Raw genomic sequence first — 57,671 nt, 5'->3', positions numbered from 1 at the left:
TTATAAAGCTCGCATTAAAGAAGAATGTAGATGCTATACATCCAGGGTATGGATTCTTATCTGAAAACCCTGAATTTGCAAGAAGATGTGAAGAAGTAGGGATAGAATTTATAGGTCCAAAATCTGAAATGATGGATCAATTAGGCGACAAGATAAAATCAAAAATAGTTGCTAAAAATGTTGGAGTTCCTGTAATACCAGGAGTAGAAAAACCAATAAATTGTGAAAAAGAGGCAATGGAGATTGCTGGTATGTGCGGTTATCCAGTTATGATAAAAGCTGCTGCTGGTGGCGGTGGAAGAGGTATGAGAATAGTAAGGCATGAAAATGAGCTCGTTGATGCATTTTTAAGTGCCAAAAATGAAGCTAAAAAGGCCTTTGGTATAGATGATATGTTTATTGAAAAATACATAGAAGGACCAAAGCATATAGAAATTCAAATTTTAGGAGATAAATATGGAAATGTAGTTCATCTTTATGAAAGAGATTGCTCTATTCAAAGAAGACATCAAAAAGTTATTGAAATTAGTCCAGCTTTATCTTTAACTCAAGAAAAAAGAGAAGAAATATGTGCTGATGCATTAAAAATAGCTAAAGCTGTTGATTATAGAAATGCAGGGACTTTAGAATTTTTAGTAGATATGCACGGAAATCATTATTTTATAGAAATGAATCCAAGAATTCAAGTAGAACATACAATAACAGAAATGACTACAGGAATAGACTTGGTTCAAAGTCAAATTTTAATAGCGCAAGGTTATGCATTAAATTCTAAAGAAATTGGGATATATTCTCAAGAAGATATAAAACCAAGAGGTTACGCTATTCAATGTAGAATAACTACTGAAGATCCATCAAATAATTTTGCACCTGATACAGGAAAGATAGATGTTTATAGAACTAGTTCAGGATTTGGTATAAGACTAGATGGAGGAAATGGCTTTGGTGGTGCAGTCATAAGTCCTTATTATGATAGTTTATTAGTGAAAACAACAGCGTATTCAAGAACTTTTGAAGATGCTGTTAGAAAATCAATACGTGCAATAAAAGAGTCAACAATTACAGGCATAAAAACAAATGTAGACTTTTTAATAAATGTATTAAATAATGAAACATTTAAAAAAGGTGAGTGTGATACTAACTTTATATCAGAAAACCCACAATTGTTTGATATATCACCACAAAACGATAGCGAATATAAATTACTTAATTTTATTGGTGAAAAGTTAGTAAATGAAACAAAAGGAATTAAGAAAGAATATGATGTTCCTGTAATTCCTATAGTAAATTCTTTAGATGGTTTATCAGGAACTAAGCAAATATTAGATGCAGAAGGTCCTGATGGGGTAGTCAAATGGATAAAAAATCAAAATAAATTATTACTTACAGATACTACAATGAGAGATGCTCAACAATCATTAATGGCTACTCGTGTTAGAAGTAAGGATATGAAAAATATAGCTAAAGCAACAGCATTATATGGAAATGATTTATTCTCACTTGAAATGTGGGGTGGAGCTACGTTTGATACTGCATATAGATTTTTAAAAGAATCTCCATGGAGAAGACTTGACTCGTTAAGAAAAAGAATTCCTAATGTTATGTTCCAAATGCTTATTAGAGGTGCAAATGGTGTTGGATATAAAAATTATCCTGATAATGTAATAAGAGAATTTATAAAAGAATCAGCTAATAGTGGAATAGATATATTTAGAATATTTGATTCACTAAATTGGTTGAAAGGAATAGAAGTATCTTTAGAAGAGGTACTTAAAGCTAATAAAGTTGCAGAAGTTGCACTGTGCTATACAGGTGATATTTTAGATGAAAATAGAGATAAGTATAGTTTGAAATATTATGTGGATAAGGCTAAAGAAATTGAAAAAATGGGTGCACATATACTTGCAATAAAAGATATGTCTGCATTGCTTAAACCTTATGCAGCTAAGAAACTTATAACTGCATTAAAAAATGAAGTTTCAATTCCAATTCATCTTCATACACATGATACAACAGGAAATGGTGTTGCAACTGTATTAATGGCTGCAGATGCAGGAGTTGATATTATTGATACAACTTTTAATAGTATGTCAGGACTTACAAGTCAACCAGCTTTAAATTCAATAGTTGCAGCTCTTAACAATACTGACAGAGATACAGGAATTGATATACGTGGAATTCAAAAATTATCTGATTATTGGGATGCAGTAAGACCTGTATATGATCAATTTGAATCTGATTTAAAATCAGGTAGTGCAGAGATTTATAAATTTGAAATTCCAGGAGGACAATATTCAAATTTAAAGCCACAAGTTGAAAGTTTTGGACTTGGACATAGATTTAATGAAGTGAAGAAGATGTACAAAAAAGTAAATGATTTACTTGGAGACATAATAAAGGTTACACCATCTTCAAAAATGGTTGGAGATATGGCTATATTTATGGTACAAAACAATTTAACTCCTGAAAACATATATGAAAAAGCAAAGAATATGGCTTTCCCAGATTCTGTAGTTTCATATTTTAAAGGAATGATGGGTCAACCAGAAGGGGGATTTCCTGAAGAATTACAAAAACTTGTTTTAAAGGGAGAGAAACCTATTACAGTTAGACCTGGAGAACTATTACCACCAGAAGATTTTGATAAAATTGAAAAATATTTAAAAGGAAAATATAAATTTAAACCATGTAAAAGAGATATACTAAGTTATGCTTTATATCCAGATGTATTTGAAGATTTTATAAAGTCAGTGCTAAAATATGGGGATGTAAGTCTTATGGGAAGTGATGTATTCTTCCACGGCTTATCTGAAGGTGAAACAAGCGAAATAGAAGTTGCTGAAGGTAAGACTATGATAGTTCAGTTGATTGAAATTGGGAAATTAGACAAAGAAGGTTATAGAACTATTGAATTTGAAATAAATGGTAATAGAAGAAAGATAAAGATAAAAGATAGAACTGAAAGAGCTACAAGCATGTTAAGTTTAGATAATCCAACTAAAATGGCAGATTCATCAAATAAGCTTGAAATTGGTGCAAGTATTCCAGGAAATATAATAAATATACTTGTAAAAGAAGGTCAAGAGGTTAAAGAAGGAGAAAGCTTAGTTGTGATAGAAGCAATGAAAATGGAAACAAATATAGTTGCTAGTTGTGATGGTGTTGTAGAATCTATTTTTGCAGAAGAAGGAAAACAAGTAAAAACTGGTGAATTGCTAGTAAAACTAAAATAAATTAGTAAAACTAAAATATATGAATAACGAAAAAACAACTTGATTATTAAATTAAATAATCGAGTTGTTTTTTATTTTGTTTTATATATTAGATAGCAGTGTATTCTTTTAAACATTTTAAAGATGATTTTTCTATATTATACATTTAGTTTTAAATTTATAATATTTTTTTCGGTTAGTAAATATGTATAACGTTTAATATATCTATTTGGAAAAATAATATAGAAAAAATTATTAAATATTAATAATGAAATATAAAAAATAAGTTTTTAAATAAAAATAGTTGTTGAATATTATAATTATTTTTGGTAATATATCATAAATTATAATAAGCAAATTTATAATACTAGCTACCGTAAATAAAAGAAATGGGGATGCTTATTATGTTATTTAAAAATATTACAATGATTGATGAAAACTTTAATACTATTGAAGGGACTAATATTTTAGTAGAAGAAAACAAAATAGTATATATTGGGGAAAATGTTCCGGAAAATTATATTGGTGAAGTATATGATGGAGAAAATAAGGTTGCAATGCCAGGATTTTTTAATACACATTGCCATGTACCAATGACTTTACTTAGAGGATATGGAGAAGGGTTACCTTTACAAAGATGGTTAACTGAAAGAATTTTCCCGTTTGAAGCTCTACTTACAGATGAAGACTGTTATTGGGGAACTTTACTTGGAATATCTGAAATGATAAAAAGTGGGGTAGTATCTTTTACTGATATGTATTCTCATCTAGAATCATTAGTAGAAGCTATTGATGAAACAGGAATAAAAGCAAATATTTCAAGTTCATACTTAAAAAATGATGATAATAATGATTATTTTAAACATAATTCATATAAAGAAACAGAATTTATAAGAAATTATGCTAAAAGTTCTAAAAATGGAGCTATTAAAGGTGACGTATCTATACACGCTGAATATACTTCATCAGAAGAGTTAGTAAAACAAATTTCTGAGTATTGCAATTCTACAGAAATGAATATGCATATACATCTTTCAGAAACAATACTTGAGCAACAAGCTTGCAAAGAAAGACATGGGGGATTAACTCCAGCTGAATATTTTTGTAAATGTGGAACTTTTAATAGTAAAACAACAGCAGCTCATTGTGTTTTTCTTGAAGGTGATGATTTTAATATTCTTAAAGAAAATAATGTTACAGTATCACATTGTCCAACTAGTAATTTAAAACTTGGTAGTGGAATAGCGCCAGTGAAGACTATGCTAGAACATGGAATTAATGTGAGTATTGGAACTGATGGTGCAGCAAGTAATAATAATCTTAATATGCTTGAAGAAGTTAATCTTGCAGCTTTATTACATAAGGGTGCTAATAATGATCCATTATTCTTAAGTTCAAAAGAAATACTAAAAATATCATGTTTGAATGGTGCAATGTCACAAGGAAGAGATGATTGTGGTTGTATTAAAGTAGGAAATAGAGCGGATATTGTTGTTTATGATTTCAATAGTCCTCATATGCAACCAGTACATGATGTTTTAGCAAATATATTTTATTCTTCACAAGCAAGTGATATTTGTTTATCTATGATAGATGGAAAAGTTGTATATAAAAACGGAATATTTACAACTATTGATATAGAAAAAGTTTATTATAATGTTAATAGAATTAAGAATGAAAAAATTTCTAAGTTAAAATAGAAATTTTATATATTAATAAAGTTTTGGCGATAAAAATTTTAGATTTAAAGTAAGTTTTTCTCGCTATTTTCTTTATATATAGGTGTATTTTAAAAAGAATTATTTACATTAAATATATTAAAAAAAGTTAATATAATGTTGACTTTATATTTTTACTATGATATTATATGATTTAAATAATACGGTAGCGAAATTTATAATTTGCATTTTAATTAAATAATAAACAATCATTAATTAAATAATATTTTAACTTATATAAGTTCATAATAGGTTGAACGTTTCTACCAACTACCATAATAGTTGATTATAAGTTAATCCTTTTACGGGATTGCTATATTCAAATTTTTATGAGTGTTGGTTTTTTTGTACATAAAAATAGAATAAATTGATAAAATATAGTAAATTCTCGTACAAATACTTTATTTTAAAATTGAAAGTGGTTACAAAAAATAGAATTTATATTACTTGACAAATAAAAAATATTTATCTATAATTGTAAATAATTTAATATATACATAGCATAACGAAGATTTATATTTTATATATTTCGGAGTATGAGATTTAAAGAAAAGCTTTGAAAAGAACAAGTAGAAATTAGTTAAGCCAAACAGAAAGTTGCCGGATGATGAGAGGAACTTGGAATTCTAATTTTGAATACATCTTAGAGCTTCAAACTGAACAGATTTAAAATCTAATTAGGTGAGACGTATCCTTGCACACGTTATAGTGCTAAAGTATATCCATAAAATATGGCGTACTTGAAGAGGTTAATTATGTGAGTAATTAATAAATTAAGGTGGTAACACGAGATATACTCTCGTCCTTTATAAAATAAAGGATGAGAGTTTTTTGTTATCATATTTTATCGTGTATATTTAGAAATGCGAATGTGAGAGAAGTTATACACAACTAAAACCAGCCTTAATAATTTTTATTAGCTTTTATAAATCTTATAGAACTTGCTTATATTAAAAATTTTAAATATAAGGAGTTATGATATATGAAAAAGACAATTGATGAACAAATTAAAATTATAGCAAAGGGAGCAGCAGATATTATAAGCATAGAAGAATTAAAAGAAAAGCTTATCAAATCTGAAAAGGAAAATAAACCCTTAACAATTAAATTAGGTTTAGATCCAAGTGCACCAGACATACATCTAGGGCACGCAGTTGTTTTAAGAAAAATAAAACAACTGCAAGATTTAGGACATAGAGCTGTTATTTTAATTGGAGATTTTACAGGAAAAATTGGAGATCCAACAGGTAAGTCAAAAACAAGAAAGCCATTAACACAAGAACAAGTTTTAGAAAATGCAATGACATATCAAAAACAAATTTTAAAAGTTTTGGATAAGGAAAACACAGAAATTAGATTTAATAGTGAATGGTTATCTAAGTTAACATTTGAGGAAGTATTAAAGCTAGCAGCAACTACTACAGTTGCAAGGATGCTTGAAAGAGATGATTTTAAAAATCGTTATAGTACTAATGCACCTATTGGTATCCATGAATTTTTTTACCCTTTGATGCAAGGATACGATTCAATTGTATTAAAAGCTGATATAGAGCTTGGAGGAACAGATCAAACTTTTAATATTCTTATGGGAAGAACTTTACAAAAAGGCATGGAAATGGAACAACAAATAGCAATATTTATGCCGATTTTAGAGGGATTAGATGGAGTGGAAAAGATGAGTAAAAGTCTTGGAAACTACATAGGAGTAGATGAAAAAGCAGAAGTAATGTTTAAAAAGATTATGGAAGTACCAGATAGTCTTATTATAAAATACTTTGAATTAGCAACGGATGAACATCCAGATAGAATAGATGAAATAAAAAGGGAGATTGAAAATGGAAAAAATCCTAGAGATGTAAAATTAGAACTTGCTAAAATTATTACAGGCTTATATCATTCAAAAGAAGAAACAAAGTCTGCTATTAAATACTATGAGCAAGTATTTAAAAATGGAAATTTACCAAGTGAAGTGCCAGAAATAAAAGTACCTATAGATATTTTTAAGTTAAAAGAAATAAGTAAGATTTTGGTGGAAGAAGGAGTTGTTCCCTCAAATAAAGAGTTTAGAAGACTAGTAGAACAAGGTGGAGTGCAAGTAAATACTGAAAAGGTACTAGATTTTGATAATATTAAAATAAATGATAATGATATCCTAAAAATAGGTAAAAAGAAATTTATTAAGATAAAAAAGCTATAAGTATTTTACAATATTCAGATTTGCGGTTAATATAGTAGTATATAATAAATTTAACAATGGAGGAAATGCTATGTACAATAAAATAATGGAATCAGTAAATTACATTAATGAAAACGTAAAAAGAAACCCTAAAATTGCAGTAATACTTGGATCTGGATTAGGAGATTTAGTTAATGTTGTAGAAGATATAGAAAGTATATCTTATGAAAAAATACCTAATTTCCCAGTTTCTACAGTTAAAGGCCATGAAGGGAAATTAGCTTTTGGAAAAATAAATGGTGTTGAAGTATTATTAATGCAAGGAAGATTTCACTATTATGAAGGCTATAATATGAAAGAAGTTACATACCCAATATATGTAATGAAACAATTAGGAATAGAAAAAATAATAGTAACAAATGCTTGCGGTGGAATAAATACAAACTTTGAACCAGGAACATTAATGATAATAAATGACTTTATAAACTTATTTGGAACAAATCCATTAATTGGAGTTAATGATGAAAGATTAGGAACTAGATTCCCAGATATGTCAGAGCCATATAAAATAGAACTTATGAATAAAGCTAAAAAAGTTGCTGATGAGTTAGGAATAAAATATGATGAAGGCGTTTATGCTGGATTTATGGGACCATACTATGAAACAGCTGCTGAAGTTAGAATGATAGGAAAACATGGCGCTGATGCAGTAGGTATGTCAACGGTACCAGAAACAATTGTTGCTAACTATTTAGGAATGGATGTATTAGGAATAGCTTGTATTACTAATATGGCAACAGGAATACAAAAAGTTAAACATTCACATGAAAGAGTAGTAGAAACAGCTCAAAAAGCATCAGCTAACTTATGTAAATGGGTATCAAAAGTTATAGAAGTTATATAACTTAAATATAAAAAAAGATAGGGGATTTGTATTTAGTGAAAAATATATTTTTCTATGAAACAGTTCTTGGGAATATAGGAATAGCGGATAATGGAAGCGCTATCACAAATTTATATTTTAATAGAGATAGTGTTGCTGAAGATATGATTTTAATTGAAACTGATCTTATAAAAAAAGCTTTCGCTGAGCTAGAAGAATATTTTTGCAAAAATAGAAAGCAGTTTGAAATTCCGTTAGAGCCATATGGTACTGATTTTATGAAATCTGTATGGAATGAATTGCAAGATATTCCATACGGAAAAACTTGTACTTATGGAGATATAGCTGAAAAAATAGAAAATCCTAAGGCATCAAGGGCTGTTGGTCTTGCTAATAATAAGAATCCAATTCCTATCTTTATACCATGTCATAGAGTTATTGGGAAAAATGGTAAGCTAGTTGGGTATTCAGGTGGTTTAGATATAAAAGAAAAGCTTTTATATTTGGAATGTTCAAAGAATAAGACTGTGTTTTAGTAAAATGTTTGATATATGCATAAGTAAAGTGGACGGAGTAATTGAACTTAGGAATGCTAAAATGAGTATAGTCCCATTTTAGCTTGTTCCCAATATAAAATTAGGACAAGCAGTAAATATGACAATACTCATTAAGAATTCTCAAAATCCAATTGCAATGTCACTTTACCTATTGCATATATCAAACATAGTTAAAACACAGTCTTATTTATATGTCTTATTTATTATTTGCTTTAGTTAATAGGTTATATATTATTTTTGCAGCTTCAGCATTTGTTACATTGTTGTTTGGATTAAAATTATTATTTTCATCACCTGTAATTATTCCTAATGAATGGCAAATTGAGGAATAACCTTTAATGTCATCTTCAATAGAATCACTGAAAGGATTATTAAATATATAGGCATTTTTAGCAATTTTATCATATCCTAAATATCTAACTATTAATTTACTAATATCTTTATTTGTAAGCAATGAATCAGGTGATTTTTCTTCTGTTTTTAAAATTCCTTTTTCTATAAGCATATCATAAAATTTATCATCATCATCAGAATTATTAAAGTTCCAAATTTGAGAATAAAGGTATTTCAAGAAATTAATTTGAGTTATGTTATTATCAGGATTAAAGTTATCACTTTTTAAATAATAACCATTTTCTAATAATTCTTTAACTATTTTTTCACACCAATGCCCATTTATATCAGAATATTTAGGAAGCTCATTTTCTTTATATACTTCTCCATTAAATTTAATTCTTGTCCCATTAAAAGGATTAACAAGATAATTTTCATCTAAATCTATAAAGTTATATATTAAAGAGATATTATTATCATTGGACATTGTATATTCTAATCCAAATTTATCACTAATTTTATCAAAAATTGCTTCAGATGATAGTGCTGATTTTATATCTGGAAAGTTAACATTATCATACCATTGGCTATTATATTCACAAACTTTTCCACTAAATTTATTAATAGAAACCATAAGATAGTTGTTTACAAAGTTAATTCCGTTTGCTTGACGGATAAATTTAAAGTTATAAAAGCTATCATTTTCATTTATATTTGTATCTAAGACTTCTAATTTTGTTTCTATAAACTTATTAGGAGAAACTTCATTTAGAAATTTATTTGCTATATTTTTAGCATCATCAATAGGTATTACATTGTTTTTATCATCAATATTTGAATAATGATAAAAAGATAATAGTTCACTTGACTTAGCATCCACTTCTGCAGAAGCATTTTCAAAATTAATTGTCCAAATATAATTATTTGATATTAAATCTTTGTTTATATGAGAATTTGAAATTTTACCTTCAAAAGAGTCTAAATCACTATATTTTTTAATTATATCGGTAGCTGTATCTTTGTTTATAAGTCCAGAGACATTTTTTATTGCATCATCTTCTTCTTTTGTTAAATTCTTTAAGGAATCTAAGCTTTCATTAGTATTTTTATATCCATCTTTACCTAAATATATATTTTCATTATTTATAGAAATCTTTTCTCCAGAATGTGCATCTATAGCTACATTATGAGTACTATTTATGCAGTATGCTGGGAAAATATTTAGCTTATCATTTTTATAATCATAATAAGAATAATAATTTAGCTTTAAACCAATTTTATCAACATATGATTTCTTAGCTTTTGATTTTTCAACTATATTATCATTAGAAGGATAAGAAAGAGAATTTGTATTTAAGTTATTTGTATTAAAAGTAATTATTTCACCAGTATATTTATCTACAGAAATGTTTACATATAAAAAGTTTAATGGAATATTATTAAAATAACATTTATATTTAAATGTATAGGAACTATCTGTTGGATCATTGTAAACATTTATTTCTTTTAAAGAGCTATAATGATTTACAAGCGCTTTTTTTATAAAATCTTCACAAGCTTGTCTTGATTCATCCTTAGTGACAGATGCAAGTGACTTTGAAGTATTTTCATTACTGTACTTATAAAAATCATATATATTCCCATTTTCATCTATAGAGATAGATATATTTCCGTATTTTCCTTGTACTTCTGACCAATTAAATTCAAATAAATTTACTTGTCCAAGAATTGTTTTTTGTTCTCTACTAGAATGAGTAAAATCAGTATAAGTATCGGGAATAGTTATTATGTTTTTTGTTTTTGTAATAGCATTTTCTAATGATTTACTATAATTTTCATCTGCAAATGCTGGATATTGAAGACTAAAAAGAAGACAAAAGAGTAGTAAAATACTAAAAAAATAATTCTTTTTCATTAATATATCCCTCCATTAAATTATAAAAAAATTAAAAATACAGTTATAGTCTATAGTATGAAACAGGATATAAATATTCGCTTGATCCTGAACCTACTCATCAACCTTATAATTATATGGTATCATTAAATATATTTTCCAGCTACTATTTAATATGTTTATTAAGTTTAATTTAAGAAAGAATTATTAAATTAGGCTCTGTTTTAGTAGCGTGTTGATATTGCATGCCACTTCACCTATTGCATATATCAACACATATTTAAAACAGAGCCTTAAATGTATTGTATTTTAAATTTTCTAGGTATTAAAAAGTTAAAATTCATTGTTTAATAATAAGTAAAAAAATTAAAATTTAAAAATCACGTTCTAATATTTCTATTTTTTTAGGATCTTTAAAATCTTCTAATGAATTTATATCAATTTTTGATAATACCTCATCTAAAATTTTACTATGAACAGGAACTTTTATAGGTGAATCATAAGCTAATTCATCAACAGCAACTTTAGATTTAGTTGGTGGAACAATGGCTTTAGGTCCTCCAACACATCCACCAGGACACCCCATACCTTCTATAAAATTGGCATCTACTTCATTTTTTAAAGCTTTATCAAGAATGGCCTTACAATCTTTAATTCCATCAACCTTAATACTTTTAAAATGCTTAAATTTTTCAGGATAAAGCTCCTCTATAGTTTCAGAAACAGCAATTGAAACACCGCCAGTCCTTGCATACAAACGACCAGCTTTTGATGCATATTCAACAGATGGAATACCTTTTAAATCTATAGGATTTATCTCTAAAGCTCTAAAAATTTGATCTACTTCTTGAAATGTTAATACAAAGTCAATAGAACCAGCTAAATCTTTTTCTTTTGCTTCAGCTTTTTTGGCGATACAGGGGCCAATGAATACAACCTTTGTGTCTTTATTTAATTTTTTCAGTATTCTTCCAGTTGCTATCATAGGAGAAACTGATGGTGATAAATCAGGAACAAGCTCTTTATAAACTTTCTTTAACATTCCAACCCACATTGGACAGCAACAAGAAGTTATCATTAAATCATCTGGTGTATTAACATGTTTGTTAAATTCAACAGCTTCTTTTATTGTTAATATATCAGCAGCAAATGCAACTTCAACCATATCAGTAAAGCCTGCTTTGATGAAAGCTTCTCTTAATTGATCCATTGTTACATCTTCTCCAAATTGTCCGATGATAGCAGGAGCTACAGCAGCAATAACAGTTTTATTTTCTTTTATTAAATTCATTATAGGTAAAAATTCAACTTTATCTAGAATCCTTCCGTTTTTGCATGAATCAACACAAATGCCACAATTAATACACATATCTTTGTTTATAGCAGTAGATTTTTTTTCACTATCATAATATATAGCATTAAAAGGACATGCTAATTCACAAGTATATTTTTTTTCTTTATTAGGTGTACAATTTGCACCACAACATTCAAGTTTTTCAACAATTCTTTTATTAACAGTGTATTCTGTAATTGCTTTTTTTATATTGTATACATAATTATTATCAAATTTAAGCTTTACTCCACATAAAGATGTTATTATTTCAAAAGTTTCTTGTGGAGATACTTCATGACATACCATAATGCGATTAAGAGTTTCATCAAAATTGCCATTATAATAGGATTTAACTAATGTATCAAATAAATCTAAGTATTTATTATTCATAAATATATAACCTCCAAGTTAATGAATAAAATTAAATTTTTAATTATAATATTAGTATGTATTAATATACTTTATTTTATTAAATTATATGTAAATTTAATTACTTAAAAGTTATAATAATTTTAAAAGATTGATTTTTACAATGAATATGTTAACATATTTATTGTAGAGGTTTATTTAGTATACTAAAGGGGGATGACATAATCATGAACAGCTTAAGAGAGAATGATAAAATATTTTTTGATTGTGGAAATTTAACTATATCAAGTGAAAATGTAGAAGAAAAATTAGATGAAGTTCAAGAAATTTTAATGATATATAGTTCTGCTATAAAAGAAATTAAAACTAAATTAGATATTTTAGATTTTGAATTTAAAATAAGAAGAAAAAGAAATCCTATAGAATATATGAAATCTAGAGTTAAATCACCTAGAAGCATATTAGAAAAGCTTAAGCGTAGAGGATTTGATGTGAGTATTAAATCGGCAAGAGAAAATTTAAATGACATAGCTGGAGTAAGGGTTGTATGTTCCTTTGTAAGCGACATATATGAAATTGCTAACATGTTAAGAAGTCAAAATGATATAAGACTAGTAGAAGAAAAAGATTATATAAAAAATCCTAAGGAAAATGGATACAGAAGTTTACATATGGTATTAGAAGTTCCAATTTATTTTTCAGATCATATAGAAAATGTAAAGGTTGAAGTCCAAATAAGAACTATTGCCATGGATTTTTGGGCAAGCTTAGAACATAAACTTTATTATAAAAAAGGAGAAGATACTCCAAAACACATAAGAGCAGACTTAAAAGAATGTGCTGATATAATTTCAGCTACAGATTTAAAAATGCAAAAAATTCAAGAAGAAGTTGAAAAGTTATAAAATACTTAATAAAATCTTATGTTTTATGTGATGATTTTGTAATTAAAAAGGAATATAATATAAATTGTAGATTAACATATTATATATAAATTAAGTAGCAATGTATAATTTACATAAAAGGTTTTGTTTTAAATATATCAATATTTTGATAAAACATAGTTAAATTAGTATTTGGCAATTTATAGGAGTGAGGTTGAAAATGAGTATTTTAGTTTTAGGTGGAGCAGGATATATTGGTTCTCATGCAGTAAGCCAATTAATAGATAGTGATTATGATGTTGTAGTTGTAGATAATTTACTAACTGGACATGAAGATGCAATGAATAAAAAAGCTAAATTTTATAAAGGTGATATAAGGGACAAGGAATTTTTAAGAGGGGTTTTTGAAAAAGAATCTTTTGAAGCAGTAATTCATTTTGCAGCAAATTCTTTGGTAGGGGAATCTATGGTGAATCCTCTTAAATACTTCAACAATAATGTTCAAGGAACACAAGTTTTACTAGAAGTTATGAATGAATTCAATGTTAAGAACATAGTATTTTCTTCAACAGCAGCTACTTATGGTGAACCAAAGCAAATTCCAATAACGGAAGAAATGGAAACTTGTCCTACAAATCCATATGGTGAAACAAAACTTACCATGGAAAAAATAATGAAATGGTGTGATAAGGCTTATGGAATAAAATATGTATCACTTCGTTATTTTAATGTTGCTGGAGCAAGAGAAGGTGGCGTTATTGGAGAAGATCATAATCCAGAAACACATCTGATTCCAATAGTACTTCAAGTAGCTCTTGGAAAAAGAGAGTTTATAACAATATATGGTGAAGATTATGATACTGAAGATGGTACTTGTGTAAGAGATTATATTCATGTTGAAGATTTAATAGAAGCACATATTTTAGCAATGAAATATTTATTAAATGGAGGAGACAGTAACATATTTAATCTTGGAAGTAGTCAAGGATTTTCTGTTAAGGAAATAATTGAATCTGCAAGAAAAGTTACAAAACACCCTATTCCAGCACAAATAGGAGCAAGAAGAGCAGGAGATCCAAGTAAGTTAGTTGCTTCTTCAGATAAAGCAAGAGAAATATTAGGATGGAATCCAAGTAGAACTAATATAACTAAGATTATAGAAGATGCTTGGGTATGGCATACAAATAATAAGAGTGGATATAACAAATAATTTCACATTGTAATAATTCTAAAATTTTGTTATAATTTAATATAGTCAGTTCGAAAGCCTCCTGACTTTAAATAAAACTACGGTTAACTTTTAGTAATAATAAACTTTTATATATTTATAAAGGTTTATTAGATTATTGAATTTTTATCGTAGGATTTAATATCCTACGATTTTTTTATTCTTTATACAATTATAAAAGCATTAAATTTAAGTACCATTTATAATTTAGCTTGCTAATAAAGATAGAAAAACAAAGAATAAAAAGAGAATATATTCGCCTACTAGATTTATATGAATGTATGGTTATGAAGGTGTATGCTTATATGAATCAACGGCTTCATAGTCGCTTTAGCGATTTTGTTCTGGATTTAATTATACTTACGGTTACTCGTTTTGTTTAAATTTCGCATAGGTTTTAATGAAGTGTTTATACTACAATATAGATTAAGACTTAGTGGAAAGTTTAGGAGGTTGTTAAACTAATTTTTTAGGAGGATATTTAATGAAAAGTAGTAAAACAACAAAACGATTAGTTAGAACAGCACTTATAGCTGCTATTTATGCAGTATTAACACTTATATTAGCACCTATAAGTTATGGAAATATTCAATTTAGGATTTCAGAAATAATGGTATTATTAGCTTTTGTAGACCCATTTTATATTGGGGGACTTACATTAGGATGTTTTATAGCAAATATGCTTGGACCTAATGGCACGTTAGATATATTTTTAGGAACATTAGCTACATTGATTAGTGTTACAGCCATATCATCCACAGCGAAATATATTAAAAATAATAAAAAAGCATTATTTATAGCATCATTATGGCCAACAATATTTAACGCTTTAATTATAGGATGGATGCTTAATTATTTGCTTCAAATTCCACTTATATTATCTATAGGAGAAGTAGCAATTGGAGAGTTTGTTGTTGTAACTTTAGTCGGATTACCTATATTTAAATTAGTACAACATAAATATAAAAAAATAATTTTGGTACAAGACATTTAAATAAAATGAGTTAATAAAAGGCATGAAAAATGAAAAATAAATCTTTTTTTATGTCTTTTTTATTTTTTATTTGTAAATTTAATTATTTTATAATGAAAAATTGCATATATTATATTAAAGAATATTATTTTAGGAAAAGTAAAATGAATAAAATTATATATCTATCTTTGCTAATAATTATTTTTTTCTCTTTAATATTAGATATAATCTATATGTTAAATCAAGAAGAACATAAAATGCCTAAATATTTTTTATATAAAATTTTACTTATAATTACATTAATATTTGAAAAAATAATGGGTTGTTCTATTTTCAAGTAAGTTATAGCATTAAATTTATTATCATATGTAAGTATTTATGAATATCATAAATAATGAATCAATAAAATTATGAGGTGGTATTATGCATATATCAACAAAAAAAAGGTTTAATAAGATAGGAGATAAATTTACAAAAAGTGACTATGATTTATCTACTATAAGATGGGTAATTAGCGAAGTTAGAAATACTATTTGGGATATGAATCAAGCAGAATTTAAAAAACTTATTAGTATACCAAGAAGCATACTAAAGGAAGATGTGTACATTAAAGATTATGAAGTATGGCAAAAGGAAAATAAAGATTATTTATTAGAAAATTTAAGCGATTTTAAAGAAGAGTACTTTATAGAATTAAAAGGGAAAATTTATTCAGAAAAATATTCTGTAAGGGATATGTTAGAGACAATAGATTATATGATAGATAACTTTGATGATTTGCAAGAAAACCATAGTGGAAATATGGAGATGCTCTTAAGAAATATTGAACTTGGATTTAGAAAGTTAAAGCTTTCTAATGAAAAAGAAATAATATCAAATAGGGAGTTATTTTCTAAATATATAGAAAATGTAGTAAATGAAGCTTTATAAATTTATAATATTGAATAAAAATTAAAAGAAATAGGTCGCAATTAATTTTGATGACTTATTTCTTTTATTTTTACTATAAATACATAAAAGTCTTGTTAAACTTTCAAAATATAGATATATGCTTTAATTGTATATTTAAATAATGCAATTACTATATATCAAATTAATAATCATGCTGTAAAAGTAATTTAGTATAGTGACGACTACATTAGATATTAAAAGAAGGTGAATAATATAAGAAAGATAGATGCATCTAAGTATAAGGATAATAAACTTTTAAAAATAAATAAGATTAATTATTCACTGCTCGCATTTTTCTTAGTATTAATTATAGGAATTTTAACATTATTTATACCGCCTATTATAGGAATGGCTGATAATGGAGATTTTTACAGAGTGATGAATAAAAGTGGTGCATATCATTTAAATAAAAATTATAATGAAATATTTTTAGGATATTTTATAAAAGATTATGGAATTTATAAATATAATAATGATTATGCTAATCTTCTAATATCAACTCAATCAATATTTATAAAGAGTGCAATTGTTTTAGATAGCCTTTTTACAAAAGACTATGTTTTAGATATAAGATTTATGTCTATTATGTTTTTGATAATTGAATCTATAGGTATTTACTTATTAGTAAAATCATTAGTGAATAATATAAATAATAATAAATATAAATTAATAATAACTTTAATAACTATTTTAATATTTTGTGATACAGGATATTTAGCATATTATAATTCCTTTTATGGAGAAAGTGTTAATATATGTTGCTTTTTAATGAGTATAGGCTTACTAATTTATATGATAGAATTTGATAAGTTTATGTGGTATAACTTATCAGCTTTTGGAATAAGCTCATTTTTGTTTTTCGGAGCTAAACAACAATTAGCACCAGTAGGTATTCTTATATCATTTGTCTTTATAATAATAGGAATTTATATGGAAAATAAAAAATCAGTTAAAGTATTAACATGGATTTTTGCAGTAATATTTATAATAAGTTCGGGGATATTTTATAAGTCAATCACAGGAGATTTTAAATACATAAATATATATCATTCTATGAACAGAGGTATTTTATTGAATGAAGATTATCCAGATAGTATATTAGAAGATTTTAATATAAGTACACAATATTCTTTGTTGCAAGAAACAGATTTTTTTGAAGAAATTAAATTATTAGATCCATATGAAGAAGAATTAATAGATGACTATTATAAAAAATTCTCATTAGGAAAAATTTTAGAGTATTATATAACACATCCTAAGTCATTTATTAAGGTATTAAAAATAAGTTTCAACAATGGATATTCAATCAGACCAAAAGTAATTGGAAATTATGAACAAAGTGAGCACAAAGATTTTGGAGCTAAATCATATTTCTTTGCAACATGGAGTACACTTAAAGAAAAATTTATACCAAAGAATATGCTATTTACTGTATCTACAATAGCTATTTATTTGTATTTATCTATAGATAGATTTTTAAGGGCTATAAAGAATAATAATAAAAAAATTCAGCTTAAAGAAATTACGTATTTTTATGTATTTTTAGTTGGAATATCACAAATTATCATTTCTGTAATAGGGGCTGGAGATGCAGATTTATCAAAACATGTATTTATGTATAACATGACATTTGATTTGATATTTATATATATACTTAGTTTAATTTTTGAAAATAAAACAATAAAATCGCAGGGTGGTTTTAAATTATGAATGAGATAAACATTAGAAAAAAGGTAGATATTTTAATAACATTTTTAATAACTTATTTTTTTATTATATCTATTAGCTTTAATATTTTTAACTTTCAACAATCTTTTGAAAATTACTTTATGCTGACACTTATAATGATCATTGCAGTTATAAGCTACTATACTAATGTGACATTTTCATTAATTGTTACTTTGATAGTTGATTTTATTTATATGAGTGTAAAATTATACTTGAATCTTACTGGTAATATTACTGTTGAATTTAATACATATTATTGGATTGTAACAATACCTATTACTGCTTTAATAGTTTCATTGATGTCAAAAAATATAGTATCGCTGCAAGAAAAAGTGATATCTTTGGAAGAAGAGAATTCGAGACTTATAATGATTGATGAATCTACAGGAATAAGAAATGATAAAGCAATTATGATGGAATTACCAATATATATGAATATAAGCAAGAGACATAAGTTACCACTAACTTTAATAATGGTAAAAGTTAAATTCGCAGATAAATTAAAAAGAATTCTTGGAAGAAAAAAGTATTTAGAATTATTGGTTCAAACATGTAACATATTAAAAAAAGCCTTAAGAGAAGAAGATGTAAAGTACATATTAAATGAAAGTACACTAGCATTTATAACAATTACTAATGAAGATGGTGCTAAGGTTGTAAAGAAGAGGTTTAGAGAAAATATAAATAATGCCGATTTCATACAATATTCATTATATAAAAATGTAAAGTTAGATATTCAAATGGGATCATGTACATTTGATAAATCAATAAAGGATTCTATGGAATTCTTAATAAAAGCTGAAAAGGAAATTGAATATGACATTCAAGAATAAACTATTTAAAGTTAAGAAATTAATTATATTAGTATTAATTTTTATACTTATAAATAGTTTATGTTTAATTAAAAATGTATATAGTGTTGAGCCTATAGGAAAAGTGTTAGTCTTATATGATATCTATAAAGAATATGGAGAAAAAAGAAATATTTTAAATTATTTAAATAGAATATGTTTAGAATTTGCTGATGATATTGAAATAACGAGATTCTCAGCTTATGAGGGAGAAGATTTATCACAGTATAAAGCTATTTTTATACTAAATTTAAGTAAAAATACCTTAAGTGAGACCTTAAAACAAAATTTAATTAAATATAAGAATGAAATATTTTGGATTGGGAAAAAATCATATGCTGATTTTTTAAATATAAATAAACTAATATATTTAGAAGATTTAAATTTTGATAAATATAGATATACTAAAATATATGATTTAATTTATAAAAATTTCAATAAAAAATATGAAGAAAATATATACTTTTATTTAAATGAAGTAACTCCTTTTAATGATCTTAATATCTTATTTGAAGAAATAGATTATTTAAAAGAAATGGGAATACGTTTTTTTATTGAAGTACTTCCTGTATTCAAAAATGAAAATTTACCTGCTATGAATAGATTTGCTGAAGTGTTAAGATATGCACAAGCTAATGGTGGAGAAATAGTATTAGCTCTTCCACCATTAGTAAGTTTAAATGTTCAAGGAAAAGATATAGAAGAAAAAGTTGATTTAGGATTTAAAAATTATATTAATTACTGGATTTATCCAACTGCTATAAGTATAAGTGATTATTGGCTCTATAGAGATGATTTAAAGGAATTGCTTAAAAAGACGGATACTATTTTTATAGATTCTAATATAGATATAGGAATTTTAGAGCTTGATAAATATAATATACCATCTTATAAGAATATAATTGAAAAAGTTAACTTGGATAATGGAAGTAATTTACATAATAATATAGCTGTAAATATAAGCAGTAAATTATCTATTAATGAATTTAAGAATAAGGTTAAAGAATTATTAGATAAAGATATATATTTTAAAGATACTGATGATATAAGTAGCAGTATTACTATTGATAATTTAAATGTAAAGAGTAATAAAAATGGAATATTTTTAAATGATAAGAATGTTACACAGTTACAGTTTGTTGATAGTGAAAAATATAAAGCAGCAGTAAATGGATATGAAAATCAGAGGCATAAGGACGTTAATATAAGTTTGGATAAAACAAATAAAATACTTGTGATTATTAGTACCGTAGTTGTAATTCTTTTTATAATAATTGTTTTGATAAGTTTTAATATTGATAAAAGAAAATTTTTAAAATAGGAGAAAATGTTATGAATGTATTTGACTACATGGCACTATATTCCCTGGGAATAATTTGGATAATAATATTTGTTAATATTATTTTAGTTGTATTTGGATATATATACTATTCTAAAGTACAAAATAAAAAAATGAAAGAGAAATTAAAGTACTACCCTTTTGTATCAGTTATGGTTCCAGCACATAATGAAGCTATTGTTATAAGAAAAACAGTAGAATCATTACTAGAATTAGATTATCCTCATGATAGATATGAAATTATAATAATAAACGATAATTCAAGTGATAATTCAACAGAAATACTACAAAAGGTTAAAGAAAATGTTTTAGATAGGAATTTAATAATAATAAACACTGATAATATAACTGGTGGAAAGGGAAAATCCAATGCACTTAATATAGGGCTTGAAAAAAGCAAGGGAGAAATTTTAGCTGTTTATGATGCTGACAATACTCCGGATTTTAAAGCATTAAAATATTTAGTTCAAACATTGTTAGAGGATGATAAATTAGGTGCAGTTATTGGAAAATTTAGATGTAGAAATAAAGATAAAAACTTATTAACCAATTTTATAAATATAGAAACATTAACGTATCAATGGATGGCTCAAGCAGGACGATGGGAAATGTTTAAACTTTGTACTATTCCAGGTACCAACTTTGTAGTGAGAAGAAGTATTATGGAAGAAATGAATGGATGGGATACAAAAGCTATAACAGAAGATACAGAAGTGAGTTTTAGAATTTATATGATGGGATACAAAATAAAATTTATGCCTCTTGCTGTAACATATGAACAAGAGCCTCAAACATTAAATGTGTGGTTTAAGCAAAGAAGCAGATGGGCTAAAGGGAACACTTATGTAGTTATAAAAAATTTCAAATACTTATTTAAACCAGGCTTTGGCGTAACTAAATTTGATATATTGTATTACACGATGATTTATTTTTTCTTTTTATCAGCTAGTGTTATTTCAGATATGTTATTTTTATTAGGATTTGGAGATATAATTCAAATAAATGTTACTGGATATGGGTTAATATTGTGGATTATGGCGTATTTAGTGTTTAATCTTTCTATAATGATAGCAATTTCAACAGAAAAGGGAGAATTAAATATAAAAAATATTATGGTTATATCTATAATGTATTTTACTTATTGTAAATTATGGGCTGTTGTAGCAGCAATAGGGTTTTGTAATTACATAAAAGATTCATTGTTAAAAAGAGAAACTAAATGGTATAAAACTGAAAGGTTTTAAACTTGGAGGAGGCACTGATATATGAGTAAGGTGAAGGTAATTTTACATAAATTAAAATTTTTATTATTTTTTACTTTTGTAATTATACTTTTAGTAAATATGTTGCCTATCAAAGTAAACGCAGATCCAATTAAGAATTTTATAAATGTAGAAAATACAATTAATACAAGGACATATAAAATGGGAAATGATTTAAGCTTTAAAGGTGTATTTTCAAGTCACAGTTGGTATTTTAATATTAATAAATGGTGGAATGTTAACTTTGTTGAAGCACATATAAAATTTTCAATAAATCAATTAGTAGATAGTAAAAAAGATGCATACATAGTACTGTCTATTAATAATGTTAATTTTTATTCTAAAAAAATATATTATGATAAAAAGACAGAAATTCAAGATATTAAACTAAACATCCCAAAAGATTTACTTTTAAGTGGAAGTAATGAATTGAAAGTTGAAACATATTCAAGAATTTCAGATTTACCGTGTATAGATGATGTTAATATTGCAAATTGGATTACTTTAAAAGGTGATTCAAATGTAAAAGTTAATTTTAATAATGTTATAGCTGACAATAAAATATCCAATTTTCCATATCCTTATTTAAAGGAAGATGATAAAGAATATGTATCTACAAACATAGTAATACCAAACGAGTATAGTGATGGAGAATTAAGTGCTGCACTATTATTAAATTCTTACTTAGGAAAGATGTATGAAAATGGAGACTATTATGGAGAAATATTAAAATATGATGACTTTTTTAAGAAAAAATCTCAAAATGTAATTTATATTGGAAATTATGATATTCTTCCTAAAGAAATAAGTCTATCAAATAATGTGGAAAATGAAGACTGTATTATAAAAGTGTTGAATTCACCATATAGTAATGATGAAAATAGAAAGATGTTACTTATTTTAAGCAACAATAATGAAAGTCTTTTAAAAGGTGTAAAAACACTTATGAATAACGATATTGTTTTTCAATTAGACAATGATACATTTATAGTAGATAAAAACTTAAAAGAAGAAATGAAAAGCAAAGAGGAGAATGGAAGAATAACTTTCAAGGATATTGGAAGTAATGAAATTCATTTAAAAGGTCAATTTAGAAGAAGTACTACTTTAAATTATAGTTTACCTAAAAATAGAGTGTTAAGCTCTGGTGATAAAATAAAATTATTTATGAGATATTCTGAAAACTTAGATTTCAATAGAAGTTTAGTAACTATATACATGAACAATACTCCCATTGGAAGCAAAAAATTAGAAAAAGATAAAGCAAATGGTGACGAATTGGAATTAACAATACCAGATGATGTTAAATTAAGTAGTTACATGGAACTTACTATAGCTTTTGATTTAGAAATGGAAAATTCATACTGCGAAAAAAGACAAGAAGAAATGCCCTGGGCTTTAGTGAGTGGAGACTCGTATATATATACTGGATTAACTGATATAGATAATTACTACTTTTCCACATATGGAGCACCTTTTATTAAAGATAGAACTTATAATGATACATTAGTAGTTTTGCCTGATAATTTGACATCACAAGATTTAACTTATATAGGAAGAGTTTTTACTTATTTAGGTAAAGATTTATATTACAATACTGGAAGTTTAAAAACAATTAGAAGTTCAAGAATAAATGGGGAGGAAAAAGATAGTAATATAGTTGTATATGGAACTCCAGCAAATAATAAGCTTATTAAAAAATTAAATAATAATCTTTGGTTTAAGTATAATGAAACATATTCAAAATTTTTATCAAATGAAAAGTTATTTTTAACAGAACCATTTTCAAGTGAAATTTCTACTTTTCAACTTGATATATCTCCATACAACCTTCAAAAAGCAATGCTTGTAATAACATCACCAAATGAGGAGATATTAAGAAATTCATTAGAGTATTTAAGTTCATCAAAAAAAATATATGAACTTAGTGGTGATTGTGCTGTAATAGATCAATATGGAAATATAAAAACATATAAAATGAAAAAAGAGGTGTCTAAGCCAATTTATCAAAAAATAAATTCATTAGATTCTAGGGTAAAAGGTTTATTAGGAATTGTAACATTATTTTTAATATTTATTATGGTATCTATAATAATGTACTTTTTAAAAAATAAATCAATGGAAAAAGGAGATTCGATTTTAATTTCAAAGTTTAAAAAAATTGGTAGAAAATATTCTAAAGGTATAAAAGAAAAAGAAAATGAAGAACCTAAAGACGAATAATTTATTAAAAATGCATTAATAAATAGGATTAATATGGTATAAATTAATAAATATATTAAAATTGACAAATTATAAAAGAAAATATAGAATTAAAGTATTATTTTAAAATATTTGTAAATATATATTTATTCAATAAAAATTAATTTATGAAATGGAGAAGATAAGCATGAAAGCAATATTAACAGTAATTGGGGAAGATAAAGTTGGTATTATTGCAGGGGTTAGCAACAAACTACAAGAATTTAATATTAACATATTAGATGTTAACCAAACAATAATGCAAGGATTTTTTACTATGATGATGGCATTAGATTGTAAAAATATGAATACACAATTTGAAGACGTACACAAAGCATTAAATGCTAAAGGTATAGAACTTGGTGTTGAAGTTAAGATTCAAAGAGAAGAAATTTTTAAGTCTATGCATTCACTATAATTGGGGGGAAACTTATGAATACTAATAAAATACTTGAGACAATAAAGATGATTGAAGAGGAAAAGTTAGATATAAGAACTATAACAATGGGGATTTCATTATTAGATTGTATAGATCCGGATGGAGAAAAAGCTAGAATAAAGATATATGATAAGATTACAAAATCTGCAGAACATTTAGTAGAAGTGGGAAGACAAATAGAATCTGAATTTGGAATTCCAATAGTAAATAAAAGAGTTTCAGTAACGCCTATATCTATAATTGCAGGAGCTACTAATGAAGAAAGTTATGTGAAATTTGCTCAAACTTTAGATAAAGCGGCTGAAACTTTAGGAATAGATTTCTTAGGTGGATTTTCAGCTTTAGTACAAAAGGGATGTACTAAGGGAGATAAGATATTAATAAGTTCTATTCCAGAAGCATTAGCAACTACACAAAAAGTTTGTGCCTCTGTAAATGTTGGATGTACAAAATCAGGAATAAATATGAATGCTGTTAGGGATATGGGAGAAATTATAAAGAAAACAGCAGAGCTTACGAAAGATAAAAAAGGATTTGGATGTGCAAAGTTAGTTGTATTTGCTAATGCAGTAGAAGACAATCCATTTATGGCTGGAGCATTTCATGGAGTGGGAGAAGCAGAAAAAATAATAAATGTTGGAGTAAGTGGACCAGGAGTTGTTAAAAGAGCTTTAGAAAAAGTCAGAGGACAATCTTTTGATGTTGTTGCAGAAACAATAAAGAAAACTGCTTTCAAAGTTACGAGAATGGGCGAATTAGTTGCTAATGAAGCTTCAAGAAGATTAGATGTTCCTTTTGGAATAGTTGATTTATCTTTAGCACCAACCCCAGCAGTTGGTGATTCAGTAGCAGAAATATTGGAAGAAATAGGACTTGAAACAGTAGGAACACATGGAACGATAGCTGCTCTTGCAATGCTTAATGATGCCGTTAAAAAAGGCGGGGTTATGGCATGTAGCCATGTAGGGGGATTAAGTGGTGCATTTATCCCTGTATCTGAAGATGCAGGAATGATTGAAGCTGTAATTAAGGGATCATTAAACTTGGAAAAATTAGAAGGAATGACTTGTGTATGTTCAGTAGGACTTGATATGATTGCAATTCCAGGTAATACACCAGCATCTACAATATCTGCAATGATTGCTGATGAGGCTGCAATTGGTGTTATAAATAATAAAACAACAGCAGTTAGAATAATACCAGCACCAGGATGCATAGTTGGAGATATGGTTGAATTTGGTGGCCTTTTAGGTAGAGCACCTGTAATGAAAGTGAATGAAAATTCATCAGAATTATTTGCCCAAAGAGGTGGAAGAATTCCGGCGCCTATACATTCATTTAAGAACTAAAATAAAAAATAATTATTTTTTTATTAGATATTTGAACTACTCAACAATTATTGTTGAGTAGTTTTTTTATTGCGTTTATTTTTTTATGAAATTAATAATTATTCTAAAGATTTTATTCTTAAATTAATCAAAAAACGTTTTTTATGTGCGATTTTATTATTTGAAAATATTTGACTAGCTATTTTAAAAGTGTTAAAATTGTAAGGTTGTATTGGTATAAATAACATTTGGAGGAATAAATATGAAAAATAATAGAAGTATAAAAAATGATTTGTTAAAAAAATTAGTATTAGGTTTCATAGTTGTATTTGGAGCAGCATTTTTTTCTACATTTATTATAGTAAAAGAAAATTTAGTAAATATTAAACAAAATAGTATGGAAAAAATGATAAGTGATGCTACAAAAATAGAAGAACAAAAACTAAACAGCAAAATTAGTATTGCAAGAGCAATAGCAGCTGATTATAAAATTTCTGATATAAATGTATCACAAGAAGAAAAAAATAAAACATTAATTAAATATGTTAATGATTTAGATTTAAGATCTATAGGAATTGTTGATTTAAATGGAAATTTAATTTCAACAGATGGTTATTCAAATAACATAGCTGATAGAGAATATTTTAAATCCATAGTAAGTAATAAAGAAATCTATATAAGTTCGCCATCATTTGTAAAAGGAACTGATGAACAAATAATATTTTTAGCAGTACCTATAACTAATGGTTGTGATGTTGTTGGAGGATTAACGTGTACTTTTGATAGTAGCTTTTTATCTAAAGACATAGAAAGTTTAAGATATTTTAACATGGGAACTTCATACATATTAGATAAAACAGGAACGGTAATTGCATCTGAGTTTATAGATGATGTTAAAAATAAGAAAAATCTTTTAAAATCTGATGATATTTCAGATGAAGCACATAATGTTTATAAAAAGGTTATAGAGGGAAAGTCAAATATTTTAAAAGAAGATGACAAATATATTGCGTATGCTCCTGTTAATTTAACAGAAGGGTGGACAATGGTATTAGAAGTTGATGCAAAGTATGTAGATAAAGAATTAAATTCATTAATAAAACTATTTATTACTATTGCAACTATTGGAACAATAATATTAATAATAATTATCATAATTATTGGAGAGAACTTGGGTAAAAGGTTAAAGACATTAAAAAATAGTATAGAAGTATTATCAAAGGGAATATTTAATGAAGAATTAAATACAAAGGAAATGCAAAAAGAAGATGAAATTGGAGATATAAATAGAGCGTTACAAGTCACTAAAAATTCTATTGTAAATATAGTGCAAGCAGTAAAGCATAGTGTGGATGTATTAAAACACCAATCTGATATGCTTGAAGGGACTTCAAATCAAATAACAGCTGGATCAAAAAATATTTCCATTGCAATGCATGAATCAGCAGAAGCTAATACAAATCAATCAACAGAAATTTTAAAGGTTCATAATCAAATGAAAGAATTTGGTGATAATGTTGAGTTTATGAACGAAAACGTAAATGATCTTGCAAAAATTTCTTTGAGTGTTGAAAGCAAAGTTGATGATGGTAACAATAGTATTTCAGAATTAGATATCTCATTAAATAGTTTTGATGAAACATTAAAATCATTTAATGAAGTTATAAGTGGTATGAATAATAAGATTGCATCTATAAAAAATATTACAAGTACTATTAATGGATTGTCTGAACAAACAAATCTACTTGCTTTAAATGCAGCTATTGAAGCTGCTAGAGCAGGGGAAGCTGGTAGAGGATTCAGTGTAGTAGCTGATGAGATAAGGAAACTTGCTGAGCAAAGTCAAGAATCAGTTGGGGAAATAGGAACAATAATTAATAATGTGCTTGTAGAAAGCAATAATATTATTAAGTCTACAGAAAGTATAAATTTAGAAGTTTCATCTCAAAAGCAAAAGATAAACTTAACAGTAGATACATTTAGTAATATTGCAGAACTTTTAAAAGAAGTTAGTCCTAAGATACAACAAATATTAAATATATCTAATAGTAATGATGAAAGAAAAGATGATGTATTACATGCACTTGAAAATCTTACAGCTATTTCAGAAGAATTGGCTGCAACTACAGAAGAAGTTGATGCAACTGGTGAAGAATTTAATGAATCAAGTGGAGATATAAGAATAGCTTGTGATGAATTAATACAATCAATTAAAGAATTAAATGAAGAAATTAATAAATTTATAATATAATATTGAGTTAAAATTCTTTTTTTAATTTTGCAAAAAGTTTCAAATAAGTAGAGTTCTTAAATAAAAAGTGTTTAAGAACTCTTTTTTATAAAAAAATCTAAAAATATTCAACTAAAAGGTGACATAATTACTTATGTTGTTTTGTAAATCAAAAAATCTTATTTTAAACCATAAATATACATAATATGTTATAATATACTTATAAGTAAATTATTTATTGGGGATTTTGGTTTTAATAATTTTTATAGTTCGAGGATGTTATTTAAATTACAAGGTGAAAAATTTATTTCTATCTTATAATTAACGCATCATAAAGGAGGATTTTATGAAAAATAAAGTAATAATACAACTATTCATTGTATCAATATTCATAATTGGGATATTTGGAGGATGCAATACATTTAAAATTACAAATAAAAATAATGATTTAATTATATATACATCACATCCTAAGGAATTTAGTAATCCTATTATAAGTGAATTTGAAAAGAAAACTAATATTCATGTAAATCTTGTGAAGGCATCTACAGGAGAATTACTTAAAAATATAGAGGAAGAAAATAATGCCCCTTTAGGCGATGTTATATGGGGGGGATCTGTAGCCGCGCTTAAATCAAGAACAGATTTTTTAGAAGAATATATTTCAAAAAATGAAGAAAATATATATAAAGATTATAGAAATTCAGATGGAAAAATAACAAGATTTACAATAATGCCAAGTGTATTAATTGTAAATTTAGATTTAGCTAAAGATATAAAAATAGATGGTTTTGAAGATTTATTAAATCCAGAACTAAAAGGAAAAATAGCGGTAGCCAATCCAGCAAAGTCATCAACAGCTTTGGAAAGCTTAACTAATCAATTATATGCTATGGGAAATAATAATCCAGATGAGGGTTGGCCATATATAGAAAGTTTTTTGGGAAATACAGAGAATAAAATGCTTAACAGCTCATCAGCTGTATTTAACAAAGTAATAGATGGGGAGTATACTGTTGGATTAACATATGAAGGTGCATTAAAGTATATAAGTACAGATGATCCAGTCAAGATAGTATATCCTAAAGAAGGAATAATAGCTAATCCGGATTGCGTTGCAATAATTAAGGGTGCTGAGAAAATGGAGAATGCTAAAAAGTTCATTGATTTCTTAACAAGTAAAGAAGTACAAACTATGGTAAGTGAAGATCTTTGCAGACGTTCAGTAAGAAGTGATGTACAGTCAGAAAAGTTTGAAGACTTTAATAAGTTAAATATAATAAGGCAAGATGAAAATTGGGTTCTAAACAATAAACATGAAATAATAAAAAAGTATGAAAATATTATAGAAAATAAATAATTAGAATTTTTATTTCTTATATAAATTGAAAAATTTAATGTTTCAATTTATTAAGTATATATTTTTTAGACAATAAATGTAACAAAATGTTTATCTAATAAAATCTTATTAATATAAAGGGATGAGAAGATGTATAAAAAATTAAAGAACATATTAGAGAAAAGTATCAAAGATAAACCAATAGCAAAAAAAATAAGTAAAAGTTTTAAGATAATAATTATAATAAATGCCATTGCTATGTTTATAATTGTAAGTTTACTAATAATACTATCATCTAGAACAGCACGTCTTTATAAGGGTCCATATGTACAAGCAGAGGTTGTTTCTAATATGAAAGTAGAGATACAGGTAATAGATAAAAATATATATAAAGCAATAAGTACAGATGATGTTGAAAAAAAATCTCAATATTTAAAGGATATGAATGTTGAGGTGGAAAATTTTAATAAAAACTTCGATTTAATTAAGAATGACTTTAATGGAGATGAAAGACTTATATCTATTCTTGAAAAGAGTTTAGATGAAACTGATGCAACTATAAAGGATATTTGCAATTTAATTACAAATGCTAAAGAAGAAGAAGTACTTAACTTAATAAATAAAACATATTCTACAGAAATAGAATCTATAGAGCAAAATATAGAAAACATATATAAGACGTCTCAAATAGAAGCTAAAGGATTTGTAAGTAGCTCTAGATTATATGAATATTTGAGTGTGGGAATTATTGGGGTGATGTTATTAAGTATCTTAATAATAGCTATTACAGTTATAAAATTATTAATAGAAATGTTACTTAAAGGAATTAATAATATTAAAAATATGTCTAAAAATCTATCACAAGGAATTTTAGATGTTGACAATCAATATTTAAATACTGATGAAATGGGAGAAATGGCTTCTGATTTAGAAATTTCTATAAACATGTTAAGTAGTTATTTAAAAGATGAAACTTATGTTTTAGAAAATATATCTAAAGGAAATCTAGATATAAACTTAAATTCTTCATTGGAGTATACAGGTGATTTCATGCCAATGAAAGTATCTCTTGAAAAAATTATAAATTCTTTAAATAATAGTTTTTACTATATTTCTAAATCAGTTGATTTAGTAGCAAGCAGTTCCCAAGAAATTTCAGCTACAACTCAAGTTTTATCGGAAGGATCAACTAATCAAGCAGGTGTAGTTGAAGAATTATTATCTAGTTTTCATGAGATATCAGAACAAGTTAAGCTTAATGCTAAAAATGCAAATGATGTAAATGAATTTACTAAAGAAACAAAACAAGTTGTAAGTGATGGAAATAAAAAAATGCAAGAATTATTGGTTTATATGAAAGAAATATGTACAGAAGCAAATAAAATTTCAGGAATTATAAATACAATAAGAGATATAGCAGAGCAAACAAACCTTTTGGCTTTAAATGCAGCAATTGAAGCAGCAAGAGCTGGTGAAGCAGGTAAGGGATTTGCAGTAGTGGCAGAAGAAGTGAGACTACTTGCAGCACAAAGCTCAGAAGCTGTTAAAGTAACTACAGAACTTATAGAAAAATCAACTGATGTAGCTAATAATGGGGGCATCTTAGCACAAGAAACAGCAAGTTCTTTAAATGGTATAGTTAATAATGTAGAACAAATAACAAATTTAATAAAAGAAATAACACAAGCATCTGATTTACAACGCCAATCTATAATGGAGGTAACTATAGGTGTAGATCAAATAGCAGAAGTAGCACAAACTAATTCGGCAACTGCAGAAGAAACAGCAAGCGCTACAGAAGAATTGTCAATTCAAGCACAGGAAATAAATGAAAAGTTAGAAATGTATAAATTGAAAAATAATTAGGATATTAAGTGCTTTTTTAAAAAACAAAATTATATAGAGTTTTAATTAATTTTATAAGGTAAAAAGAAGAGTTAAGTAATTTTTCTTTTTACCTTAAATTTTTATATATAGCTAATGACATTGTTTAGATTATTATGTCATCATTCTTTTAAGATGTAAAATTATAAATTTTGATACTGTTTACAAAATATGGTATTATTAAATAACTAATCTACTTATTGAATTTAAAGTATATTAATATATTTGAGGTGAGTATATAAATGAATACATGTGAAAATTCAAAAGGGGAAAAATGGATTAAAATAAAAGGCAAAAGAAAAATTCAATCCTTTCAAGATTTATATGCAGATTTATTTAATATAAGTTTAGGAATAATATCATTAGAAGGAAAGGCGTTAACTGTATGGTCTAATTCTTCTTTGTTTTGTAATTATATTATAAAAAACAATAGTGAAAGGTGTAAGCAAGAAAAACAAAAGATAATAGATTATGTTATGAAAAATGGTCAAGTTATAAAATATACTTGTTATATGAAGATAACGTATTTCGCATGTCCTATATTTTATGGTGATGATTTAGTAGCCATATGTTTAGGGGGAGGAGTTTACTTAGAAGAAGATAAAGAAAGTTTAAATGAGAATATTATTAAAGGTATACAAATAGTAGCTGAAAGTAAGTTGAACGATATCATAACTTTGTTAGAGAATGTATTTAATTTAATAGATAATGAGAAAGAAGTAAATCAATTAAAAAAAGATGAAAATGAAAAATTTAATGAAGATCTATTTTTTTTAGAAAATAAGTTGACACTTAGAGAAGTGGAAGTTGTTAAATTAATGAACTTAGGAATGACTAATAAAGAAATTTGTATGAAGTTAAATATAAGTGAAAAGACAGTTAAAACACATGTTACTAATATATTAAGAAAATTAAAAATGAAAGATAGATTAGAGGTAGTTATATTTTGTAAAAGTAATAGTATAAAATATTATGAGGCTTCAAATGTCTATTAGAAAGAAATGTATTGTATTTGTATCTATAGTTGTAATTGTACCCATGATTTTAATATTGATATTATCAAATGTTATTTTAAATGATCAAATAGATAAATCTGCTCAAGGATATTTAGAAAATGCTTTTATAATTGCAAAAAATCAAATGTTAAATCAATTAGATGAAATGGAGAAAATTTCAATAAAAACAACTAATTCCTCTGATTTTAAAAGTAAACTAAAAGAAGAAAATAAAAATGTACTAGATGCAGATATTTATGAGTTAAGAGAGGTATATGAGTATATAGATTTATATTTTGTATTTAGTGATGATAAGAGGTTGTTATTAAATCATCCATCAATAAAAGGAACTAATTTAGATAGATTAAATGTATTATTGGACAAGGCTAAAGAATGTCATAAAACTGTTATCTCAGAAGAAATATTTAATTTAGATGATTTATTTTACTATGATTCTAAAGAATATAATGAATTTAAAGTAAAGCTAGACAATACAGAGGGAAAGGAGTATTTAAATAAAAGTTTAGTATCTATTACTATTTCTCCAGTATATGATAAAAAAGAGGATCAACTTCTAGGGTTCTTAGTCTTAGGTTCAATAATAAACAATAATGATTATTTCCCCAAAATATATTCAGAAAATGTTAAAAATTCATATTTAGCAATTTCTATTGATGAAATTAGAATAGCATCTAATATTAGAAGTCCCAAAAAAGAAAATTATATTGGAAGTTTAAATCCTACTTCAATAAAGGAGTTAAATAGCTTAGAAAAAACTTATTTTGGGAAACAGAACATTGATGGAGAAATTCATATATTTTTAGATAAACCTATATTAAATTGCGATGGAGAATGTGTAGCTGTATTAGGAGTTGGCATTCCAGAAGACAAGTTTTCTATTATTATGCATATGCAAAGAAATATAATTATTTTTGTTTGTGCTTTTTTCTTAGTAATAATGTTATTTATTTGTAAATATGTTTCCAGAAAATTAACTGCACCAATTATTAAGGCAACAGAATTGGCAAATCAAATATCAAAAGGAGATAATGAAGTTATTATAGATAAAAAATTTTTAGAAGATAATAAAGATGAAACAATAATTTTACTTAAGGCATTTAAGAAAATGGCAGATGATTTAAAATATGCAGAAAATGAACGTGAAATTTATTTGAAAAATATAAAATATGAACAAATAGAACAAGAAAAATTATCTAGACAGCTATTTTTATTAAATGAAAGCTTAGAAGAAAAAGTTAAGTTACGTACAGAAGACTTAAGAGAAGCTATAAAAAGTTTGAAAAAAGCAGATAAAGTTAAATCATTATTTTTAGCTAATATGAGCCATGAATTAAGGACTCCATTAAGTGCAATTATTACTTGTTCTGAAATTTTAAAGGAAGAAATATTCGGAAAATTAAATTCAAAACAACTCAAACATATAACTAACATTTTAAATAGTGGAAATCATTTATTACAATTAATTAATAATGTTTTAGACATATCTAAGATAGAATCAGGAAAAATGAAACTCACTTTAGGAAGATATTCTATTGCAGACATTATAATGGAGAGCTTTTCAGTTGTAAAAAGTTTAGCTTATCGAAAAAATATTTATATTGATATAAATATAAATCCTAGTGATTTTATTATTAAAATTGATGCCAATAAGTTAAGACAAATATTATATAATTTACTTTCTAATTCAATTAAATTTACACAAGAGGGTGGAAAAGTACAAATAGAGGTTACTAAAAATTTAGCTTATATTAAATTAATTGTTGAAGATAATGGTATTGGAATAAAAAAAGAAGATCAAAAGAGGATATTTAATGAGTTTGAACAAGTGGATAATTCTTACGAAAGAAAATATGAAGGTACTGGACTTGGGTTACCTTTAACTAAAAAATTAGTTGAGATGCATGGAGGTGAAATATTTTTGATAAGCAATATAAATATTGGAACAAAGGTTATAGTTACTATACCAGTTCAAAGAGAAGATAATAGTGATACTATAGTTCCTAGTATAAATTAAAATATCAATAACACGGAGTGGAAAATCATGGATAAAGCATTGATTATAGATGACAACAAGCAAAATTGCGAAATAATTAAGGATTTACTATATACATGGGGCTATTGTGTATACTTAGCATTTGATGGATTTGAGGGTTTTAAATTAGCTAGAAATGTTAAACCGGATGTAATTCTTTTGGATGTTATGTTACCAGGAATGAATGGATTTGAAACATGTAAAAAATTAAAAGAAAATCAAGAAACTCAAAATATTCCTATTATAATGTTAACAGTATTAAATGAGGTTGAAGATAGAATGCGAGGATTTAATGTTGGGGCAGATGTGTTTTTATCAAAGCCTATTGTTTATCAAGAATTAAAAAATAGAATTGATTGGGCTGTAAAATCTAAAAGAGTATTTGATAATATGGAACAAATAGATAAGGTGGCTATATGCTTATTAAATATTATAAGATTAAAAGATAAAAAGTTATATTTACACTGTAAAAATGTAAAAAACTACTGTGAAAAAGTTGGTAAGATATTATTTTTAAATGACGAAGAAATGAAACAATTAATACTAGGTGCATATTTACATGATATAGGTAAAATTTTTTCTAATACATTGTTGGAACATGTGGAAATGGGAGAAAATATTATTTCAGATTTGAATATGTCCAAGTGGTTAAAAGTAATGATAAGAAATCATCATGAAAAAATGAATGGTAAGGGATTCCCAGATGGTTTAACTTCTAGTGAAATGTCACAAAACCTAAAGATATTGATTACAGTAAATAGATTTATTGAGTTATTAGATGAATTGAAAGATAATGAGGCTAGTATACTTAAATTAAGTAATGAATGTGAAAAAGGAGACTTGAATACAGAAGTTATTGAGGCTATAAAACAAGTATTAGAAGATGAAAAATTTATTGAAAGTATAAACTATAATTAATGGTGAAAGTGGCTGCTTAAACTAAGAGTATAATTTCTAGTTTGAGTAGCTTGCTTTTTGGAAAAATAAAACAATATACAACTTAAGTTGTATATTGTTTTATTTTTTGTAGGTATTTATTACAACTTTGGTTTAATTATAAGAATGATATTGAGGACATAGAATTTAAATATAAAGGCAAATAAAAAATAAATTTCTAAGTTGTAGGTGAAGTTTTGATTTCATCTAAATAGAAATTTGTATCATGGAATAGCACCTGTTATATTCTTGAATTATTAGGAATATTATGGATGCTGATTTCAAGATAAAAAGTAATTATTATGCATATAAAAAGGGAGGAGTATTATGATATGAATAAAAAAGTAAAGTTAGCTGATATTTTAGCTGAAAAAGGGTTACCAATTAATTTTCAATTTGGTGGAGATGCTCCAGAAGAAATGACAACACGTGAAGTACAAAAAGAGCCAACTCCTAGAGCTAAAAGATTAAGAGAAATTTATTATGACACTTTATCTACTGCAAATACTGAATTCCCATATTGGTATAACAGAAGATGGAATGAATTAGAAGGTGAAGTAGATATAGTGAGAAGAGCTGAATCTCTTAAATGCGCTTATTCTCATTTAACACCTAATATTATACCTGGTGAAAAATTAGTTATGCAAAAAACTAATTATTATAGAGGATCATTCCCAATGCCTTGGCTTTCAGAAGGCTTTTTTGTAGCTAAAGAAGACGAATTATACAAGGAAGCTTTAAATAGAGGTAGTGCTAGTGCTGGAGAGTTAAGTAAATTTGGTACTGGTGGAGGAAATGTTACTAAAAGTTTTGGTAAAGTAGTTTCTATAGCAGGTAAATTTGGAATGAGACAAGAGGAAATACCTGTATTAGTTAAGCTTGCCAAAGAATGGGTTGATAGATCTGTAGATGATTTGGGACATAAATATGAACAAATGGTACCAGACTATGAAATAAAAGAAAATATCATGAAATCTTTAATTTGTATGTTTGATTCAGGTTTTACATTACCTCAAGGAAGAGAAGTTGTAAATTACTATTACCCATTACAATATGGTTTTGATGGATTAATTGATATGGCTACTGAATGCAAGAAAAAAGTTGCTGGAAATGCCGATGGAGACGGACTTGTAGGTATGGACCGTCTATATTTTTATGAAGCTGTTAAAATAACTTTAGAAGGTATTCAAAATTGGATATTAAACTATGAAAAGCATGCTAGAGATTTAGCTGCAATTGAAAAAAATGAGGCTCAAAAAGAAGAATATCTTGAAATTGCTGAATGTTTAGGCTGGATTTCTCATAAACAACCACGTACATTTAGAGAAGCTCTTCAATTGACTTATATTATTCACATAGCAGTAATCAATGAAGATGCTATTTCTGGATTATCACCAGGAAGAGTAGGACAAGTATTATATCCTTGGTTTAAACAAGATATAGAAAATGGAAGAATAACAGAAAAAGAAGTATTAGAACTTTTAGAGCTTCATAGAGTTAAATTTACATGTATTGATTGCTTTGCTTCAACAGGTGTTGTTGGAGGCGTTCTTTCAGGAAATACATTTAACAATTTAACTATTGGTGGGCTTAAAAAAGATGGAAGTTCAGCAGCGAATAGATTGGAATATTTAATAGTAGAAGCAGGTATTACATGTTCAACACCTCAACCTACATTATCATGTTTTTATGATGAAAAGTTACCAGAAGAATTCTTACTAAAATGTATTGAATGTGACAAAACAGGTTCAGGTTATCCAGCTTGGATGAATAATCGTGGTGCAATAGAATTTATGATGAATCAATATGGTGATGAAGGAATGACCATTGAAGAGGCAAGGTCAGTTGCAATAGGCGGATGTCTTGAGACTTCTCCTTGTACTTGGAAAGAACTTACTCTAAACGGAGAAAAATATGATATTCCAGGCGGAGCAGGACAGCCTACTTCTGTTGGAGTACACTTTATTGCTAATCCAAAGGTGTTAGAACTTGTACTGACCAATGGAAAGGATTACAGAACTAATTCACAAGTGTACCCTGCGCATAATAAAAAACTAGAAACATTTGAAGAATTAGTTGACCAATTTAAAGAGTATTATAAAGTGACTTGTGATGTACTTGCTAAGACTAATAATATTCAACATGATGTTTGGCGCAAAAAAAATATGTCAATTGTGAATTCATTATTAAAACCAAATTGTTTAGATACAGGTAAACACATTGGGAACTTAGGATATAGATTTAATGCAACTTACAATATAGAAAGTTGTGGAACTATTAATACCATAAATAGTTTAGCGTCATTAAAGAAGCTTGTATATGATGACAAAAAATATACCCTTGACGAAATGAAAGAAGCAATGCTTAATAACTTTGGATTTAAAACTGCAGAGGAAATAGGAAGCTATTCATTAGCAGACCAAGAAAAAGCTGATATTAGTTCTAAATATGACGATATTTATGGAGAGTGTTTATTAGCACCTAAATATGGAAATGATGATCCATACGTTGATGATATATTAAAGAATTATGAAGATTGGTTCTGTGATGTATGCCATAATTATGAATCATTATATGGCAAGAAGATGTATGCTTGTCAAATTTCTGTTTCAACTCATGGAGCACAAGGGGCAGCAACCCTTGCAACTACAGATGGACGTTTGGCTGGTACAACTTATGCAGATGGATCTATGTCAGCTTATCCAGGAACAGATAAGAATGGACCGTATGCATTATTTACATCTGCTACAGTTTGGGATCATAGCAGATCTCAAAACTCACAAATGAATTTGAAGATTCATCCAAGTGCAATTAAAGGAGTAGAAGGATCTAAGAAGCTATTAGATTTAACACGCTCTTATATGAGAAAAGGTGGATATCACATTCAATATAATGTTGTAGATTCAAAGGTATTAAAGGAAGCTCAAGTTAAACCAGAAAATTATAGAGATTTAATGGTTCGTGTTGCTGGATTTACACAATACTGGTGTGAAATTGGTAAGCCAATACAAGATGAAGTTATTTCAAGAACTGAATATGAAGGGGTGTAATAAAAAATGGCTAATGAAAATATGAAACACAATGATTGCTTAAATTTTTCATCAATAGATGCAGCAAAAGGAATTTGCAGAATATCTAATCAAATGATATTTATAGATACACCTATTTGCAATAATTTTAATGAAGCTCACAAGTGCAGAAATTGTGCTAATTTTAAGAATCCTGATAAAGATAATATGGGAACTTGTACAGGGTTAAAGATCGAAGCTTGGACATTTGGAGATTTAAGTGCCGCTACTTGTGAAGGGTATAAAAATAATAAATTAGATGATAAAAAATAATAACTGAAAGATAACCAAATATGATTTGAAAATTAAAGAGAGTGTGCTAAAACTTAACATACTCTCTTATTACTTTAAAAAAGGAGTAAAAGTATGGAACAAAAAAATGCTAATCATTTAGGTCATATGGTTGTACTAGCCTCATGGCTAGCCGTTTTTTGCTTATTTGGTTTCAGATCAACTTTCTCTGTATTGCAAGTGCCAATGTCACAAAATTTAGGCTGGCAATCTTCGCAGCTTACTTTGGGATATTCTTTAATGATGACAGTTTATGCAATTACTGCTTATTTTAGTGGAATGATAATTGATAAGTGGGGAACAAAGCCTGCATATGCAATAGGATCAGTATGTGCTTGCCTAGGCTTTTTTGTAACAAGTTATGCTCAAAGTTATTTAGGTTATTTAATTCCATACGCTATTTTTGCTGGAATTGGAACAGGTATGCTTTGGGTTTCATCAACTGTTTCTGTACGAAAATGGTATGTAGGAAAATCTTATGCTAGTATGTGGGGAATTGCATTTATGGGAGCTCCAGTAGCTCAAGTAGTATTGAGTCTTCTTGTTAAACAAGTACTTAATTTTACAGACTGGAGAACTGCAATGAGAGGATTAGCAATAGTAGTTCTTATTGCACTTATAATTGCAGCAGCTGTAGCAAAGAAAAATCCAGAGGACTATGAACTTGAACCTTTTGGAATAGATTCTATTAAGTCAAATGTTAATAAAGATTCAGGAAAGATTTGGACAGTAAAAGAAGCTTTTAGTATATTCCCAATTTGGGGAGCTATTTTAACTTTTTTAGGCAGTATGCTTGGAGAGTTTTTAATTTGGACTCAAGTGGTTAAATTTTGGAATGTTGATGTAAAAATGTCACTAAGTACCGCAACTAATCTTTATATAATAATAGGAATAGCAGGAATATTTACTATGCCTATTATGGGAAGAATAGCTGATAAAATGGTTGGAAAATACAATAATAACGAAGCTAAAGCTAGAAAAGTTATGTTAATATTTGCACCTATAATTGGATTATTGGCTTGTGCATTTTTACTTATGACTAAAAAATCTATTGTATTTGGAATAATATCTTGTATTCTTTTTGCTATATATTGGGCAATAGAACCAGGTGGTGTAGCAGGATACGCAGGTTCTATATATGGTAATAAAACATTGGGTAAAATATGGGGACTTGCAACATTAATAGTAATGGCTATAGGTCCAGCAGTTGGTAGTTTCATGGGTGCATATTTATATGATTTATCAGGAAGCTATTTTAATTCAATAATATTTGCAGCTTGTGCATTTGTTTTTTCAACAATTGTTGCAATTATGTTACCACTTTCAGTTAAGAACAATAAGTAAATTATTAATTTAAAATATTGTTATAAGGAGGGGAACATTTATGCATAAAGATAAGGGATTAATTTTTGATATTCAAAGTTATTCTGTACATGATGGTCCAGGATGTAGAACTAGTTGCTTTTTTAGTGGTTGTTTTTTAAAATGCGAATGGTGTGCAAATCCAGAAAGTTGGACCAAAAAAGAAAAAATAATGTTTGCCGAAGGAAAGTGCAAGTATGACCAAGGATGTAAGAGATGTGAAAAAGCTTGTGAAAAAAAAGCAATATCTTTTAAAGATGATAATTCATTAAATATTGATTGGAGTGTATGTGAAAATTGTACTAGCTTTGAATGCGCTAAAGTATGTTATAATGAAGCATTAAGAATTTGTGGAAAGTATTACACCGTAGATTCTTTGTTAAAAATTTTAAATAGAGATAGGCAATTTTGGGGCTCAAATGGAGGCGTTACATTTAGCGGGGGGGAACCTTTTTATCAAAATGAGTTTTTAATAGACACGTTAAAAAAGTGCAAAGAAATGTATATTAATACTGCAATTGAAACTACAGCATTTGTAGATACAGATATATTTTTAGAAGGAATGAAATATGTAGATTTTGCGTTTATAGATGTTAAGCATATGGATAGCAAAAAACATAAAGAAAAAACAGGGGTATATAATGATTTAATTCTTAAAAATATAAAAGAACTAATAAATTCTAATTGGCAAGGTAGATTAGTTATTAGAATGCCAGTTATTCGTGATTTTAATGATACTGTAGAAAATGCAATAGCAACAGCTGATTTTATGAATGGTTTAGGAATTTATGAAATAAATTTACTACCATTTCATAGAATGGGAGATTCGAAATGGACTCAACTTGGAAAAAAATATAGCTATAGTAATGATGAACCAACTAGTGAAGATAAATTAGATGAGCTTCAAGACATATATTTAGATAGAAAAATAGCATGTTATGTTGGAAGTGAAACAAGTTTTTAAATAATCATACTAAAACAGAGTTTAGTTTAAAAATTAAATTTTATTAGTATATTTTAACAATAGTACTTGTAGTATAATATTATTAAGTAAGCATACAATTAAAGGAGATTAATTGTAAACTCCTTTAATTGTATTTTTTTATTCTTTAGGAAATTATATTGTTGGACAATATGAGGATAACTTTTATAATACTGTATTTTAAAGATATAATTTGAATACTCCTAAAGAATAAAAAGAGCAGCATAGAATTTATGCGATTATTAAGTTAGAAATGTAAAATATCAATGGTTTCTTAGCTGCCTTAACAATTTTATTTTATTTTAAAGTATAATTGTTAAAAAAATGATAAAGATTAATGATATAGATATTTTTTTACAAAAGTGTATGAAAGTAAAAGTATAAATATAAAACAGTGGATTTTCCACACAAAATTATTATTTTATAATACATAGTTTAATAAGGTTATGATATAATTTACATAATTAGAGTTTTATTATAAAGTGTAAGATTTAATGAATATCTTTATAGATAAAAATTTATTTTATAATATGCAGTATGAAATTAAATAATAGTAAGGATGTAGGTTTTATGAAAAAGTTTATTATAACAACAGATACAACAGCAGATTTACCAAAAGAATATTTGGATAAAAATAACATAGGATTACTAACAATGTCATTTCAAATGGACGGCAAGGAATACGTAGGAGATGAAATTTTAGATATAAAAGATTTTTATGATAAAATGCGTTCAGGATCAATGCCAACAACAGCTCAAGTGAATCCAGAACAAGCAAAAATGCAATTTGAAAAATATTTAAAAGAAGGATATGATGTACTACATATTTCTTTTTCTTCAGGACTTAGTGGAAGTTATAATAGTACAAGAATTGCATCTATTGAATTAGAAGAATCATATCCTGATAGTAAAGTTATAGTTATAGATTCATTAAGTGTTTCATCAGGTGAAGGACTTTTAGTTTACAAAGCAGTAGAATTAAAGAAAAATGGCAAAAGCATAGAAGAAATATCTACTTGGCTTGAAGAAAACAAGCTTAATGTTTGTCAATACTTTACAGTAGATGATTTGAATCATTTATATAGAGGTGGACGTGTATCAAAGACTACTGCTATTCTTGGGACTGTAATAGGAGTAAAACCAATCATTCACGTAGACAATGAAGGAAAACTTATACCTATCGCTAAAACAAGAGGTCGTAAACAGTCATTATGCAAGCTTCTTGATAATATGGAAAAACTAATGGGCACATATAAATCAGAAAATAATATTATATTTGTAAGTCATGGTGATGCAGAGAAAGAAGCAGAAATTGTAGCAAATAAAATTACAGAAAGATTTGGAATAGAATCTATTATGATTAATACTATAGGACCTATTATTGGAACACATTCAGGCCCTGGAACAGTTGCAGTGTTCTTTATGGGAGAAAATAGATAGCTTAAAATACAGTCTATGGTTTGTAGAATGTTAATATATGCATAAGTAAAGCTTATATGGATTAATTGAACTTAAGGATACTAAAAACAAGTATAGTTCCGTTAAAACACTATTTTGCTTATTACATATATCAAAATATAGTGAAAAATAAGATACAATTAAAGTAAGGGGATTTTACACTTTAATTGTATTTTTTATTCTTCAGGAAATTATAAAAATATTAAATCTGTGGACAACTTCTAAAATACTGTGCTTTAAAGGTATGAGGAGTACCCCTAAAGAATAAAAAATAATCATATACCGCACCATTATTGCTGCACTGCGCTTGGAAAGGATGCATGGCTAAAAAATCGACGACTATAAAGTCGTCTTGGAAATCTTGTTATAAATAATTATGAGAAATTATATAAAAAGGGGAGAGATTTGTGAACCAAAAATCATTTATTGGAAGTATTGCAATTATTTTTGGAGGAATTTTATTATCATTAGAATTATATTGTTTAAAATTTATTCAATTGTTTGAAAGTATGGCGTTTGGAAGCTGTTATACTAATGCATGGGAATATATAAAGACAGTACCTATTTTATTAGCATTGATAATAACAATCACTATTATTGCTTATGGTGTTATATTAATTAATAAATCAAAAACTGAAATTTAAGAATAAAAATAATTAATAATACTGTAGCCTGTAAATCTTGACTATATAAGCTTTAAACTATAAACTAATATGGTGATTGTAGAATTATATTAATTTAAGTAGGTGAAAAGATGACAACAAATGAAAAGAAATTTTTACCCATAAATAAAAAAGATATGGAAGAGAGAGGCTGGAAGCAATTAGATTTTATAATTGTTACAGCTGATGCTTATATAGATCATCATAGCTTTGGAACTGCTATTATTTCAAGAGTATTAGAAAAAGCAGGATATAAAGTTGGCATAATAGCACAACCCAAATGGAAGGAAATTGACGACTTTAAGAAATTAGGGAAACCTAAATATGCATTTTTGGTTAATGGTGGTAATATGGATTCTATGGTTAATCATTACACTGTTAGTAAAAAGCTTAGAGATAAGGATTTTTATTCTCCAGGCGGTGAAATGGGATTAAGACCAGATAGAGCTACAATAGTTTATTGTAATAAAATAAGAGAAGCGTATAAAGGCGTTAACATAGTTATAGGTGGTATAGAAGCAAGTTTAAGACGTTTTGCTCATTATGATTATTGGAGTGATAAGGTAAGAAAATCAATGCTTATTGACAGTGGTGCAGACTTACTTGTTTATGGAATGAGTGAAAAGCAAATGGTCAAAGTTGCAGAAAAATTAAGCTTAGGAATACTAGCTAAAGACATTCATGATATCCAAGGAACATGTTATGTTGTCGAACAAATAAATAATTTAAATGATTATATAGAAATTCCATCATATAAAGAAGTTTGTAATGATAAACTTAAATATGCAGATGCAAGCAGAGTACAATATCTAGAGCAGGATCCTGTAAGAGGAAAAATAATTGTACAAAAGCATGCCAATAAGTATTTAGTTCAAAATATACCTGAAATGCCATTAAATAGGGAAGAATTAGATAGCGTCTATGATCTTCCTTATATGAAAAATTATCATCCGATTTATGAAGGAATGGGTGGTATTTCAGCAATTGAAGAAGTGAAATTTAGTACAGTAAGTTCTAGAGGATGTTTTGGAAATTGCAATTTCTGTGCAATAACATTTCATCAAGGAAGAATAGTTCAAAGTAGAAGTAAAGAATCAATATTAAATGAAGTTGAAGAAATAACTAAATTACCTGATTTTAAAGGATACATACATGATGTTGGGGGACCAACAGCTAATTTTAGAAAGCCAGCTTGTAGTAAACAGCTAACCTTAGGTGCATGTAAAGCTAAAGAATGTTTATATCCAAGTCCTTGTAAAAATATGGAAGTAGATCATAGTGAATATTTAGATTTACTTAGAGCTATTAGAAAAGTTCCAAAAGTAAAGAAAGCTTTTGTAAGATCAGGCCTTAGATATGATTACATAATGGCAGACAAAGACGATACATTTTTTAAAGAATTGGTTGAATATCATGTTAGCGGCAAGTTAAAAGTTGCACCAGAGCATGTTTCAAAAGATACTTTAAGATATATGGGAAAACCATCAGGAAAGACATATGATAAATTTACAGAAAAATTTTATTCAATAAATAAAAAATTAGGTAAAAAACAATTTATAGTACCATATTTAATGTCAAGTCATCCAGGAAGTACACTTAAAAATGCAATTGAGTTAGCAGAATATTTAAGAGATATAAATTATCAACCAGAGCAAGTTCAAGACTTTTATCCAACGCCAGGAACGTTATCTACAACTATGTATTATACTGGTTTAGACCCATTAATTATGAAGGAAGTTTATGTTCCTAAAACTAAACATGACAAAGCTATGCAAAGGGCGTTACTTCAATATAAAAATCCAAAGTATTATACATTAGTATATGAAGCTTTAGTTGAGGCTGGAAGAGAAGATCTTATAGGAAATGGTAGTAAATGTTTAATAAGAGATAAAAGACAAACTAAAAAATTCCAAGAAGATAAAACTCGTAATGGAAATAGAGTGGGAAACAAAAGTAAAAGTTATGGTGATAAATCAAGTAAATTAAAAAAAGAAAAGAATGAAAGACAATCTAAAAAACAGACTGTTAAGCTAGGTAAACGAAGCACTACTAGAAATAAGAGAAAATAGATATAGACAAATATTAGATAGCTTATATTTTATAAAACTTACGAATATATTGTCGATGAATTAATATAATATATTCGTAAGTTAAATTTGTAATAATTGAAATATAATGGTATTATGTAATTATATAGGAAACCGCTTACATGTTTAAAACGTTAGTTATAAATATATTAATAATACTATTTTTATTAGATAATTTTTATACAAATGCTTTAATGAATCAAATAATGCAAATTAAAAATTTAATTAAAGGTGGTAAATCATGAAGAGTAACAAGAGTATAAAAGCAAATTTAATTAAAAAACTATCATTGGGATTTGTACTGGTATTTGGCATAGCATTTTTAGGGACATTCTTTGTAGTTCAAAAGACTTTATCTGAAGTAAAGCTCTCTTGTATGAAAAAGATGATAAATGATGCTACAACTATAGTACAAGACAAAATAACTGGAAAAATTAATGTGGTAAAAACTATTGCCTGTGATGGTATTGTATCTAATATGGATTTTACAATTGATGAAAAAAGAGAGCTGTTAAGTAATTATCAAATGAATTTAAACATACGTTCTATAGGAATAGCAGGATTAGATGGTAAACTAGAATCAACTGATAATTATAAAGAAGATATTTCAGAAGTAGAATATTTTAAAAAAGCTCTTAATAATGAAATATATATAAGTTCTCCAACGATTATAGATGGAACCAATGAACAAATAGTATTTGTTGCAACACCATTAAAAAATGGACAAGATATAGTTGGGGTTATGACATGTACGTTTGACAGTGCGTTTTTATCAAGAGACATAAATAATTTAAAGTATTTAAGAATGACAGGAATGTCTTATATATTAGATGGTACAGGCACTATAATAGCATCTGAAACAACAGAAGATGTTATTAATGGTAAAAATATGATGAGTGAAGAAAAAAACAATCCTACATTAAAAGAAATTGCTTTAATTCATGAAAAGATGGTTAATGGTGAAAGTAACGTAGAAAAATACATGGAAGATGAAAAAAAATATATAGCTTACGCAAGTATTCCAGGAACACCAGGATGGTCCATAGCTTTAGAGGTAAATGCTACTGATGTTGATAGAGAAGAGTCTATTATAATAAGCTTATTCATCGGAGTAACTTTAGTAGGAATTTTAGTACTTGTAATTATAATATATATAATTGGTCAAGCTCTTGGAAAGAGACTGAAAAGATTAAAAGATGATATAGAAGTTTTAGAAAATGGAGTATTTAATAAAGAATTAGATGAAAAAGAATTAGTAAAAAATGATGAGATTGGTGAAATTAATAGATCATTAAAGAAAACTAAAGAATCAATTAGGGGAATACTTAAAGGTGTGAAGAATGATTTAATAATATTAAATGAACAATCTGATGTATTAGAAAACACATCAATGCAAATATCCTCTGGATCAGAAAATATAACAATATCAATGCATGAATCAGCAAAAGCTAATACAAGTCAAACAAGTGAAATCATGAAAATTAATAATGAAATGAGGAATTTTGGAGAAAACATTGATTATATGAACAGCAATATAGATAAAGTAGCTGAAATTTCTTCTAATATAGAATCAAAACTTGTAGAAAGCAATAACACTATAAATGACTTAAATAATTCTTTAACTAACTTTGATGGGAGTTTTAGTAAGTTTAATGATGATATAGTAGTTATGAATAAGAAAATAGCATCAATTAAAGGTATAACATCTACTATAAATGAAATAGCAGAACAAACTAATCTTTTAGCATTAAATGCAGCAATTGAAGCAGCTCGTGCAGGCGAAGTTGGAAAAGGATTTAGTGTAGTAGCGGATGAAATAAGAAAGCTTGCAGAACAAAGTAAGGAATCTGTAAATCAAATTGGAAATATAATTGTTAATGTTCTTGAAGAATGTAATAATATGATACAATCAAGTACTGATATAAATTCAGAAGTTGATAATCAAAAAATAAGCATTAATAATACTATAAATTCATTTAATAATATTACAGATTTACTAAATGAAATCACACCTAAAATACAAGAAGTATCTAATATTTCTAATAACAATAATAAGAAAAAAGATATAATTTTAGAAGTTATAGAATCTGTAACTGCAATTTCAGAGGAACTAGCTGCAAGTACAGAAGAAGTTGATGCAACTGCTCAAGAGTTTAATGTTTCAAGTAAAGATATCAGTACTGTTTCAGAAAAATTAGCTCAATTAATAGAAGAATTAAATGAAGAAGTAAACAAATTTATAATATAAGATAATATGAATAGCCACCCAAAATGATTAAATAAATTATTTTAGGTGGCTATTTCATAGTACCTTAAAGAAATATAACTTTAAATTAAATGATGGAATAAATGAAGTTTTAGATATAATTTTAAATGGTATATTAAGAAAATAAATTTGTATAACAATGAATTAAAACATTAATAGTTAATAATAATAAATACAATGATATTTATAAATAGTGTAAATAAAAATACTGTTGACTATAAGTAAAAATAGGTAAATTTGAATAAATTTATATGATATAATTATACTAAAAGGGGATGAAAACTATGAAAATTGAATTTTGTCTTGCAGAAAGTGGAGAAATTATATTTACTAAAGAGTCTAGAGATTTAAAGGATATAATAGAGGTTATTACTAGAGTAGGAACTGAAATCAATTTAACCTTTAGTAAGGATGATTTCATTCATGGATATGTTCAAAATATTTTGTATCAAGCTAATGCAGAAGAAAATGATGAAAGCATTAGGATATATATTTCAAATGATTGCAAAAATTTTAAAAATACAGCAAGAATATCTGCAGAGCATTTAAGCAGTGCAAAACTTAAAAGTTAATTAGAAATGTTAATTAACTATAAAAAAGCATTAAATTAAGGAGTGTACAATTTTGTTTTGAACACTCCTTAATTTTAATTAAAAATAATATTTTAATATAGTTAGTTATTAGATAAAAAAAGAATAGAGATTAAGGTAAAATGTGTATTTGTAAAAGTGATAGTTTACTTTAAAATTTATATAAAATGCGCTAAAAGACTTAAATTTATAAGAGGTTTTTTTATGTAATTAATATAATATTTATGTTATTATATCTATATTAGTTAAAATAATATTAATACTTATAAGGAGAAATCGTATGAAAAAATTAATTTCATGGAATGTAAATGGATTAAGAGCTTGTGTAAAAAAGGGCTTTGTAGATATTTTAAAGGAAAGTAATGCAGATATATTTTGTATTCAAGAAAGCAAACTTCAAGAAGGTCAAATAGAATTAGACTTAGAAGGGTATCATGATTATTGGAATTACGCTGAAAAAAAGGGGTATTCAGGAACTGCTATTTTTTCTAAAGAAAAACCTTTAAATGTTTCATTAGGAATCGGTATAGAGGAACATGATAAAGAAGGAAGGGTTATAACATTAGAATTTGAAAAATTTTATTTAGTTAATGTGTATACTCCTAATTCACAACAAAAATTAGCTAGAATAGATTATAGAATGAGTTGGGAAAATGAGTTTAGAAATTACTTAAATGAATTAAATAAAGCTAAACCTGTTATAGTGTGTGGAGATTTAAATGTTGCTCATAAAGAAATAGATTTAAAAAATCCTAAGAATAATAGAAATAATGCTGGATTTAGTGATGAGGAAAGAGAAAAGTTTGGTGAACTTTTAAAATCAGGTTTTATAGATACATATAGATACTTTTATCCAGATAAAGAAGGGGTATATTCTTGGTGGTCTTATAGATTTAATGCGAGAGCTAACAATGCAGGATGGAGAATAGATTATTTTTTAGTTTCTAAAGATTTTGAAGATATGTTGGTAGATGCTAAAATACATACACAAATTGAAGGTTCTGATCATTGTCCTGTTGAATTAATAATAAAATAAATAATATTAATATGTAAGGAGATTTTTAAATTATGAAGGAACTTTTTAAAATAAAAGATTTAATATTTTACAAGGAAGATTTTTTAGATGACATAAGTGAATTTGAAGATATATTACCTATAATAAGAGAGTTTAGTGATAATCTTAATTATGAAAAAATAAAGGTAGCTGGTTCAAATGAATGTTGTGAAAAAACTAAAGAAAATTATTTCATTGAAATACATGGATATATAAACAAAGATGATGACTTTATAACAAAAGAAGAATTAGACAAAATGCCAATAGCTATTGATAGAAGTGAATTAGATTTATTTGTTATTAGAATTTATAAATGTACTAAGTGTAATAAATGGCTTATAGATATATTGGAATAACAGTGTATTTATAATTTCATATATTACAAATGAAGAGGTGAATAAATAAATGAGTTTATTAAATTATAAAAACAAATTAAATTATAAGGTATTATTATTTTTATTAATATTTTCTTTAAATATTATATTGAGTTTTAATTCAAATGTAGTTGCTTATGCTGATGAAAATGAAAAAATAGCAATTAATAGTCTAGTAATAGAAGAAGATGATTATGAAAAATCTATGAAAGGTATAGTAGAGCCATATCTTGACAGTAAAAGAACAGAAGGATATTTTAAAGTAAACGATGATATAAATATTTATTATCAAAAATATAAAGTAGAAAATTCTAAAGGGACTATTGTAATTAGTCATGGATTTACAGAAACATTAGAAAAATATAAAGAAATAATTTATTATTTTTTAAATAAAGGCTATTCTGTTTATGGAATTGAACATAGAGGCCATGGACGTTCTGGTTCATTAGGCGTAGTTGATGAAAGTCAAATTAATATAGAAGATTTCAACTTATATATTTCAGATTTCAAAGTATTTATAGATAATATTGTTAAACCTAGTCTTGGTGATGAAAAATTATTTTTATTTGCACACTCTATGGGTGGTGCAATTGGAACTAAATTTTTAGAAGAAAACCCAGGATATTTTGACGCTGCTATTTTAAGTGCACCAATGCTTGAAATCAATACTGGAAGTGTTCCTAGCTTTATAGCAAAATCTATATCTTGGATATGTACAACCTTACCATTTGGTTATAAATATGCACCTACACAAAAACCTTACAGTAATGAATATAGTTTAGAGGATTCTTGTACAAGCTCTGAACCAAGATATAAGTATTATTATGATATACAATCTAATAACAAGGAGTTTCAAAGAGGTGGATCTTCTTTTAATTGGTTAAAATCATCTTTAGATATAACAGAAGAAATCACTAAAAAAGAAAATGCTTCAAAAGTAAAAATACCAGTATTATTATTTCAAGCTGAGAAAGATACTTATGTGAAGCCAAAAGGACAAAATGAATTTTCTGAGTATGCACCTAATTGTAAACTTGTATTAATGGCTGGAGCTAAACATGAAATATATAGAGAAAAAGATGGAATACTAAAGGCATATTTAAATCAAATATTTAATTTTTATAATCAGAATTTATCAAATAATTAATGAAAATATATAGTCAATACACCTAATTAAAATATTAATTTTAATTAGGTGTATTTTTATTTAGACACCAGATTAGGATACTTTGTATGATAAATTAAGTAATAAAAGCATTATATGATATAATTTTAGTATGTAAATAGGAGTGTTCTAAAAGGAGAATTAATATGAAGAAAACAATAGGGATATTAGCTCACGTAGATGCAGGGAAAACAACTTTTGCTGAGCAAATACTTTATCATACAAAAAGCATAAGAACATTAGGACGAGTTGATCATAAAAATTCATTTTTAGATAAACATGATATAGAAAAACAAAGAGGAATCACAGTATTTTCTGATCAAGCTTTATTTAAATATAATGATAATGAGTATTATATTATAGATACTCCAGGACATGTGGATTTTTCAACAGAAATGGAAAGATCAATAGAAATAATGGACTATGCAATACTTATAATAAGTGGAGTAGATGGAATTCAAGCTCACACTGAAACCGTATGGGAGCTTTTAAGAAAATATGACATACCAACCTTCTTTTTTATAAATAAAATTGACAGAGAAATTGTAAATATAGAAAATGTATTAAACGATATTGAGACTAAATTAACCAATAATTTATGCTTAATTGATAAAGCTTTAAATGGAGATAAGATGGATACAAAATTAGTAGAATTTATTGCTGAAAGAGATGAAATTTTATTAGAAATATACTTAGATAGTGGTTATGATAAAAAATTATGGTTAAACTCTATGAAAAAACAAATTAAGGAAGGAATGATTTTTCCTTGTTTAAGTGGCTCAGCATTGTTAGATATGAATATAGATAATTTCATAGAAAAGTTAGATTTATTAACTTATACAAATTATGAAGAAAACGATGAAAATTTCAAGGGTAAGGTATACAAAATACGTTATGATGAAAAAGGAAGTAAAGTAACTTATATAAAAGCCTTAAGTGGAAGTATAAAAGTAAAAGATAACGTACTTAATACAGAAAATGAAATAGAATTTAATGAAAAAATAAATCAAATAAGAATATATAATGGTGATAAATTTACATTAGAAGACACTGTATATGCTGGAGATGTATTTGGTGTTGTTGGATTAACTAAATTTAAAATAGGTCATGGTATTGGAGAAGCAAATTTAAAGACTAATTACAATATAGTACCTACATTAAAATCTAAAGTTATATTTAATGAATCTATTAATACGAAGGAAATACTTTCATATTTTAAAATTTTAGAAGAAGAAGATCCAGGATTAAATGTATTATGGGATGAGGAATTACAAACCATAAACATACATATCATGGGAAAAATACAGTTAGAAGTTTTAAAGGAATTAGTTAAAGAAAGATTTAAACTTGATATTGAATTTGGAGACTGCCAAGTTTTATATAAAGAGACTATAGGAAATAAAGTAAATGGATATGGACATTTTGAACCATTAAGACATTATGCTGAAGTACATTTACAATTAGAATATGGAGAAAGAAACAGTGGAATAATATTTGAAAGTAAATGTCATGTTGATAATTTAAGTATAGGTTATCAAAGATTAATTGAATCTCATATTTTTGAAAAAGAACATAAAGGAATTTTAACCGGTTCTAAAATATGTGATGTAAAAATAACATTGATTAATGGAAGATCTCATTTAAAACATACTAGTGGTGGTGATTTTAGAGAAGCAACATATAGAGCAATCAGACAAGGCTTAGAGCAAGGAAATAATATTTTGTTGGAACCGTATTATAAATTAAAAATAACTGTGGAGAATGAGTATGTTGGAAGAGTGTTATCAGATATTCAAAGACTATCAGGAAGTTTTATTGAACAAGAAACTTTAGAAAATAAAACAATAATTTTTGGTAGGGGTCCTGTTGCAACTTTTATGAATTATAGTATGGAACTAATATCTTTTACTAAAGGAAAAGGTATTATTGCTTTAAGTTTTGATGGGTATGATGAATGTCATAATAGTGATGAGGTTATAGAAAAATTAAAATATAAAAAAGAAAATGATAGAGAATATACATCAAGTTCGGTGTTTTGTTCTAAAGGTCAGGGTTATATAGTAAAGTGGAATGAAGTAGAGAAGCATATGCACTGTTTGCGGTAAAATTATAATGCTATGAATTTTTGTTAGATTATATGATAAATATTAGATTAATTTAAATAAAAGAAGTAATTTAATATTTAAAGTCACTTTTAAGTATAGGAAACTTTATAAATGTATTATATAATAAGTTTGTAAATACATAATAAATTATTGGAGGAACCATTATGAGAACTATTTATAAGAATCCATCGGAATTAGCAACATGCTTAAAGGATTTTGTTGATACATACTTAGAGGGATTATTAACTTATGAGAAGATGGAAAGTAAAATATCTAAAATATTAGTAGCAAATAATGTATATAAGAATGGATTTGTATCTGTTAAATTATCAAATGTACTTGGAGAAGAAAGAATGGAAATTATTGATAAGATATATAAAGATATGCAAACAATTTAAGAAATTAATTTAAAGCGATACTAAGTGATTTAGTATCGCTTATTTTATTATATAGCTATTCATATATTAACACATATTTAAAACATAACCTATTATATAAATACTTGTAAAAATTTTCTGGAAGATTTATTTAGAATTAGATATTACAAATTACACAATATAAGAATTGTATAAAAAATATTTGTATATAAATTATATTGACATAATTAAAATTTCTAGGTATGATATAAATCATACTAAACCTATAGGAATAATAAACAAAGGATGGGGAATATGATGAACAGTACATTTTTAACAGATTTTTTAATGGTAACAAATTTTAAAACTATATTATTTATAGGAATTTTAATAGGAACGTTTTATTTAATAAAAGTTCTTGAGAGAAAAAAAGTGAATTTTTCTAAAAGAATGATTTTAGCAACTATTTTAGGATTGCTACTTGGAGGTGTGATACAAGTAGCAGCAGGATTACCAGAAACAACAGATAATATAACATGGATAGGTGAAGTTACAAAGTGGTATGGATTGTTTGGCTATGGATTTATGGATTTACTAAAGATGCTAGTTATTCCTTTAGTATTTCTTTCAATAATAAGAGTGATTATTAATATGAAAGAAGGCGAAAAATTAGGAAAACTTACATTTAGGTCATTATTTATTTTACTCGGTACAACTACAATTGCTGCTATAGTTGGAATTGTTATAGGAAATTTATTTAAATTAGGTGTAGGTTTTGGACCTATTCAAAATAATTCAGAAATGAAAGAAATAAGTTCTGTAGTTGATACTTTTAGAGGATTGCTTCCATCAAATCCAGTTAAAGCTATGGCAGATGCAAATGTTGTTGGAGTTGTTATTTTTGCAGGATTTATAGGAGCTGCAATGAATAGACTTAAAAAGAAATATTCTGATATAATAAAACCAGCTAAAGATTTAGTAGAAGCAGCATACAAAATTACTACAAGTGTAGCTATGACGGTAATTAAATTTATGCCTTATGCAGTAATAGCATTACTTGCAAATACAATTGCAGCAAGGGGAATACCAGCACTTATGAGCGTATTAGATTTCATAATAGCTTTATATGTTAGTATAGCTATAGTGTTTGTAATACATTTAGTGATAATAGCTCTTAATGGTTTGAATCCTATTAAGTATTTAAAAAATACAATGGAACCTTTAATATTGGCTTTTACTTCACGATCTAGTTTAGGTACATTACCTGTAACAATAGATACATTAACAGAAAAGGTTGGAGTAGATGACGGAATAGCAAGCTTTGTTGGAAGTTTAGGATCTAATGCAGGAATGAATGGATGTGCAGCTATATATCCAGCACTAATGGCAGTTACAATTGCTAATATGTCAGGAACACCAATGAATTTTAGCTTTTATGGAATGTTACTAGTAATAATAGTAATAAGTTCGCTTGGAATTGCAGGACTTCCAGGTACTGCTACTATGGCAGTGTCTGTAGTAATATCAGGTATGGGAATGGGAAATTATTTCTCATTAGCAGGTGGTATTCTTGCAATAGATCCAATTCTTGATATGGGTCGTACAATGCTTAATGTAAATGGAACAATGGTAACAGCTGTTACTGTTGCAAATAGTTTTGATAAAATAGATAAAGAAAAAATTATTAATAGTAAGTAAAAAGAATCCCCTTAGAATATACTGTATATTTTGAGGGGATTCTAATATGTAAAAATAATTATCTATTTAATGCTAAATTTTATGAATAATTAATAAATACATTTATTAAAAATGAAAGTATTGTCTTCAATATTGAAATTTTTTATGCAATAATTTATAATGAAAATCTAATTAGTAAATAAAATGAATGATAATATATCAAATAAATTAGCAACTCCATAGTTAAAACTTAAGATATATTATTTCACTAGAAAGAGGTGTAAAAATGGCGAAAAGAAACAGTAGAAACAATGATTTATTAAAAGAAACAAAAAGTACAACAACTCCTAAAGTCTATTCTTTATTGGTTAGCTTAGTTAATGAAGATAAAGAAGATTTAGCAGAAGATGTTTTAAAAATAGATTATTTATTAACATATACTAATAATTGTATTAAAGATAAAGATTTTAAAGAGGCAAAATATACATTGGAAATAATAGATAGAAGAATGGAAAATCTTAAAAATCAGAATGTAGATATAGAGCATTTAAATAATCTTTATGATAAATTAAATTCTCAAATAAAGAAATAGAAATATTTTACTTAAAAACAGAGCTAAAACAAGAAGCAAAGATTGTATAAATTTCTTTGCTTTTTGTTTTTTTAAATACATTAGATAAGTAGATTGTAAATTGAATCAATGATACGAATATAAGTTAAAATATTAACATAGTTAAAAGGAAAAAATAAAAAAAATCATTGTACAAATTTTCAGAATTTTGTTATAATTAATTAAACATAGAAAAAAGTACCATAACAAGTATATTTATAAGAGAAAAATATGTATAAATCAAGTGATTTAAAAATATTTTTCAATTTTATAAAAAATTACTTGAAATTTATGTTTAATATGGTAAAATCAAATTAATTAGGAATGTTATTAAATTAACAAGCTGTATATTCTCCAAAAATAAAATGGAGGTATTAAGGAGATGAAAAGTTTTAAGGTTCCAGCGCAAATATTGTATGAAGATAATGCTGTGCAACATTTAAGAGATCTTAAGTCAAAAGGAATATTTATAGTTACTGATAAAGTTATGTCCAAGCTTGGTGTAATCGATCCAGTAACAAGTATATTAAAAGAAAATGGAATAAATTATGAAGTATTTACAGAGGTAGAACCTGAACCAACAATGGAAGTAGTTACCCATGGATTTAAAAAATTTTTAGATTATGGTGCAGATACTATAATTGCTATAGGTGGAGGATCTGTAATTGATGCTTCAAAAGCTATGATTTATTTTTTAGATGTACTAAAGCAAAAATTGCCTTCTTCAAATCAAGAAAAACCATATTTTATAGCGATTCCTACTACAAGTGGAACTGGATCAGAAGTAACATCGTATGCAGTTATAACTGATGCATCAACACATACTAAAATACCACTAAAAAGTGATATTATGTACGCAGATGTTGCATTGTTAGATTGGAATTTTACAAAAAGTGTTCCACCTACAGTAACTGCTGATACAGCATTAGATGTATTAACTCATGCTCTTGAAGCATATGTATCAATAGGGGCATCAGAGTATACTGATGCATTAGCAAAAGAAGCAATTTCCACAATATTTGATTATGCAGAAAAAGCATTTAAAAATGGAATAGATCAAGAAGCAAGAATGAAAATTCATAATGCATCTTGTATGGCTGGAATAGCATTTGAAAATGCTGGACTTGGAATAAATCACAGTCTAGCTCATGCATTAGGTGCAACTTTTGGAATAACCCATGGTAGATCTAACGCAGTTCTTTTACCGTATGTTGTAGAATACAATTCATCATTATTTGATGAAAATGATTGCTATGATTTTAAGGCTGCTAAGAGATATACAGAGATAGCTAGGTTATTAGGATTACCACATACTGATTTTAAAGAAGGTGTAGTAATGTTTGGGAAAGCTTTAAAAGCTTTATTGCAATCTGTAAATATACCAATAAGAATAAAAGATTTTGGAATTGATGAAAGTTCATTTAAAGAAGCTTTGGATTCAATGTGTGGTAGAGCGATGCAGGATATTTGTACTGGCGGAAATCCAAGAACTGTTGATGAAAAAGGTTTAAGAGATGTTTTAATTAAAGCTTATAATGGAAATTAAAAAGGCATAATTTTTTTTGAAAATACTTGTTAAATAATTAACAGCAAAAAAGTAATTACAATGCCATGTTAATTATCACAGAGTATTAATTAATAAAATCTGTATGCTATAGTTGATTATTGTTATAAAAAGTATAAATAAATATACGATTATAACAAAATAGGTATTTTTCAAAAAAAATTATATAGAAAATTTTAAAAGCATTTGTAATTTTTTTAACAAAGTTTTGAATGTTTAATGTAAATATTAAATTATACAAATAAAGAGAATTTGATTAGCTGTTAATTTACAGTAATTCCTAGTTTAATAAAATATATATAACTTAAAATATTAAATTCATAGGAGGAGATTGATTGTGCAGGAGCAATTAATGAGAAATATTATATCTGAAGTTTTGAAAAATGTAGAAAATACAATTGATACGAATGAAAATAAAGAAGAATTAAAAAATATACAAAATTTTCAGAATAATAAGATTAGTTTTGAAAATGATATTCCTGAGTTTGTTGGAAGTGCAATTGGAGATACAGTAGGTCTTGTTATAGCCAATGTAAATGAATTACTACTTAATAAGATGAATGTTTCTAAAAAATATAGATCTATTGGAATAATAGGAGCACGTACTGGTGCAAGTGCACAGATAATTTCTGCTGATGAGGCTGTAAAAGGAACTAATTCAGAAATAATAAAAGTTGAACTTGCAAGAGATACAAAAGGTAATGCGGGTCATGGAGTATTAATAGTTTTTGGAGCAGATGATGTGTCAGATGTAAGACAAGCTGTAGAAATTACTCTAAATGATTTAAATAGAACATTTGGTAATCTATACATTAATGAATGTGGACATCTAGAAATTCAATATACCCCAAGAGCTAGTTACGC

The 57,671-nt window shown here is 26.5% G+C and carries 43 protein-coding genes, 1 riboswitch and 1 other annotated feature (2 of these 45 only partly in view); of the genes, 41 read left to right on the top strand and 2 right to left on the bottom strand.

All coding sequences use genetic code 11. From position 1 onward, the window contains the following. The 5 genes from NG901_RS03545 to NG901_RS03525 form a co-directional block, all read left to right on the top strand. Positions 1-3,233: the 3' portion of a pyruvate carboxylase gene (locus NG901_RS03545; protein WP_252212365.1), read on the top strand. The gene continues 208 nt to the left of window position 1, outside the view; only the last 3,233 of its 3,441 coding nucleotides appear in the window; its start codon lies beyond the left edge, outside the window; it ends in the stop codon at positions 3,231-3,233. 383 nt (positions 3,234-3,616) lie between these two features. Further along, entirely contained in the window at positions 3,617-4,912 is a 1,296-nt protein-coding gene (locus NG901_RS03540; RefSeq protein WP_252212364.1) for an amidohydrolase, read from the top strand. Between the two features lie 231 nt (positions 4,913-5,143). Next, positions 5,144-5,239: riboswitch (purine riboswitch) on the top strand. Between the two features lie 238 nt (positions 5,240-5,477). Continuing rightward, positions 5,478-5,740: a binding site (T-box leader), on the top strand. 172 nt (positions 5,741-5,912) lie between these two features. Further along, on the top strand, positions 5,913-7,127 hold the full coding sequence (gene tyrS / locus NG901_RS03535; RefSeq protein ID WP_252212363.1) for a tyrosine--tRNA ligase: 1,215 nt from the start codon (positions 5,913-5,915) through the stop codon (positions 7,125-7,127). A gap of 70 nt (positions 7,128-7,197) precedes the next feature. Then, positions 7,198-8,010 carry a purine-nucleoside phosphorylase gene (locus tag NG901_RS03530; RefSeq protein WP_252212362.1) on the top strand — a complete coding sequence of 271 codons (813 nt, stop codon included), beginning with the start codon at positions 7,198-7,200 and terminating at the stop codon, positions 8,008-8,010. 35 nt (positions 8,011-8,045) lie between these two features. Continuing rightward, positions 8,046-8,525 carry a methylated-DNA--[protein]-cysteine S-methyltransferase gene (locus NG901_RS03525; protein WP_252212361.1) on the top strand — a complete coding sequence of 160 codons (480 nt, stop codon included), beginning with the start codon at positions 8,046-8,048 and terminating at the stop codon, positions 8,523-8,525. A gap of 217 nt (positions 8,526-8,742) precedes the next feature. Here NG901_RS03525 and NG901_RS03520 read toward each other — a convergent pair whose 3' ends face one another. Both NG901_RS03520 and NG901_RS03515 read right to left on the bottom strand, forming a co-directional pair. Continuing rightward, on the bottom strand, positions 8,743-10,794 hold the full coding sequence (locus NG901_RS03520) for a YcdB/YcdC domain-containing protein (protein WP_252212360.1): 2,052 nt from the start codon (positions 10,792-10,794) through the stop codon (positions 8,743-8,745). 352 nt (positions 10,795-11,146) lie between these two features. Continuing rightward, complete coding sequence (locus NG901_RS03515; protein WP_252212359.1) at positions 11,147-12,496, bottom strand: [Fe-Fe] hydrogenase large subunit C-terminal domain-containing protein; 1,350 nt, start codon at positions 12,494-12,496, stop codon at positions 11,147-11,149. 206 nt (positions 12,497-12,702) lie between these two features. On the opposite strand from NG901_RS03515, the gene NG901_RS03510 reads away from it, so the two are divergent. The 36 genes from NG901_RS03510 to pduB form a co-directional block, all read left to right on the top strand. Next, positions 12,703-13,380: a GTP pyrophosphokinase gene (locus NG901_RS03510; RefSeq protein WP_252212358.1), complete on the top strand. Its 678-nt coding sequence runs from the start codon at positions 12,703-12,705 to the stop codon at positions 13,378-13,380. Between the two features lie 199 nt (positions 13,381-13,579). Next, positions 13,580-14,569, top strand: coding sequence for a UDP-glucose 4-epimerase GalE (gene galE, locus NG901_RS03505; RefSeq protein WP_252212357.1), 990 nt, complete (start codon positions 13,580-13,582; stop codon positions 14,567-14,569). Between the two features lie 502 nt (positions 14,570-15,071). Next, positions 15,072-15,581, top strand: a complete 510-nt coding sequence (locus NG901_RS03500) for a QueT transporter family protein (protein WP_252212356.1) — start codon at positions 15,072-15,074, stop codon at positions 15,579-15,581. Positions 15,582-15,983: 402 nt separating this feature from the next. Continuing rightward, on the top strand, positions 15,984-16,490 hold the full coding sequence (locus NG901_RS03495; RefSeq protein ID WP_252212355.1) for a hypothetical protein: 507 nt from the start codon (positions 15,984-15,986) through the stop codon (positions 16,488-16,490). Between the two features lie 225 nt (positions 16,491-16,715). Beyond that, complete coding sequence (locus tag NG901_RS03490; RefSeq protein WP_252212354.1) at positions 16,716-18,221, top strand: YfdI family membrane protein; 1,506 nt, start codon at positions 16,716-16,718, stop codon at positions 18,219-18,221. Further along, positions 18,218-19,072 (top strand): GGDEF domain-containing protein, encoded by an 855-nt coding sequence (locus tag NG901_RS03485; protein ID WP_252212353.1) that lies wholly within the window; start codon positions 18,218-18,220, stop codon positions 19,070-19,072. Before NG901_RS03490 ends, NG901_RS03485 begins: the two co-directional genes overlap by 4 nt. Further along, positions 19,056-20,411, top strand: coding sequence for a DUF2334 domain-containing protein (locus NG901_RS03480; protein ID WP_252212352.1), 1,356 nt, complete (start codon positions 19,056-19,058; stop codon positions 20,409-20,411). Before NG901_RS03485 ends, NG901_RS03480 begins: the two co-directional genes overlap by 17 nt. Before the next feature lie 11 nt (positions 20,412-20,422). Continuing rightward, entirely contained in the window at positions 20,423-21,673 is a 1,251-nt protein-coding gene (locus NG901_RS03475) for a glycosyltransferase family 2 protein (RefSeq protein ID WP_252212351.1), read from the top strand. A 21-nt stretch (positions 21,674-21,694) separates the two neighbouring features. Further along, positions 21,695-23,914 carry a cellulose biosynthesis cyclic di-GMP-binding regulatory protein BcsB gene (locus NG901_RS03470; protein ID WP_252212350.1) on the top strand — a complete coding sequence of 740 codons (2,220 nt, stop codon included), beginning with the start codon at positions 21,695-21,697 and terminating at the stop codon, positions 23,912-23,914. 166 nt (positions 23,915-24,080) lie between these two features. Continuing rightward, on the top strand, positions 24,081-24,350 hold the full coding sequence (locus NG901_RS03465) for an ACT domain-containing protein (RefSeq protein WP_252212349.1): 270 nt from the start codon (positions 24,081-24,083) through the stop codon (positions 24,348-24,350). A 14-nt stretch (positions 24,351-24,364) separates the two neighbouring features. Then, positions 24,365-25,720 carry a PFL family protein gene (locus NG901_RS03460; RefSeq protein WP_252212348.1) on the top strand — a complete coding sequence of 452 codons (1,356 nt, stop codon included), beginning with the start codon at positions 24,365-24,367 and terminating at the stop codon, positions 25,718-25,720. A gap of 241 nt (positions 25,721-25,961) precedes the next feature. Next, positions 25,962-27,950 carry a methyl-accepting chemotaxis protein gene (locus NG901_RS03455; protein WP_252212347.1) on the top strand — a complete coding sequence of 663 codons (1,989 nt, stop codon included), beginning with the start codon at positions 25,962-25,964 and terminating at the stop codon, positions 27,948-27,950. 325 nt (positions 27,951-28,275) lie between these two features. Further along, a complete protein-coding gene (locus NG901_RS03450) occupies positions 28,276-29,289 on the top strand; it encodes an extracellular solute-binding protein (protein WP_252212346.1) in 1,014 nt (337 codons plus the stop codon). A gap of 129 nt (positions 29,290-29,418) precedes the next feature. Next, positions 29,419-31,134, top strand: coding sequence for a methyl-accepting chemotaxis protein (locus NG901_RS03445; RefSeq protein ID WP_252212345.1), 1,716 nt, complete (start codon positions 29,419-29,421; stop codon positions 31,132-31,134). Positions 31,135-31,394: 260 nt separating this feature from the next. Then, positions 31,395-32,147, top strand: a complete 753-nt coding sequence (locus NG901_RS03440; RefSeq protein ID WP_252212344.1) for a LuxR family transcriptional regulator — start codon at positions 31,395-31,397, stop codon at positions 32,145-32,147. Then, positions 32,137-34,182 (top strand): ATP-binding protein, encoded by a 2,046-nt coding sequence (locus NG901_RS03435; RefSeq protein ID WP_252212343.1) that lies wholly within the window; start codon positions 32,137-32,139, stop codon positions 34,180-34,182. Before NG901_RS03440 ends, NG901_RS03435 begins: the two co-directional genes overlap by 11 nt. Positions 34,183-34,209: 27 nt before the next feature. Then, the gene (locus NG901_RS03430) at positions 34,210-35,118 is read left to right on the top strand and encodes a response regulator (RefSeq protein ID WP_252212342.1); all 909 of its coding nucleotides are present in this window, start codon (positions 34,210-34,212) and stop codon (positions 35,116-35,118) included. 350 nt (positions 35,119-35,468) lie between these two features. Continuing rightward, positions 35,469-38,186, top strand: coding sequence for a 4-hydroxyphenylacetate decarboxylase large subunit (gene hpdB, locus NG901_RS03425; protein ID WP_252212341.1), 2,718 nt, complete (start codon positions 35,469-35,471; stop codon positions 38,184-38,186). Positions 38,187-38,192: 6 nt separating this feature from the next. Then, on the top strand, positions 38,193-38,477 hold the full coding sequence (hpdC, locus tag NG901_RS03420; protein ID WP_252212340.1) for a 4-hydroxyphenylacetate decarboxylase small subunit: 285 nt from the start codon (positions 38,193-38,195) through the stop codon (positions 38,475-38,477). Positions 38,478-38,570: 93 nt separating this feature from the next. After that, positions 38,571-39,839, top strand: coding sequence for an MFS transporter (locus tag NG901_RS03415; RefSeq protein WP_252212339.1), 1,269 nt, complete (start codon positions 38,571-38,573; stop codon positions 39,837-39,839). Positions 39,840-39,879: 40 nt separating this feature from the next. Then, a complete protein-coding gene (gene hpdA, locus NG901_RS03410) occupies positions 39,880-40,821 on the top strand; it encodes a 4-hydroxyphenylacetate decarboxylase activase (protein WP_252212338.1) in 942 nt (313 codons plus the stop codon). Between the two features lie 588 nt (positions 40,822-41,409). Further along, positions 41,410-42,279, top strand: a complete 870-nt coding sequence (locus NG901_RS03405; RefSeq protein WP_252212337.1) for a DegV family protein — start codon at positions 41,410-41,412, stop codon at positions 42,277-42,279. Between the two features lie 425 nt (positions 42,280-42,704). After that, the gene (locus NG901_RS03400) at positions 42,705-42,941 is read left to right on the top strand and encodes a hypothetical protein (RefSeq protein ID WP_252212336.1); all 237 of its coding nucleotides are present in this window, start codon (positions 42,705-42,707) and stop codon (positions 42,939-42,941) included. 110 nt (positions 42,942-43,051) lie between these two features. Then, positions 43,052-45,028 (top strand): YgiQ family radical SAM protein, encoded by a 1,977-nt coding sequence (locus tag NG901_RS03395; RefSeq protein WP_252212335.1) that lies wholly within the window; start codon positions 43,052-43,054, stop codon positions 45,026-45,028. A 140-nt stretch (positions 45,029-45,168) separates the two neighbouring features. After that, positions 45,169-45,291: a hypothetical protein gene (locus tag NG901_RS17090; protein ID WP_286673929.1), complete on the top strand. Its 123-nt coding sequence runs from the start codon at positions 45,169-45,171 to the stop codon at positions 45,289-45,291. Further along, positions 45,288-47,294, top strand: coding sequence for a methyl-accepting chemotaxis protein (locus tag NG901_RS03390; RefSeq protein ID WP_252212334.1), 2,007 nt, complete (start codon positions 45,288-45,290; stop codon positions 47,292-47,294). The genes NG901_RS17090 and NG901_RS03390 overlap by 4 nt, the downstream gene beginning before the upstream one ends. A 302-nt stretch (positions 47,295-47,596) precedes the next feature. Beyond that, positions 47,597-47,884 carry a hypothetical protein gene (locus NG901_RS03385; RefSeq protein ID WP_252212333.1) on the top strand — a complete coding sequence of 96 codons (288 nt, stop codon included), beginning with the start codon at positions 47,597-47,599 and terminating at the stop codon, positions 47,882-47,884. Between the two features lie 298 nt (positions 47,885-48,182). After that, complete coding sequence (locus tag NG901_RS03380; protein ID WP_252212332.1) at positions 48,183-48,938, top strand: exodeoxyribonuclease III; 756 nt, start codon at positions 48,183-48,185, stop codon at positions 48,936-48,938. A 32-nt stretch (positions 48,939-48,970) separates the two neighbouring features. Then, positions 48,971-49,312, top strand: coding sequence for a hypothetical protein (locus NG901_RS03375; protein ID WP_012450725.1), 342 nt, complete (start codon positions 48,971-48,973; stop codon positions 49,310-49,312). A 49-nt stretch (positions 49,313-49,361) separates the two neighbouring features. Further along, positions 49,362-50,477 (top strand): alpha/beta fold hydrolase, encoded by a 1,116-nt coding sequence (locus NG901_RS03370; RefSeq protein WP_252212331.1) that lies wholly within the window; start codon positions 49,362-49,364, stop codon positions 50,475-50,477. Between the two features lie 164 nt (positions 50,478-50,641). Next, a complete protein-coding gene (locus NG901_RS03365) occupies positions 50,642-52,600 on the top strand; it encodes a GTP-binding protein (protein WP_252212330.1) in 1,959 nt (652 codons plus the stop codon). Between the two features lie 164 nt (positions 52,601-52,764). Then, entirely contained in the window at positions 52,765-52,998 is a 234-nt protein-coding gene (locus NG901_RS03360; RefSeq protein ID WP_252212329.1) for a TIGR04540 family protein, read from the top strand. Positions 52,999-53,274: 276 nt separating this feature from the next. Beyond that, positions 53,275-54,654: a cation:dicarboxylate symporter family transporter gene (locus tag NG901_RS03355; RefSeq protein WP_252212427.1), complete on the top strand. Its 1,380-nt coding sequence runs from the start codon at positions 53,275-53,277 to the stop codon at positions 54,652-54,654. A gap of 265 nt (positions 54,655-54,919) precedes the next feature. Continuing rightward, entirely contained in the window at positions 54,920-55,225 is a 306-nt protein-coding gene (locus NG901_RS03350) for a hypothetical protein (protein ID WP_252212328.1), read from the top strand. A gap of 400 nt (positions 55,226-55,625) precedes the next feature. Next, positions 55,626-56,789, top strand: coding sequence for a 1-propanol dehydrogenase PduQ (locus tag NG901_RS03345; protein ID WP_252212327.1), 1,164 nt, complete (start codon positions 55,626-55,628; stop codon positions 56,787-56,789). Between the two features lie 355 nt (positions 56,790-57,144). Continuing rightward, positions 57,145-57,671, top strand: partial view of a propanediol utilization microcompartment protein PduB gene (gene pduB / locus NG901_RS03340; RefSeq protein ID WP_252212326.1) — the 5' portion only. 292 nt of this gene lie beyond the right edge of the window; 527 of the gene's 819 nt are visible here — the first part of the coding sequence; it begins with the start codon at positions 57,145-57,147; its stop codon lies beyond the right edge, outside the window.

This window comes from Clostridium sp. CMCC3677 (assembly GCF_023845585.1).
In the GTDB taxonomy this organism is placed as follows: Bacteria; Bacillota; Clostridia; order Clostridiales; family Clostridiaceae; genus Clostridium; species Clostridium aquiflavi.
Note: the sequence above shows the minus strand (reverse complement) of the source record. Positions and strands in the feature narration are given on the sequence as shown.

What these genes read in the sequence shown, in the direction of transcription:
- NG901_RS03540 (WP_252212364.1), top strand. Translation starts at nt 3,617, where the DNA reads ATGTTATTTAAAAATATTACAATGATTGATGAAAACTTTAATACTATT.
- tyrS (WP_252212363.1), top strand. Translation starts at nt 5,913, where the DNA reads ATGAAAAAGACAATTGATGAACAAATTAAAATTATAGCAAAGGGAGCA.
- NG901_RS03530 (WP_252212362.1), top strand. Translation starts at nt 7,198, where the DNA reads ATGTACAATAAAATAATGGAATCAGTAAATTACATTAATGAAAACGTA.
- NG901_RS03520 (WP_252212360.1), bottom strand. Translation starts at nt 10,794, where the DNA reads ATGAAAAAGAATTATTTTTTTAGTATTTTACTACTCTTTTGTCTTCTT.
- NG901_RS03515 (WP_252212359.1), bottom strand. Translation starts at nt 12,496, where the DNA reads ATGAATAATAAATACTTAGATTTATTTGATACATTAGTTAAATCCTAT.
- NG901_RS03510 (WP_252212358.1), top strand. Translation starts at nt 12,703, where the DNA reads ATGAACAGCTTAAGAGAGAATGATAAAATATTTTTTGATTGTGGAAAT.
- galE (WP_252212357.1), top strand. Translation starts at nt 13,580, where the DNA reads ATGAGTATTTTAGTTTTAGGTGGAGCAGGATATATTGGTTCTCATGCA.
- NG901_RS03500 (WP_252212356.1), top strand. Translation starts at nt 15,072, where the DNA reads ATGAAAAGTAGTAAAACAACAAAACGATTAGTTAGAACAGCACTTATA.
- NG901_RS03495 (WP_252212355.1), top strand. Translation starts at nt 15,984, where the DNA reads ATGCATATATCAACAAAAAAAAGGTTTAATAAGATAGGAGATAAATTT.
- NG901_RS03485 (WP_252212353.1), top strand. Translation starts at nt 18,218, where the DNA reads ATGAATGAGATAAACATTAGAAAAAAGGTAGATATTTTAATAACATTT.
- NG901_RS03480 (WP_252212352.1), top strand. Translation starts at nt 19,056, where the DNA reads ATGACATTCAAGAATAAACTATTTAAAGTTAAGAAATTAATTATATTA.
- NG901_RS03475 (WP_252212351.1), top strand. Translation starts at nt 20,423, where the DNA reads ATGAATGTATTTGACTACATGGCACTATATTCCCTGGGAATAATTTGG.
- NG901_RS03470 (WP_252212350.1), top strand. Translation starts at nt 21,695, where the DNA reads ATGAGTAAGGTGAAGGTAATTTTACATAAATTAAAATTTTTATTATTT.
- NG901_RS03465 (WP_252212349.1), top strand. Translation starts at nt 24,081, where the DNA reads ATGAAAGCAATATTAACAGTAATTGGGGAAGATAAAGTTGGTATTATT.
- NG901_RS03460 (WP_252212348.1), top strand. Translation starts at nt 24,365, where the DNA reads ATGAATACTAATAAAATACTTGAGACAATAAAGATGATTGAAGAGGAA.
- NG901_RS03455 (WP_252212347.1), top strand. Translation starts at nt 25,962, where the DNA reads ATGAAAAATAATAGAAGTATAAAAAATGATTTGTTAAAAAAATTAGTA.
- NG901_RS03450 (WP_252212346.1), top strand. Translation starts at nt 28,276, where the DNA reads ATGAAAAATAAAGTAATAATACAACTATTCATTGTATCAATATTCATA.
- NG901_RS03445 (WP_252212345.1), top strand. Translation starts at nt 29,419, where the DNA reads ATGTATAAAAAATTAAAGAACATATTAGAGAAAAGTATCAAAGATAAA.
- NG901_RS03440 (WP_252212344.1), top strand. Translation starts at nt 31,395, where the DNA reads ATGAATACATGTGAAAATTCAAAAGGGGAAAAATGGATTAAAATAAAA.
- NG901_RS03435 (WP_252212343.1), top strand. Translation starts at nt 32,137, where the DNA reads ATGTCTATTAGAAAGAAATGTATTGTATTTGTATCTATAGTTGTAATT.
- NG901_RS03430 (WP_252212342.1), top strand. Translation starts at nt 34,210, where the DNA reads ATGGATAAAGCATTGATTATAGATGACAACAAGCAAAATTGCGAAATA.
- hpdB (WP_252212341.1), top strand. Translation starts at nt 35,469, where the DNA reads ATGAATAAAAAAGTAAAGTTAGCTGATATTTTAGCTGAAAAAGGGTTA.
- hpdC (WP_252212340.1), top strand. Translation starts at nt 38,193, where the DNA reads ATGGCTAATGAAAATATGAAACACAATGATTGCTTAAATTTTTCATCA.
- NG901_RS03415 (WP_252212339.1), top strand. Translation starts at nt 38,571, where the DNA reads ATGGAACAAAAAAATGCTAATCATTTAGGTCATATGGTTGTACTAGCC.
- hpdA (WP_252212338.1), top strand. Translation starts at nt 39,880, where the DNA reads ATGCATAAAGATAAGGGATTAATTTTTGATATTCAAAGTTATTCTGTA.
- NG901_RS03405 (WP_252212337.1), top strand. Translation starts at nt 41,410, where the DNA reads ATGAAAAAGTTTATTATAACAACAGATACAACAGCAGATTTACCAAAA.
- NG901_RS03395 (WP_252212335.1), top strand. Translation starts at nt 43,052, where the DNA reads ATGACAACAAATGAAAAGAAATTTTTACCCATAAATAAAAAAGATATG.
- NG901_RS17090 (WP_286673929.1), top strand. Translation starts at nt 45,169, where the DNA reads ATGTTTAAAACGTTAGTTATAAATATATTAATAATACTATTTTTATTA.
- NG901_RS03390 (WP_252212334.1), top strand. Translation starts at nt 45,288, where the DNA reads ATGAAGAGTAACAAGAGTATAAAAGCAAATTTAATTAAAAAACTATCA.
- NG901_RS03385 (WP_252212333.1), top strand. Translation starts at nt 47,597, where the DNA reads ATGAAAATTGAATTTTGTCTTGCAGAAAGTGGAGAAATTATATTTACT.
- NG901_RS03380 (WP_252212332.1), top strand. Translation starts at nt 48,183, where the DNA reads ATGAAAAAATTAATTTCATGGAATGTAAATGGATTAAGAGCTTGTGTA.
- NG901_RS03375 (WP_012450725.1), top strand. Translation starts at nt 48,971, where the DNA reads ATGAAGGAACTTTTTAAAATAAAAGATTTAATATTTTACAAGGAAGAT.
- NG901_RS03370 (WP_252212331.1), top strand. Translation starts at nt 49,362, where the DNA reads ATGAGTTTATTAAATTATAAAAACAAATTAAATTATAAGGTATTATTA.
- NG901_RS03365 (WP_252212330.1), top strand. Translation starts at nt 50,642, where the DNA reads ATGAAGAAAACAATAGGGATATTAGCTCACGTAGATGCAGGGAAAACA.
- NG901_RS03360 (WP_252212329.1), top strand. Translation starts at nt 52,765, where the DNA reads ATGAGAACTATTTATAAGAATCCATCGGAATTAGCAACATGCTTAAAG.
- NG901_RS03355 (WP_252212427.1), top strand. Translation starts at nt 53,275, where the DNA reads ATGAACAGTACATTTTTAACAGATTTTTTAATGGTAACAAATTTTAAA.
- NG901_RS03350 (WP_252212328.1), top strand. Translation starts at nt 54,920, where the DNA reads ATGGCGAAAAGAAACAGTAGAAACAATGATTTATTAAAAGAAACAAAA.
- NG901_RS03345 (WP_252212327.1), top strand. Translation starts at nt 55,626, where the DNA reads ATGAAAAGTTTTAAGGTTCCAGCGCAAATATTGTATGAAGATAATGCT.